Source organism: Rathayibacter sp. AY1D2 (genome assembly GCF_002932695.1).
Taxonomy (GTDB): domain Bacteria; phylum Actinomycetota; class Actinomycetes; order Actinomycetales; family Microbacteriaceae; genus Rathayibacter.
In genome coordinates this window covers 56,862-113,027 of the sequence record NZ_PSVX01000002.1, presented here as the reverse complement: position 1 = coordinate 113,027, position 56,166 = coordinate 56,862, and the positions used below count along the sequence as shown (strand labels likewise).

Below are 56,166 nucleotides of genomic sequence, written 5' to 3'. Positions count from 1 at the left end.
GCTCGAGGGCGGCGGCATGCCGGGCAAGCTCAAGGACTGCCAGTCCAAGGATCCGTCGATCTCCGAGATCTTCATCGTCGAGGGCGACTCGGCGGGCGGCTCCGGGGACGCGGGATCTGTGGACGCAGGCGCTGGGGACGCGGTCTCCGAGGAGGAGGCCGCGACGGAGGAGACGGCACCAGGAGAAGGGGAGTCGGACGAGACCGGATCGGGAGAAGAGGAGCGGGAGGACTCGGGACCGGGAGGAGGGGAGTCGGAGGACACCGGATCGGGCGAGGCGGAGTCGGGTGCGGTCGGCTCCGGCACGGCGATCGGCGCGGCGGCGGCGCCCGTGCCGACGATCCGGCCGGCCTCGATCCGCACGGTGTGCGCGGCCAGCGCCTCCGGGACGTCGTCGAAGACGGCCGCGGTGATCAGGACCTGCTCGTAGTCGGCGACCACCGAGGCGAGGCGCTCGCGCCGGCGCGCGTCCAGCTCGGCGAAGACGTCGTCGAGCATCAGCACCGGATCGCCCATGGGGGAGTCGCGCCGGAGCAGCTCCGCAGCGCCCAGCTTCAGCGCCAGGGCGAACGACCAGCTCTCACCGTGGCTGGCGTAGCCCTTGGCCGGCAGCGCGTTCAGCTCGAACTGCACGTCGTCGCGGTGCGGGCCGACGAGGGAGACGCCCCGGTCGAGCTCGCGGCGGCGCACCCCGGCCAGCGCGGACGCGAACGCCTCCGCCAGTCCCTCGCCCGCCGCCGGTGACGCGGCGCCCGGCTGCTCCACGGGCTCGCCGTCGTCGTCGACCGCGCCCTCGATGCTCAGGCGGGAGCGGAGCACCGGACGCTGGTCGGCACCGGCGACCGCCTCGTACGCGGCGCGCACCGGTCCGCTCAGCTCCTCCACCAGGGTGAGGCGCGACTGCATGATCTCGGTCCCGAGCGCGATCAGGCGCTCGTCCCAGATGTCGAGGGTCCCGAGCTTCGAGGGGTCCCGGACGCCGCTCGCCCGTGCGGACTTGAGCAGCGAGTTGCGCTGGCGCAGCACCCGCTCGTAGTCGGCCTGGACGGCGCTCATCCGCGGGGAGCGGAGGATCACCAGCTGGTCGAGGAAGCGGCGGCGGGCCGACGGGTCGCCGCGGATGAGGAGGAGGTCCTCCGGCGCGAAGAGGACGCTGGAGAAGAAGCGGGGGAGCTCGCGCGGCTTGATCCCGCCGCGGTTGATCTGCGCGCGGTTGGGGGAGGAGCGGTTGATCTGCACCTCGGCCAGCAGGTCGCGCTCGCCGTTGCGGAGGCGGGCGCGCACCACGGCGCTGTCCCGGCCGGCGCGGATGAGCGCCTGGTCGCTCGACACGCGGTGCGAGCCCAGGGTGGAGAGGTAGCCGAGAGATTCGACGAGGTTCGTCTTGCCCTGGCCGTTGCGGCCGACGAAGAGGTTCGGTCCGGGCACGAGCTCGACATCGACCGACTCGTAGTTCCGGAAGTCGCTGAGCGCCAGCTGCGTCACCTGCACGTCGCGCTCCTCTCCTCCACCCGTCGTCGCGGGCCTTCACTGCACCCCTGCGGGCTCCTGGCCCGTCTCGCTCGGCCGATCCACCCGCTCCGGCGCCTGCGGCCCGCTGTCCCACGGTCGGCCAGGCCTTCGCCCCCGGTCTCGACACACCCCTGCGGGCTACTCGACCAGCACGGCGGCGGAACCGTCCGGGACGCGGATCCCGATACGCCCGTCCGGGGCCACTACTCGCTCACCATGATCGGCCGAGCCCCGTCCCCGCCCGTGAAGGCGGCCGAAGGCTCGCCGCCCGACGTCGGTAGCGAGGTGGAGGCGGCCGGAGGCCCGCCGCCCCCGTGAGAGCATCCCTGCCTCACGGGGGCGGCGGGCCGCAGTCCGCCGTCCGTCACCGGCCCTGCGGAACGCGCCCCCCTCCGGAAGCCGACCGCCGTGAGGACTGCCGGAGGCAGTCCTCACCAGCCGACTCAGTCGACGGCCTTGACGGAGTGCCCGCCGAACTGGTTGCGGAGCGCTGCGACGGCCTTCATCGCGGGGGAGTCCTCCTGGCGGGAGACGAAGCGGGCGAAGATCGAGGCGCTGATCGTGGGCACCGGGACGGCGTTGTTGATGGCCTCCTCGATGGTCCAGCGGCCCTCGCCCGAGTCCTGCACGTAGCCCTCGATGTTCTTGAAGTCCGGGTCCTGCTCGAGGGCGCGGACGAGGAGTTCGAGCAGCCAGGAGCGCACGACCGTGCCGCGCTGCCAGGCCTTGAAGGTGCCGGTGACGTCCTTGATGATGTCGCTGCGGGTCTCGAGCAGCTCGTAGCCCTCGGCGAACGCCTGCATCAGGGCGTACTCGATGCCGTTGTGGACCATCTTCGCGTAGTGGCCGGCGCCGACCTCGCCGACGTGGACGAAGCCCTCCTCGCGGGGGCCCTCCGGGCGCAGCGCGTCGAAGACGGGCATGGCGTACTCGACGAGCTCCTTCGGGCCGCCGACCATCAGGCCGTAGCCGTTCTGGAGTCCCCAGACGCCGCCGGAGACTCCCGCGTCGATGTAGTGGATGCCCTTGGGCTTCAGCAGCGCGTCGTGCTTGAAGTCCTCGGTGAAGCGGGAGTTGCCGCCGTCGATGACGAGGTCGCCCTCGCTGAGCTTCTCCGACAGGTCCTTGACGACCGCGTCGGTGATCTCGCCGGCCGGCACCATCACCCAGACGATGCGGGGCGAGGGGAGTGCGGCGATCATCTCGTCGAGAGAGGCCGCGTCCGAGACGTCGGGATTGCGGTCGTAGCCGGTGACCTCGAGCCCCTTGGAGCGGAGGCGGGAGCGCATGTTGTCGCCCATCTTGCCGAGGCCGACGAGTCCGATGTGCATGGTGAACCTTCCTGGATTCGTTGTCCGGCGGGCGGGCGCTCGTCGGGAGCGGGGCGGTCGCGGCTCTGCGATCCGGGGAGTGGTCAGCGCAGCAGCAGGTTGGGCTGGAGCAGGTAGCGGTAGCTGTCGCTGCCGGGCTGCTCCCGCGAGGTCTGCGCGGTGATCAGGACGGGGCCGGGCTTGTTGGGGTTCTCGGTCTTCGTGAACGCGATGCGCACGAACTCCGAGTGGACGGCGGCGAGGCCGTCGAGCAGGAACTGCGGCTTGAGCGAGACGACCACGTCGTCGCCGGTCACGATCGCGTCGATGCTCTCGGACGCCTGCGCCTGCTCCGAGCCGATGGCCTCGAGGGTGAGGCCGTCGCTGCTGAAGCTGAAGCGGAGGGCCGCCTCGCGCTCGAGCACGAGCGAGACGCGGCGGGTGGCCTCGATGAGGTCGCTGGTCGACATGACCGCGTAGTTCTCGACGGAGGCGGGGAAGAGGCGCTTCACGGGCGGGAAGTTGCCCTTGATCAGCAGCGAGGTGACGGTCTTGCGGTCCGCGGTGAAGGCGATCAGCTCGCGCTCGTCACGGTTGGTGATCGCGACGGAGACGGTGCCGGAGTGGCCGAAGGTCTTGCCGACCTCCTGCAGCGTGCGCGCGGGCACGAGGGCGGTGAGCGGCTGGGTGGGCGCGGGGTTGTCCCCGTTGTCCCAGTCGATCTCGCGGACGGCCACGCGGTAGCGGTCCGTCGCGACGAGGCCGATCGTGTTCTCGGTGATCTCGAGCTGCACGCCGGTGATGACGGGGGTCACGTCGTCGCGGGAGGCGGCGACCGCCACCTGCGAGACAGCGGCTGCGAAGGCGTCGGCCGGGACGAGGCCGGTGGAGGCGTCGATCTCGGGGATGCTCGGGTACTCCTCCACGGGCATCTGCAGGAGCGTGAAGTGCGCCGAGCCGGCCGAGACCGAGACGCGCGACTCCTCCGTGGCGATGCGCACGGGAGCGTTGGGGAGGCGGTTCGCGATGTCGGCGAGCAGACGGCCCGAGACGAGCACGGTCCCCGTCTCCTCCACGTCGGCGGCGATCTGCGTCTGCGCGGACACCTCGTAGTCGAAGGAGGACAGCGTCAGACCCTCGGCGGTCGCCTCGATGAGGACTCCGGAGAGGATCGGCAGGGTCGTGCGCTGCGGAAGCAGCTTGACCGCGAAGGACACCGCCTCGCTGAAGACATCGCGGTTGGCTTGGAACCTCACGAGTACACCCCTGACGAGTCGCGGACGAAGACCGTCGCCCATCGTACCCGCCGGGCTCGACGAGCTCGGAAGGGGGTGGACCGCCGAGCACTCCCGAGCCGCTGTGGAGAGGTTGCCGGTCGAGGCTTCATTAAAGAGAGAACTGCGTTAACAGTGTTAACACGTGTGGAAACTGTGGAAAACGCTTCGGACCCCTACTCCTGGGTGGGATCGGAGGGACCCGCCCCTGTGGAGGGAGTGTGAGCGGGCCCGTGGACGCCCTGTGGAGCGATCCGAGCCGACCGGTCGCCCTCCACAGGCGGGCTCTCCCGGCGCACAGTCCCGAGGCGGTTGTCCACAGTTATCCACAGGTTCCTCACACTGTGGAAATCGGCCCTCCGAGGGGCGCGAGGCGGCGTGTCCGGGGCGCGCCAGGCAGGTCCGAGGAGTCCGTCGACGACTTCTCCGGTCACGACGGAGACCGTCGAGGGCAGCTGCCGCCGTCCGATCGGCCCGGAAGACAGTGCGCGCTCCCTCTCCCCCGCGTTGCCCTCCGGGCCAACGCACGGCGGATCGACACCGTCCGATCGCACGCCGGCCGCTCAGCCGATCACCCGGACCCCTTGAGCACGTGCGGTTCATGCTGGTCGAGTAGCCGCAGCGCGGCGTATCGAGACCCCCGCCGGCTCCTTCGCCCGATCTCGACGCGCGCCGACACCGACGTCCTGCTGCTCGCGCCGCGACCCCCGTCGCCTCCGCCTCCCCTCACGCGAGGAAGGAGAGCGACTACCCGACCACCGGGCTCGTACGCCGATGGACCCCCAGGCGCGCCACCCGCGACAGGCGGTCCCGGGGACCGCACGACTGTCGGCTAGCGGTTCGTCTTGATGCGGGTGGTCAGCTCGGTGACCTGGTTGTAGATGCTGCGGCGCTCCTTCATGAGCTCCGAGATCTTCTTGTTCGCGTACATGACCGTGGTGTGGTCGCGGTTGCCGAACAGCTGGCCGATCTTGGGCAGCGAGAGGTTCGTCAGCTCGCGGCACAGGTACATGGCGATCTGGCGCGCGGTGGCGACGGCCTGCGAGCGCGACGAGCCGTAGAGGTCGTCGACCGTGAGCTTGAAGTAGTCCGCGGTGTGGTTGATGATGTCGACCGGCGAGATGACGTTGTCCTCGTCGAGCGTGATCAGGTCCTTCAGCACGGTCTGCACGAGCGACATGTCGACCGGCGTCCGGTTCAGGCTCGCGAACGCGGTGACGCGGATGAGCGTCCCCTCGAGCTCGCGGATGTTGCTCGACACCTTCGACGCCATGAACTCGAGGATGTCGTCGGGCACGAGCAGCTTCTCGCTGACCGCCTTCTTGCGGAGGATCGCGATGCGGGTCTCGAGGTCGGGAGCCTGCACATCGGTGATGAGGCCCCACTCGAAGCGCGAGCGCATCCGGTCCTCGAAGCCCGTCAGTGCCTTCGGCGGCAGATCGGACGTGATCACGACCTGCTTGTTGTGGTCGTGCAGCTGGTTGAAGGTGTGGAAGAACGCCTCCTGCGTCTCCGCCTTCCCCTGCAGGAACTGGATGTCGTCGATCAGGAGGATGTCGACGTTGCGGTAGCGGCCGTGGAAGGCGTTGCCCCGGTTGTTCGCGATCGAGTTGATGAAGTCGTTCGTGAACTCCTCGCTCGAGACGTACCGCACGCGGATCCCCGGGTAGAGGCTCATCGCGTAGTGGCCGATGGCGTGGAGGAGGTGCGTCTTGCCGAGCCCGGAGTCGCCGTAGACGAAGAGCGGGTTGTAGGCCTTGGCGGGAGCCTCGGCGACCGCGACGGCCGCGGCGTGCGCGAACCGGTTGGAGCCTCCGATGACGAAGTTGTCGAAGCTGTACTTCGGGTTCAGCCGGGTATCGGTCGCCGGCACGGTCCGCAGCTCCTCGACCCCGCGGGTCGGCGCGACCGTCGCCGAGGAGGCGGTGATCGGCTCGAACGGGTTCATCGACTCCTGCGACGCCGGGGAGCTGAGGGGCTCGTGCTCTATGTCGGGGTTCACCACGAAGGCGAACGTCGGGACGCCGAAGGAGTCGTCGAGCGTCCCGATCGCGCTGAGCAGGGGCACGCGCACGCGCTGCTCGAGCATCCCGCGGGTGAACTCGTTCGGGACCTCCAGGTAGAAGGTGCCCGCCATGATGCCCTTGGGCTCCACGAGCGAGACGAACCCGTAGAGGGGAGCGGTGATCCGCTCGTCCTGGGACAGTGCGCCGAGGATCACTTTCCACGCGTCGACCATCGACGTGTCGTCTGCCATCTGTCTCCGGTCCTGGGTGCTGTCGCTGTGAAGTCGCTGCGGGATCGCCGTCTCCGCCGGACCCGTCGCCGCCCGCTGCAGGGGCGTCGCGGACCGGGCGCGGAGCCGGGTCTCGAGTGCCGCTCTCTCCACAGGGTTGTCCACCGGCCTCGAGCGATGCCTGTGCGGGCGCGGGAGGACGCGGATCCCACCTGTGGATAACTGCGGCTCAACACCGTAACGAACGGAGCCGACGGGAGACAAATCCACCACAGCGACACCCGCGTGTCAATGCGCGGAACCCCGTGTCCCATGTGCATGATCGAGGTTTCGCGCCGTCCACATTTGACCGGTGGCGGAACAGGCCGTAGTTTAAATCAGTTGACGCCTGCCCGGTGTCGTCCGTGCGGCCCTCGCAGGCCGAGCGGATTCCGCAGCCGGGCACCCCTTCTTCCCGGAGGATCCGAGTCTCCGCCCGAGCGGGTGGTGCCGGTTCGCGCCGCGGAACACGTACGTGGAGATCTGATTATGAGCAAGCGAACCTTCCAGCCGAACAACCGTCGTCGCGCCAAGGTGCACGGCTTCCGTCTGCGCATGCGCACCCGTGCCGGCCGCGGCATCCTCAGCGCGCGCCGCGCCAAGGGGCGCACCGAGCTCTCCGCCTAGCAGCGAGCGGTACCGACCAGCGGTGCTGGCCAGAGCCAATCGCATCGTCCACGGAGGCGAGTACCGGACAGTCGTCCGTCGCGGTGTGCGGTCCACAGGACCGCACACCGTCACGTATGTCCGCCGGTCCTCCGCGGGCGATCCGGCGCGGTTCGGGTTCATCGTCGCCAAGACGGTCGGCACCGCGGTGACGCGCAACACCGTCCGCCGCCGGCTCAAGGCCGTGGCGTTCGAGCTCGTCCCCGAGATCGACCCCGGCACCCAGGTCGTCGTCCGCGCGCTGCCCGGCAGCGCCGACGCCCCCTGGTCGGAGCTGCGCTCCGAGGTGTGGTCCGCGATGGCGCGAGCCGCGCGGAAGAGCGGGGCGTCCTCGTGACCGCCGTGCTCCCCCGCCGCGAGGCGCCGTTCGCCCGGCTCGGGTGGGCGATCCTCCTGCTGCCGCGGAACATCGGCGTCCTGCTCCTGATCGTCTACCGGGCGGTCGTGTCCCCTCTCTACGGGGACGTCTGCCGTTACTACCCCTCGTGCTCCGCGTACGCGCTCCAGGCGGTCCAGCTCCACGGGCTCGTCCTCGGCTCCGTCCTCGCGGCCCGCCGTCTGCTCCGCTGCCACCCGTGGGCGGCCGGCGGCATCGACGACGTCCCGACCTCGATCCCCCTGCACCGACCGGCTTCCGGCCGGACCCGCTTCGCCGTGACGCGAGCCGGGTTCGTCGTGGGCCCTCGAAAGGACTGACCCCACTCCATGGACCTCCTCGGCACGATCCTCTGGCCCCTCAAGTGGGTGGTCGAGCTGCTCCTCGTCGCCTTCCACCAGCTGCTGACCTTCACCGGCATGGAGGCGGCCGCGGGAATCACCTGGGTCCTCTCGATCGTCGGCCTGGTCATCGTCATCCGCGCCGCGCTCATCCCGATCTTCGTCAAGCAGATCAAGAGCCAGCGCCGGATGCTCGAGGTCGCGCCCCAGCTCAAGAAGATCCAGGACAAGTACAAGGGCAAGCGCGACCAGCTGTCCCGCGAGGCGATGTCCCGCGAGACCATGGAGCTCTACAAGAAGACGGGCACCAACCCGCTCGCCTCCTGCCTGCCCTTGCTGATCCAGATGCCGATCTTCTTCAGCCTGTTCTCGGTGCTGAACGCGGCGCAGCACAGCCAGAAGGGCGTGGGGCCGGTCGACGAGACGCTCGCCCGCCAGTTCGGCGAGGCGAACCTCTTCGGCGTCGCACCGCTGCACCAGTCGATCCAGGGCGCACTCGCCGAGGGCGGCCAGGAGCCGGTCATCATCATCGCGGTGATCATGGTCGTCCTGATGACGGCGTCGCAGTTCATCACGCAGCTGCAGATCGTGTCGAAGAACATGTCGCCCGAGGCGAAGGCCTCGCCGACGTTCAAACAGCAGCGGATCCTGCTCTACATCCTCCCCCTCGTCTTCGCCTTCTCTGGCTTCGCCTTCCCCCTCGGCGTGATGTTCTACTGGCTGACCTCGAACATCTGGACGATGATCCAGCAGTTCATCGTCATCCGGAACATGCCGACCCCGGGCAGCGAGGCCGCCAAGGCCCGCGAGGAGCGCTTGCGCCGCAAGGGCAAGCTGGTCGAGGAGACCACGGCCGCCGGCGACGTCACCCTCGTCGAGAAGAAGGCCGTGCAGCGCACGCAGCCCGTGAGCAAGAACCGCTCCAAGAAGCAAGCCGGAAAGAAGTAGAGCCGCCATGACCGATCCGATGCAGACCATCACCGAGGACGCGTCCGCACCCGTGGACGTGGACGCGTCCGCCGTCGACGAGGCGCCCGAGTCCACGCTCTCTCAGCTCGAGGACGAGGGCGACGTCGCCGCCGACTACATCGAGGAGTTCCTCGACATCTGCGACCTCGACGGCGACATCGACATCGAGGTCCGCAACGGCCGCGCCTACCTCTCGGTCACCGCCTCCGGCGACACGAACCTCCGGGTGCTCTCCCGCCCCGACGCCGTCCAGGCACTGCAGGAGCTGACGCGCCTGGCGGTCCAGACGAAGACCGGCGCGTTCTCCCGCCTCATCCTCGACATCGGCGGCTCCCGCGACGCCCGCGAGGCTGAGCTCGCCCAGCTGGTCGACCGCGCGATCGAGCGGATCGAGGACGGCGCCACGTCGGCCTCGCTCCCGCCCATGTCGTCGTACGAGCGCAAGCTGGTCCACGACATGGTGGGCGAGCGCGGCTTCGTGTCGGAGTCGCGCGGCGAGGCGCGCGAGCGCCACACCGTCATCACCCGCGGCTGAGCGGCGTGGAGTCGACCCTCGAGGCCGAGCCTGCAGCCGCTGCGGCGATCGCCGGCGACCGCCTGCCCGTTCTGCGGCGCTTCACGGAGGCTCTCGCCGACCAGGGCGAGGAGCGCGGCCTGATCGGGCCGTTGGAGCTCCCCCGGCTCTGGACGCGGCACGTGCTCAACAGCGCCCTGGTGGCCCCTCTCCTGCGTCCGGGACTGGTCGGTGATGTCGGCAGTGGCGCGGGCCTTCCCGGGCTCGTCCTGGCCATCGTGCGGCCGGACGTCCGCTTCGTGCTCATCGAGCCGATGGAGCGTCGCGTCGTCTGGCTTCAAGAGCAGGTCGACGGACTCGCACTCGAGAATGTCTCAGTTATTCGAGCCCGTGCTGAAGAGGCGGAGCTCGCGGAGCCTCTCGACCAGGTGACCGCTCGGGCGGTCAGCGCCCTCTCGAAGCTGATCCCGCTGACCGCGCCGCTGCTGCGGCCCGGAGGCGAGCTGGTCCTGCTGAAGGGCATCAACGCCGAGAAGGAGATCGAGGCGGCGGCCAAGCAGATCCGTCGTTTCCGGCTCTCCCCGCCCGAGGTCGTCGTGCTCGGCGACGGCGTGCTCTCCGAGGTGACGAGGGTCGTCCGGGCTACAGTGGGTTGATCGCCACGACGCCGCAGTGAGCCCCCGACTCCTCGTCCGTCGACTCCTCGGTGCTGATGTCCGTCCCACTCGCTGAGCGAAGGTTTCACGTGAAACAAACCGATTCCGCCGGTCTGACCGGAGGCTTCGATTCCTCGACTCCCCTGGCCCGGGAGATCGCGGATATGACCCGTCGGCGCGCACTGCTGAACGCCCAGCCGCTGCCCAAGCCCGAGTCGACGCGCGTCATCACGATCTCGAACCAGAAGGGCGGCGTCGGCAAGACGACGACGACCGTCAACCTCGCCGCCGGGCTCGCCCGCGGTGAGGCGAAGGTGCTCGTCATCGACCTCGATCCGCAGGGCAACGCGTCGACGGCCCTGGGCATCGAGCACCGCGCCGAGACGGCCAGCGTGTACGACGTGATCGTCAACGACACTCCCCTCGCGGACGTCGTGCAGAAGAGCCCGGAGTTCGCCTCGCTCTACGGTGTGCCGGCGACCATCCACCTGGCCGGCGCCGAGATCGAGCTGGTCTCGCTCGTCGCACGCGAGCAGCGTCTCCGTCGTGCGCTCGACCGCATGCTCGACACCATGGACGAGCCGTTCGACTACGTCTTCATCGACTGCCCGCCGTCGCTCGGTCTGCTGACCATCAACGCGTTCGTCGCCGCTCGCGAGGTGCTCATCCCGATCCAGTGCGAGTACTACGCGCTCGAGGGGCTCAGCCAGCTGCTCAAGAACATCGACTTGATCGAGCGGCACCTCAATCCGAACCTCGGTGTCTCGACGATCCTCCTGACGATGTACGACGGCCGCACGAACCTCTCCCAGCAGGTGGCAGCGGATGTCCGAGAGCACTTCCCGAAGGAGGTGCTGCGCGCGGTGATCCCGCGCAACGTGAGGATCTCGGAGGCGCCGAGCTACGGACAGAGCGTGATCAGCTACGACCCGCAGTCGTCCGGTTCGCTGGCGTATCTGGAGGCGGCCGCGGAGATCGCACGACGCGGAGCCCGGAAGACACCCGAGACGGCACACGAAGGAGAGGCACGCTGATGGCGACCAAGCGCACGGGACTCGGCCGGGGGATCGGCTCGCTCATCCCGACCAGCGACGAGTCGCGCTCCCGGCCTGTCGACGTCTTCTTCCCTGATCAGGTCGGCGATTCGGCCCGTGCCGAGGAGCTCCTCGAGGTCCCCGGAGCACGCTTGGCGCGACTCCCCCTCGCCGACATCACGCCCAACACGGCGCAGCCGCGGTCGGTGTTCGACGAGGACGACCTCGCGGAACTCGTCCACAGCATCCGCGAGTTCGGAGTGCTGCAGCCGATCGTCGTCCGGCCCGTGACGGCTCGCGGCGGAGCGAAGTACGAGCTCGTCATGGGTGAGCGCCGGTTCCGCGCATCGAAGGCCGCGGGACTGACCACCATCCCCGCGGTCGTCAAGGACACGGCCGACGAGAACATGCTCCGCGACGCGCTGCTGGAGAACCTGCACCGCGCCGACCTCAACCCGCTCGAGGAGGCGTCCGCCTACCAGCAGCTCCTCAGCGACTTCGGGATCACCCAGGAGGCCCTGGCGACGCGGCTCGGACGCTCGCGGCCGCAGATCTCGAACACACTCCGTCTTCTGCGCCTCCCGGCTGACGTGCAGGCCCGTGTCGCTGCCGGCGTCCTGACCGCGGGACACGCGCGTGCGGTTCTGTCGCTCGACGACGTCGAGATGATGCGCCGCCTGGCCGACAAGATCGTCAACGAGGACCTGTCCGTCCGCGCCGCCGAGGCTGCCGCCGCGCAGATGAAGGCGCCGCGGACGACCACGCGTCCCGTGGTGGAGGAGCAGGGCGGGCACTCCGGACACCTCTCGTCGATCGCGGATCACCTCGGCGACCGGTTGAACACGCGCGTCAAGGTCACCCTGGGTGCTCGCAAGGGCCAGATGGTCATCGACTTCGCCACCATCCAGGACTTGAACCGCATCCTCGCCGAGATCGGGGAGCCGACCGAGGTGTCGCTCGCTCCGTAGTGGCCGGCCTAGCGGCCGCCACTGATTCGCCGTGCGGCTGGCGTGCGCGTGCTCGCGCTGTGTTCTTGGCCGCAATCGCCGATGTGGCGGTATCCGCTCCCCTCGTCGGCACCGCGATCGCAGATCAGCACGCTTGGGGCGATCTTCGAGATGCCTTGTGAGCTGAGGATTCTCGGTTGTCGTCCTCTCTCTGATTGATAGGCCCTTCTGACCGGTACAGTCCGATGAAGTGGTTCCAGGTTCTGCGGGGCCCTGCTGACTCCGGTCCTGGTCGAGAATACGGCTGGTATCGCCGAACGGTGACGATCGCCGGGTATCTGGGGCATTGATCTCTGGATGGAGTAGCTCACGATGCGCCTATATCGCGGTTGAGTAGGCGTGGAGCGCCGGATCTAGGGTTGGCTGAGTTCAGACCTCCTGACCTCCGGAGTTCATGTCGCTTTCAGTGACTCGCTGGCGGGCTCAGGACGGGTGCCTGGGCGGGTCGTACTCGGTGGCGCTCTCCGCTGCCCGGGGCGACGTCATGGTCGCCCATAGTCGCGTGCGCAATGTTTCACGTGAAACATTCCTACGTTGGCCGCTGAGATGAGGATCACCTCGGCTGTCCGTGCATCCCAAGTCTCCGGTGAGGAGCGCTTCCTCGGCCTCCAGAAATTGGCCGGCGGGGGGGCAACCTTAGACGAATTGCAGTATTGCTTCGTTTTCGCGGATCGAGGCAGATGTGATGACTGGGTTCGCCGAGCTTTGACGGAGGACTCCGTCGGCGGTCGCCCCCGGAGAGCACTGAAAGAGACGATGGAAGGGCCGTTTCACGTGAAACGGTCCGCTCTAGGGCGGCCTAGCCATTGAAGAGCTACGAGCTTGTCAGGTAGGAGAGGAGGCCCTCGTCGGCTCGACTCGCTCCAACGAGCGCAACATTTCGGATCGAAGTTGCTCAACGGCTGCGGAAGCGTTTCACGTGAAACGCCCCTGCCGAGAACATTGGACGCCCATGCGGATCATCGTGGGACCGACTTCGACCGCAATGCTCGAAAGAGATTGCTCGCCTGACCAGCGGGATAGAGACACCACCCCCCCGAGGCGAAGTTGAGGTCGGAGAATCAAGCTGAAGGGGTCCCTTCGGGCCGTGGGTCTCGGTACGTCGCGTAGTGGCTACTCGACCCGCATGGCGACGGGTGCCTGGTGTCGATCAGCGTCGATCGACCATGTTGTGTCTCCCCAGAGATGGCGCGGGTGGCGATCGTGGTGAGCCTCGATTCGACGCACTACTGCTCTTCACCGGTATGTCTGCGGATATGGCCAGACAGTGGGCGTGGATACATCGCTCCAGGCAACGCCCGCCAGGTACCCACTGGGGGTGGCCGGGTCTCGATACGCGGCAATGCGTCTACTCGACCAGCATGACGACGAGGACCAGGTGGCGATGGATGCCCGTGGGCCTGGTGAAAAGGTGGCGGCGGGGGCGGGATGTACCACGCTGATCTGCGGATAATCGGCCGGCGCGGCGACAGATGTCCGACGTTGGTGGGAGTCGATACGCGGCCTCGGGTTCTTCCCCGAGTTGGCACTAATGGTCTGCTGATGATGACGTGGACCCGTTATTGAGCGGCTACTCGACCCGCATTGTAGGGAGAAGGCGGCGATAGAGGGTCCTGATCGGCCGCGACGCAACTACTCGTCTGGCATGGATTCGAGCTTTCGTTCAGAACTCAGCAGCCATGTGATCAGGAGCGTACGCGCAGCGGACCGTTTCACGTGAAACGGTATGGAGTCAGGAGGCGGCGAGCTTCGCGAGAGTGGAGTAGACGTCGCCGAGGTAGCGGCCGGATGCCTCGATGGCCTGGGGAACGAGTGAGGTCTCGGTCATTCCGGGAAGGACGTTCGCGTCGAAGAACCAGGGGAGTCCGGCGTCGTCGATGATGAAGTCGAGCCGCGACAGGTGGCGGAGTCCCAGCAGTTCGTGGATCGCAACGGCCACGCGGGACACCTCCTCCGTGATCTCCGGCGGGATCCGTGCCGGCGTGTAGAAGTGCGTCTCCCCCGCGTTGTAGCGCGCCTCGAAGGTGTACTGGCCCGCGACGGGTGCGATCTCGACAGGCGGCAGGGCGAAAGGACCGTCACCGAGGTCGAGAACACCGACGGAGACCTCGGTCCCCTGGATCTGCTGTTCGATGAGCACGACGTCGCCATAGGTGTACGCCTCGACCATCGCTCGCGGGAGCTGCGACGACTCCGTCACGATGCTGACGCCCTGGGCCGAACCGCCCTGAGCGGGCTTCACCACGAGGGAGCCCGGCAGGTGCGCCTCGACCTGCTCCAGAATCCCGGCGGCTCCGAGCTCGCGGAAGGTCTCGCGGGGGAGGGTGACGGAGCGCGGGGTCGAGAAGCCCGCGCGAGCGACGAGCGTCTTCGCGGTCGGCTTGAACCAGGCCAGGCGCGCCGCGTCCGTCTGCGAGCCGACGTAGGCGAAGCCAGCCGCCTCGAGGAGCCCGAGGAGCGCACCGTCCTCGCCGCTCGCTCCGTGCACCGCGGGCCAGACGACGTCGGGACGCTTCTGCAGGAGCGTCGAGAGGAGGCCGGCGTCCGGTTCGTGCAGGGAGACGCGGTGGCCCATGGCGGACAGACGGTCCGCCACGCGACGACCCGACCGCAGGGAGACGTCGCGCTCGTGGCTGATGCCACCGCTGATGACGACGATGTCGAGAGTACGGTCGAGCACAGAGAAATCGGTCATGACCAGGGCTTTCTTATCGAAGGAGCGGTGTCAGGAGACATTCGGCGGCAGGACGGCGTCGCGCTTGCTCGCGTCGGCGCTGCTCAGCCGGCCCGTACCCGCGAAGGTCGACAGCAGGTCGAGCTCCCCGTTGATGACCGTGGCGAGGCGGCGGATGCCGTCTCCGATGCGCTCCGGCGTCGGGTAGCAGAACGAGAGGCGGATGTTCTGACGTCCGTCTCCGTTGCCGTAGAACGCGGTACCCGGCGTATACGCGACGAGCTCCTTCACTGCGCGCGGCAGCATCGCCTTGGAGTCGAGCTCCTCGGGCAGCGTGACCCAGACGTAGAAGCCGCCGTTCGGGTTCGTCCAGCTGAGGCCGGGCAGATGGGTCTGCAGGCCCTTCAGCATCGCTTCCTTCCGCTCACGGTAGACGCCGCGGAAGGTGTCGATCTGTCCGCGCCAGTCGGCCGTTTCGAGGTACTTCGAGATGACCAGCTGGCTGAAGGACGACGGACTGAGGACGGCCGCCTCGTTGGCGAGGATCAGCCGCTCCCGGATCGCGTGCGGAGCGAGAGCCCAGCCCACCCGGAAGCCGGGAGCGAGCGTCTTCGAGAACGTCCCGAGGTAGATCACCCCGTCCTCCTCCAGCGAGCGCATCGCCTTCGGCGGGACGTCCTCGAAGTAGAGGAGGCCGTACGGGTTGTCCTCGAGCACGAGGATTCCCTCGGACTTGCAGATCTCGAGGATCTCGACGCGGCGCTCCCAGCTGAGGGTCACGCCTGCGGGGTTGTGGAAGGTGGGGATCGTGTACAGGAACTTGATCGTCTTGCCGGCGGCGCGCACGCGGGCGATGTGCTCGCGGAGGGCCGCGGGGATGAGCCCGTGCTCGTCCATCGGGACGTGCTCGACCTCGGCCTGGTACGACCGGAAGATGACCATCGCCGTGACGTAGCTGGGGCCCTCGGAGAGGACGACGTCCCCCGGGTCCAGGAAGAGCTTGGAGACGAGCTCCAGGGCGTGCTGAGAACCCGTGGTGACCACGATGTCGTCCGCGCTGGCGGAGATGCCCTCGAGGGCCATGACGTCGAGGATCTGCTCGCGCAGGACGGGGACGCCCTGGCCCGACCCGTACTGCAGCGCGACGGGCCCCTGCTCCCGCATCACCGTCTCGATGGCGCCGGTCACCAGGTCCTGGGGGAGCGCGGACACGAACGGCATGCCGCCGGCGAGCGAGACCACTTCGGGGCGTGACGCGACGGCGAACAGGGCTCGGACCTCGCTGGCGGCCAGACCGGCCGTGCGCTCCGCGTAGGAGTTGTACCAGGGGTCGAGGTTGGTGCCGCGGTTGGTCACGATGGTTCCGCTTCGCTCGGTGGACAGGGTCTCTCCGGCCGGAGCCGGGTGGATCCACAGTACCGGCCGGTCCTGTGCTGCGGCGGGGCGGTCGGTCGCCACCGCAGGGAGCGTGGCCTGCGTCCCAGCGGGACTGTTTCACGTGAAACAGCTCCGGGAACGAGGAGAGCCCCCGTCACGACGTGACAGGGGCTCTCAGACACCGCACGGGGCGGTCAGAGGTGCGAACTCAGAGGAACGCGGCCAGGTCGGCCTCGAGGGCCGGCTTCGGCTTGGCGCCGATGACGGTCTTCACGACCTCGCCCTTCTGGTAGACCTTCATCGCCGGGATCGACGTGATCTGGTACTTCGCGGCGGTCTGCGGGTTCTCGTCGACGTTCAGCTTGACGATCTCGATCTTGTCGCCGTGCTCGGCCGAGATCTGGTCGAGGATCGGTGCGACCATGCGGCAGGGGCCGCACCACTCGGCCCAGAAGTCGACCAGGACGGTCTTCTCGGAGTCGAGGACGTCGGACTGGAACGATGCGTCGGTGACGCTCTTCGCGGTGGACATGGTGTTCTCTCCTTCACGAGTCGGCGGGCTGCCGGCTCCGATGTGCGATGACCGGACGGTCAGCGGGTGATGAGCTCGGCCCGGGGTGAGCCTTCGGTGTGGGCGGTGCCATCGGCGAGCGAAGCGAGGTAGTGCTCCGCGTCGAGGGCGGCGACCGTTCCGGATGCCGCGGCGGTGACGGCCTGACGGTAGGTCGGGTCGATCACGTCGCCGGCGGCGAAGACGCCGGGAACGGAGGTCTGGGAGGAGCGGCCGACCACCGAGATGGTGCCCTCGGTGGTGAGGTCGAGTTTGCCGTGAACGACGTGCGTGCGCGGGTCGTTGCCGATCGCGATGAACAGGCCGTCGAGGTCGAGGTGGGACTCGGTGCCGTCGACCGTGTCGCGCAGCTTCACGCCGTCGACGTGGTTCTCGCCGGTGATGCCGGTGACCTCGGCGTTCCAGATGAACTCGATCCTCTCGTTGTCGAAGGCGCGCTTCTGCATGACCTTCGAGGCGCGGAGAGAGTCCTTGCGGTGGATCACGTAGACCTTCACGGCGTGCTTGGTGAGGAAGGTCGCCTCCTCCATGGCGGAGTCGCCTCCGCCGACGACGGCGATGGTCTTCCCCTTGAAGAAGAAGCCGTCGCAGGTGGCACACCACGAGACACCGTGTCCCGACAGGCGGTCCTCATCGTGGAGGCCCAGCTTGCGGTAGGCGGATCCGGTCGCGACGACGACGGTCTTCGCCTCGATGCTCTCACCGGAGCCGAGGTGGACGGTCTTGATCTCACCCTCGAGATCGAGGGAGGTGACGTCGTCGTAGAAGGTCTCGGCGCCGAACTTCTCGGCCTGCGCCTGCATCGAGGTCATCAGCTCGGGGCCGAGGACGCCGTCGGGGAAGCCGGGGAAGTTCTCGACGTCCGTCGTGTTCATCAGGTCGCCGCCGATCTCGACCGACGAGGCCACGACCACCGGGTGCAGCTCGGCGCGCGCCGCGTAGATGGCGGCGGTCCAGCCGGCGGGGCCGGATCCGATGATGACGATGTCGCGCACGGCAACTCCTCGGGGTCTGTACGAGCGGTGACGGGTGGGGCGGGAGCCGAGCACCCGGAGCCGGTCGCTCGAATCGTTCCGCGGCTCCGTGGGCTACAACACATCCTAGGCGGGCACTATTCCGCGGGCCCGGGAGCGTGGGCAGCGCTACGGTCCGGTCGACTCAGCAGAATCAGAAAGAGCCTCTGACCAGGCTTTTACCGGAGCAGCATCAGCGGCCCAGTCGGCGGAGCACCGGAGCGAGGACGGCGCGCAGCTCCGGCACCCGGAGGAACCAGAGGACCGCGAAGTAGACGAGCGCCATCACGGTGCCGATCGCGGCCATCGAGAGCAGCGGCTCCACGTAGTTCGAGACGGCGAAACCGCCCGCGCGCGTGCCGCCGAGGGCGACCAGGACGCCGTAGCCGGCGGCGGCGGAGGGCAGCGCGGCGAGGACGAACTGCGCGAGCCTGACGAGGATCCGCCTGCCTCCGCGGCCGCCGAGCCGGCGGCGCAGGAGGAGGGCCGCCACGAGGGCCTGCACGCAGATGCCGAGCGAGGTCGCAGCGGCGATGCCGACGGCGGTGCGGTCGGCGGGGAGCCGGAGCACGATCAGGTACCCGGCGACCGCCACGACGACCTGCACCAGGGTGAACAGGAACGGCCGCGCTCCGTCGCTCAGGGCGTAGAACGCGCGCTGCATGATGGCGATCGAGGAGAACAGCGGCAGGGCGATCACGTAGGCCATGGCGATCGCTCCGATGGCCTGCGCGTCCGCGAACGAGTCGGTGAAGACGGAGCCGAACGGCACCGCGACCACGACGATCGCGGCGGCGGCGAAGACGAGCATCATCAGCACCAGGCGGAGCGAGGTGGAGACGTCCGAGCGGAACTCCTTCATCTCCCCCCGCGCGGTGTGGCCGCTCATCTTGGTGAAGTACGCCATGGCGATCGAGATCGCGATGACCGAGTGGGGCAGCATGAAGATCAGCCACGCCTTCTGCAGCGCCGCGGCCGAGGGCCCCTCGCCGGACGCGGTGGAGGAGACCTGGCTCTCGACGATGCCGGCGACGATGGTCAGCAGCACCGTGGCGAACGACCACAGCGACATCCGCCCGGCCGTGCCGAGACCGACGCCCCGGAAGCGGAAGTCGGGGCGGTAGCTGAGGCCGACCCTCCGCCAGAAGAGCATCAGGAACAGCGACTGGACGACGATGCCCAGTGTCGCGCTCCCGCCGAGGAGGGTGACCATCGCCGGGGACCACGAGTCGACCGGACGGTTCCCCTCCGGATCGGCGCCGAACAGCACCATGAAGGCGACGAGCCCGGCGATCACCACGACGTTGTTCAGCACGGGCGCCCAGGTGAAGGGGCCGAACGAGCCGCGGGCGTTGAGCACCTCGCCGAGGATCGTGAAGAGGCCGTAGAAGAAGACCTGCGGCAGGCACCAGAACGCGAAGGCGACGGCCAGCTGGTACTGCTCCGGTCCGTAGCCGGGCGCGTAGAGGCGCACGAGCAGGGGAGCGAGGACCGTGGCGGCGATCGTGGTCACCAGGAGCAGGCCGAGCGCCAGGGTCAGCAGGCGGTTGATGTAGCCGCGGCCGCCGTCGGCGTCGAGGCCCGCCCGCACGATCTGCGGGACGAGGACGGCGTTCAGAGCGCCGCCCGCGATGATCGAGTAGATCGTGTTGGGCAGCAGGTTCGCCGTCGTGAAGGCGTCCGCGCCCGGCGCGACCGCGGCTCCGATCGTGTTCGCCATGACGATCGACATGACGAAGCCGAGGATCCGCGAGACCATCGTGCCGGAGGCGAGGACGGCGCTCGCGCGTCCGAGGGAGAAGCTAGCCACGCGGGTCCGATCGCTGGTCGTCGAGGTCGGGCTGGACCTCGAGCACGGCGTTCGGGTCCTCCTCGTCCTCAGGGGTGTCGCCTCGACGGCGACGGCGGATGTTGCGGAGGATGCCGGCTCCGAAGACGACGACGAGCGCGATCCCGATGACCAGGGTGCCGACGGTCTCCCAGTCGGCGCGGACGCTGGTTGTCATGCCCGTGGGGGTGCCGATGGGGACGCCCTGCGCCGAGGTCAGCTGCAGGCCGAGGCTCGTCTCGCCGTTGCCGACCCGGGCCTTCACGGGGATGAGGACGCGGCCCTGCGAGCGGGCGTCGATCTCGGTGGTCTCGATCGCGTCCTCGTCGATGTCGAGGACGGCGTTCGAGGTCGAGGCCTGGATGCGGACGGCGATCGGCCAGGGGAGCTCGTTGCGGACGTACACGGGGATGCTCGAGTCGCGGGAGACCTGCAGGATGCTGCCGGTCGCGTCGATCGACACCAGCGAGAGCGTCCGGTCGGCCTCGGTCATGGCCGCGCCGACGGCGTCGCCCCAGCCGCTGCCGTCTCCGCGCCAGGTCACCGAGAGCAGCGCCAGCACGTCGTTGCGGCTCTTGCCCGACAGCAGCTCCGGCTCCTGCAGCACGGAGGAGAACGCCTCGACCTCGGAGCCGGCGTCGAGCAGGTCGCGCACCCGGTCGGGCCGCGACGCCGACTCCGGCGAGTCGACGACGCTCGCGCCCTCGGTCGCGGGGACGGCGAGGGCGGTGGAGAGGGCGACTCCGCGGGCCCAGGGCAGCGACTCGATCGCGTCGAGGGTCTCGGAGAGGCGCGCGGCGCCGATCGCCGAGCCGCGGCCGAGGGTGAGCACGACGTCCGGCGCGGTCCCCTCCTCCTGCACCTCGGCGAGATCGGTGGCGATCTCGGACATGCGGGCGCGCCACTCGGTGTCGTCGGTGGCGGTGGCGGCCGCGTCGAACGCCTCGGTGAGGCGCGAGTCGGCCACGACCAGGTCCGAGTCGCCGACGGTGGCGCGCGAGGTGGTGGTCACCTCCTCCGGCAGCAGGAGACCCGAGGAGGGGACGACCGTGCGGTTCACTCCGCTGGCCGCGTAGACGTCGAGGTCCGACCCCCGGAGGGTGCCCTCGTCGGGCCACGCGACGCTGCCGAGGGAGGTGCTCCAGTCGGAGGCGAGCAGCGACTCGGTGCTCGGACGCGCCGGCAGGTCCTCGGCCGGCTGGTCGGAGTCGACGGCGACCGTGGGCGCCGGGCTGGCGGTGCCGGGGACCGCGGCGAAGCGGGTGTCGTCGATCGCGTACTCGAAGGAGGTGGGAGAGAGGAGCGCGGAGAGCCCGGCCTGCGCCTGGGCCGAGACGTCGGCGTCGGCGTACGGCAGGGCGAAGCGCTCGTTCGGCACGGACTGCAGCCGGTCGAGCCAGTCGAGGGCGGACTCCGGAGCGGCGCTGCCGAGAATGCGGATCGAAGCGAGGATGCGCGGGTCGACCCCGATCGTGACGCCCTTCCCCGCGACCGCGTCGAGCTGCCGGGTGAGGGTCCCCGTGCCGTCGGTGTAGTCGGCGAGGGCCTCGGCCGAGAGCAGGCCGTCGGCCGTGTCCGGGACGGTGAGCGGGACGAGGACGCTGACGCCGGTCTCGCGCTCCGGGGCCACCGCGTCGTCGGTCAGCTCGACGGCGGTGCGAGCGGTCGAGACGACACCACCCGGACCGGTGACCGTGACGAGGACGGCGTGGGTGCCGAGCGCGGTCCGGTCGTTGGAGAAGGGGATCTGGTCGACCGGCACGGTGAGGCCGGCCTCGGCGGTGCTGGAGGGCAGCAGGCGCAGCTGGGCGGTCGCACGGACCGGGTCGGTGTCGTTGTCGGCCTCGGCGTCGAGCCAGTCGTGCAGCTCCGCGCGGGTGTCGAGGGTGGCGTAGGAGAGGGCGACCGTCACGTCGGCGCTGTCGATCGCCTCGGTGGTGCCGTTGCGCACGGCGATCGAGAGCTCGAGGTCCTGGCCGGGCCGCAGGACGCCGTCACTGCCGGCCCCGGCGGTCGTGGTGACGGGGCCGGGAGGGGGCGGTGAGGGCGCGGGCGCGGCGGTGACCGGGGCCGCGAGGGCGGGGGAGGCCACGCCGGTCAGGCCGAGCGCGAGGGCGGCAGCACCTGCCGAGCGGAGCAGGAGGAGGGCCGCCCGCGAGCGGCGGGAGCGGAGGGAGGGGTCGCGCCGATGCATCGGACTCACTCGGCCTCCATGCGGGTGATTCTACGGGCAGCCCTCCTCGGGGCAGGCGGTGCGTCCGCTGTGCAGGCGGTTCCCCCGCGTAACCCCCTGGCACGGTCACCCGCTGCCGGGACACCCCCCGCCACTAGGATCGTGCGAATGCACAGCGTCCAGACCGCTCTCGAGACCCTCCGCGCGCTCGCGGGGACGCCCACGGTGGCGCGGCTGGCGGAGGCGTTCGCAGCCCAGGGCCACGAGCTCGCGCTGGTCGGCGGCCCGGTCCGCTACGCCTTCCTCGGCCACGGCGTGCACGACCTCGACTTCACCACCTCCGCACGCCCCGACGACATCGTGCGGATCGTCGCTCCGATCGCCGAGGCGCACTGGGACATCGGCCGGGCCTTCGGCACGATCGGCGCTCGCGTGGCCGGCGAGACGGTCGAGATCACGACCTACCGCAGCGACAGCTACGACGGGGTGAGCCGCAAGCCCGAGGTCGAGTTCGGCGACTCGCTCGAGGGCGACCTGGTGCGGCGCGACTTCACGGTCAACGCGATGGCGCTGCGGCTCCCGGAGGTCGTCCTCGTCGATCCCTCGGGAGGAGTGGAGGACCTGCTCGCCGGCCGGCTGCGCACCCCCTCCCCCGCCGACCTCTCCTTCGGCGACGATCCGCTCCGGATGCTCCGCGGCGCGCGCTTCACCTCGCAGCTCGGCTTCCGCACCACCGACGAGGTCGAGTGGGCGATGGCCGAGCTCGCCGGCCGAATCGACGACGTCTCGGCGGAGCGCGTGCAGGAGGAGCTGCGGAAGCTCCTCGCGACCGCCTCGCCCCGAGCCGGCCTGGAGCTGCTCGTCGACACCGGTCTGGCCGGTCGCTTCCTCCCGGAGCTGCCCGCGCTGCGCCTGGAGCAGGACGAGCACCACCACCACAAGGACGTCTACACCCACAGCCTCACCGTGCTGGAGCAGGCGATCGCGCTGGAGGAGTCGCGGCACCCCGGAGCCGCGCCCGACGTGGTGCTGCGGCTCGCCGCCCTCCTGCACGACATCGGGAAGCCGGCCACGCGGCGGCTCGAGCCGGGCGGAGCGGTGAGCTTCCACCACCACGACCTGGTCGGCTCCAAGCTCGCGATCAAGCGGATGCGCGCCCTCAAGTTCGACAACCAGACGACGAAGGACGTGGCCCGTCTCATCGAGCTGCACCTGCGCTTCTTCGGGTACACGGACGGCGCGTGGACCGACTCCGCGGTGCGCCGCTACGTGACCGACGCCGGGCCCCTGCTCGAGCGGCTGCACATCCTCACCCGCGCCGACGTGACCACGCGCAACCGCCGCAAGGCCGACCGGCTCGCGCACGCCTACGACGACCTCGAGGCGCGCATCGCGGAGCTCGCCGAGAAGGAGGAGCTCGCCTCCAAGCGCCCCGACCTCGACGGCACGCGGATCATGGAGATCCTCGGCCTCGCCCCGGGCCCCGAGGTCGGGCAGGCGTACCGGTTCCTGCTGGAGCTGCGGCTCGAGGAGGGTCCGCTCGGCGAGGAGGTCGCGACGCAGCGGCTCCGCGAGTGGTGGGCGTCGCGCTGAGGCGCTGAGCCGGGCCCCGTGCTCGCCTCGCCCTGCGCCCTGGATGGTGCGCCTCGAGCGGATCCGTCCGGCGCGTCGCGGCGGTCCTGTTGTAGTCTGTACAGGTTGTCCACGACCAGACGCACTCGCGTCCGCGGGAGTGGGCAGATGCTACATACCCTCCTGTCACGGAAATACCGTGGCCGTTCAGTCCGAAGGAGGTGGGTTAGTGACGCATCAGTACGAGATCATGGTCATCCTGGACCCCGAGATCGATGAGCGCACCGTCGCTCCGAGTCTCGACAAGTTCCTCAACGTCATCCGCACCGATGGTGGATCCATCGACAAGGTCGACGTCTGGGGCCGCCGTCGTCTGGCGTACGAGATCAACAAGAAGTCCGAGGGCATCTACGCCGTCGTCGACTTCACGTCGACCTCCGCCGCAGCGAACGAGCTCGACCGTCAGCTGAAGCTGTCCGAGGCCGTCATGCGCACCAAGGTGCTGCGGGCCGAAGAGGGCATCGCCCAGGTCGCGGCCGCCGCGAAGCTCGCCGACGAGAAGGCCGCCCGCAAGGCTGCCAAGGCCTCGGCCGCTCCCAAGGCGTAGCGCTCATGGCCGGCGAGACGATCATCACCGTGGTGGGGAACCTCACCGCCGACCCCGAGCTGCGGTACACGCAGGGCGGGCTCGCGGTCGCGAACTTCACCATCGCCTCCACGCCGCGCACCTTCGACCGTCAGGCGAACGACTGGAAGGACGGCGAAGCGCTGTTCCTCCGCGCGTCCGTCTGGCGCGAGTTCGCCGAGAACGTCGCAGGAACGCTGACCAAGGGCAGCCGCGTCATCGCGACCGGCCGCCTGAAGCAGCGCTCCTACGAGACGAAGGAAGGCGAGAAGCGCACCAGCATCGAGCTCGAGATCGACGAGATCGGGCCCTCGCTGCGCTACGCGACCGCGCAGGTCACGCGCGCCTCCGGTGGAGGCGGACGCGGCCAGGCCGGTGGCGGCCAGGGCAACGGCGGTCAGATCGGCGGCGGCCAGGGCGGCTTCGGCGGCGGCGGTCAGGGGGGCTCCGGCAACGCCGGCGGCAACCGTGGCGGTCAGGCCGAGGAGCCGTGGGCGCCGAGCGCTCCCGCCGGTGGCGACGTGTGGAGCACGCCGGGCAGCTACAACGACGAGACGCCGTTCTGAGCCTCGGCTCGGACGCTCTCCTCACCTGAATCACGCCTCCCCCGCACCGCGATCGCTCGCGGCGGGGCAGGGGCGAACCAGAATCTAAGGAAACCACTATGGCTGGAAAGAGCAGCGGCGACCGCCGCAAGCCGATCCGCGGCAAGGGCGCGAAGAACGCGGCCCCCGCGAAGTCGGTCCGCGTGGGTGTCATCGACTACAAGGACGTCGCGACCCTCCGCAAGTTCATCTCGGAGCGCGGGAAGATCCGCGCCCGTCGTATCACCGGCGTCTCCGTTCAGGAGCAGCGCCTCATCGCCCGTGCCGTCAAGAACGCCCGCGAGATGGCGCTCCTGCCCTACGCCGGCAGCGGAAGGTAGGTAACGGTATGTCCAAGGTCATCCTGACCCACGAGGTCGACGGACTCGGCTCGGCCGGCGACGTCGTCGACGTGAAGAACGGGTTCGCCCGCAACTACCTCATCCCGCAGGGCTTCGGCGTCGCGTGGACCCGCGGTGGCGAGAAGCAGGTCGAGCAGATCAAGTCGGCGCGAGCCGCTCGTGAGCACAAGACCATCGAAGAGGCCCAGCACACCAAGCAGGTCCTCGAGGCCAACCGCGTGAAGCTGACGGTCAAGGCCGGCAAGGACGGCCGCCTGTTCGGCTCGGTGAAGACCTCCGACATCGCGAACGCGGTGGCGGCGGCCGGATTCGGCGAGCTCGACAAGCGCAAGATCGTCATCTCGAACGCGATCAAGCACGTCGGCGAGCACGAGGCCGTGGTGCGTCTGCGTGACGACATCCAGGCCACTGTGAAGCTGCAGGTGGTCGCGGCCAAGTAAGGCCGCGAGAACGCCGCGGAGGGCGGTGCGACGGGACTTCCGAGTCCCCTCGCACCGCCCTTCGTCGTTCCCGTTCTCCACAGCTCCATCCACATACACCCTCCAGCGTGACCAACCTTCACTGTGGTCTTGAGACTCTTTTCCCCACACACCTGTGGAAAGCAGGAAATGCCTGGTCAGAGGCCAGAAAAAACTTGCAGAGAGCCGCTGATCCCACAGGGTTGTCCACATGTTGCCCACAGTGGGCCCGGCGTTTCCCCTCGGTTCTGCACAGCTCTCTCCACAGGGCGGTTTGCGTGCCGCGGGCGGCGGTCCGTAGGGTGGCGCAGCGCCCCGCGAGGGGTGCGGGCAGGCGCCCGTGCGCCGCTGTCGGAGGTCGCTGGTAGACCGGATCCCGGCACCGGCTCGACCGGACGCGCAGCACCCGACAGGAGGAGGCGAAGGCATGACGATCGCGCACCTGGCGGTACCCGGCTCGGACGGACGGGACGGTCGCGGAGACCGCGGTGAGTCGCGCGGGAACGAGCGGACCCCTCCGCACGACCTCCTCGCCGAGCAGTCGGCGCTGGGCGGCATGCTGCTCTCGAAGGACGCGGTCGCCGACGTCGTCGAGAGCGTCAAGGGCACCGACTTCTACATCCCCAAGCACGAGATCGTCTTCGACGCGATCCTCGCCCTCTACTCGCACGGCGAGCCGACCGACGTCATCGCGGTCACCGACGAGCTCACGAAGCAGGGCGAGCTGCAGCGGGCCGGCGGCGCCGACTACCTGCACACGCTCACCTCGATGGTCCCCACCGCGGCCAACGCTGGCTACTACGCCTCCATCGTCGCCGAGCGCGCTCTGCTGCGCCGCCTCGTCGAGGCGGGCACCCGCATCGCGCAGATGGGCTACCAGGGCGAGGGCGAGGTGCTCGACCTGGTCAACACGGCGCAGGCCGAGATCTACAACGTCACCGGCTCCGAGACGGCGGAGGACTACGTCCCGCTGACCGACGCGGTGACCGTCGCGATCGACGAGATCGAGGCGGCCGCTCACAAGGACGGCAGCTTCACCGGCGTCCCCACCGGCTTCGCCGACCTCGACGACCTGACCAACGGCTTCCACGCCGGGCAGATGATCATCGTCGCCGCGCGCCCCGCGCTCGGAAAGTCGACGCTGGCGCTCGACTTCGCCCGTGCCGCCGCGATCAAGCACAACATGGCCACGATCTTCTTCTCCCTCGAGATGGGGCGCAGCGAGATCGCGATGCGCCTCCTCTCGGCCGAGGCGTCCGTGCCGCTGCAGCACATGCGGAAGGGCACGGTCGACCAGCGCGACTGGACGACCATCGCCTCCACCCGCGGCCGGATCAACGACGCGCCGCTCTACATCGACGACTCGCCCAACATGACCCTCGTCGAGATCCGGGCGAAGTGCCGCCGGCTCAAGCAGCGGGTCGGGCTCAAGATGGTCGTCATCGACTACCTGCAGCTGATGACCTCCGGCAAGAAGGTCGAGAGCCGCCAGCAGGAGGTCTCGGAGTTCTCCCGTGCCCTCAAGCTCCTCGCGAAGGAGCTGCAGGTGCCGGTCATCGCGCTCTCGCAGCTGAACCGAGGCCCCGAGCAGCGCGCCGACAAGCTCCCCGCCATCTCGGACCTCCGCGAGTCCGGCTCGATCGAGCAGGACGCCGACATGGTGATCCTCCTGCACCGCGAGAGCGCCTACGAGAAGGACAACCCGCGCGCGGGCGAGGCCGACCTCATCGTCGCCAAGCACCGCAACGGCCCGACCCGCACGGTGACCGTTGGCTTCCACGGCCACTTCTCGCGCTTCGCCGACATCCCGGCGGTCTGACGTGTGCTACCGACAGGGGCGAGTCCCGGTCATGATCTTCCCAATTTGACCTACTCAGTGCGAGGTGCATGTAAGGGCACCGAGGCAAGACCGAACTGCGGCTGGAACCGTACTGTTCAGCGTGCCGTGCAATAGCATCGATGACGGCAGACTGCTTCCGATCGCGTCCGAATACAATCGGCGTCGGATCGATCTCGGCCACTCCCCACACTTGCCGGTGAGCCAATTGCCGAAGCGCTCTCCTTGCATCGAAATTGTCGGCGCTCCTCAGCGGGAATGCCATCATCGGACACGCCGCCTCACCGGAACAGCAGGTGAACGCCAGCCGCGCCGTGCTCTGAACGGATCCGAACCGGTTGTCGAGAATCCGAGATGTCGCGTCACTCGATCAATAGGTCAAGGGCGCTCCTGGCAACATCGATGAACTTCGATCGATAGAGCTCCAGTGGGTCACCGGGTTGTTCGGATATGCCCAGGGCAACCACGGAATAGACGGCACCGTCGCTCCCCACGGCAACCAGCGTGACCGCCACGACGCCTGGCGAGCTTCCGATCTTCTCCGAGAGTGTCACCAACCCGCGTTCTACAAACGGCGAAGAAGACGCGATCTCGGGTGACCGGAGGATCTGCGACATGCGCGGATCGTCGCGTCCCAGCTCCACGACCGCCCGGTGCGCACTCGCCACGTCTTCAGCGTTCGCGAACCAATCGATGTCGCGTGGCCAGAACGGCGCGCGCTCGATCCATGCCGGGTCCACTGTCAGCGGCTGACTGCTCAACTTCTCAAGAATGCCATGGCGAGCCGCGCTGGATGCCTCGTTCCAGTCGTTCGCGAGCGACGTGTCACCGCCGAGCGTCAACTGGAACATTTTCCTCGTCGTCGGGAACGGTTCGAGGAGGTCAGGTTGGTGATGCCCGAGATCGCGCACCGCGGCCGACAACCGCTGGGCTCCGACAGCGTCCATGAGAACATCGGCTGCTGTGTTGTCGCTGATCTGCATCATCAAACGTGAGAGCTCGAACACGCTAATTTCTGTTCCGTCCGGCTCGAGGTGCAGCCGACCGGTTGGGAGACTCTTCTTCCCATCGTCGATCATGAGCACGTCCTCCCAGGAGAAATCCCCTTCTTTGATCGCTTCCACTACAGCTGCCAGAACGTACAGCTTCATCACCGATCCAACCGGACGGAGAATGTCGTGCGCCCGCTCGTGAACCGACTCCGTGTGCGACCCGCGTGTCACCTGCATGAGCAGTGATGACGCAGGAACGAGCGCTTCGAGACGATCCGCTGCTTCGGCAAAGGATGCAATCGATGGTGATGCAGTGGCAACCGCCGCGTTCACGACGAGCGAGCTGAGCTCTCCGTTCGCGTTCGCGGTGATCTGCAGATCGAGGAGAATGCCAAGCCGATTGCGGACGACAGCAAGAGCTCCCTCGGGTCGAAGTTCGAAGGACTTCACCGTGTATGGGCCCAGGGGCCGAAGGCTCGAATTCACCATGGTGACCAGATGCGCGGTGGACTCCGAGTCGAACGCACCCGCGTCCGATTTCGACTCGACAGCCTCAGTGGTCAAGTCCTCCTCTGCGTTCAGCCGTTCGACCGCCCACAGCATCAGATCTTGGGTCCGGAGTTCCTCAGCGGTCAGGTCTGTGCCCGCTGTCGGAACAGTTTCTCCCAGATTCAGGCTGCATCCGACCAGCACCGAGCACAGGAGGAGCGGAACGGCGAGCTTGCGCCAGTAGGCGTGATCCGTGCGGACTGCGCGCCGGACGCAACCACCCGTGCTCGGCGCCTCACGCCTTTGCCGCGGCCTGGCCGACCGGAGGAATCGCAGCATCACAACACCTCCGATCGCCGAACGGCATCGTCGTCTCCGAGGATCGATGGAGAGTCGTCCTCGTCACTCGCAGAACCGGGCGAAGCGGAGGGCGGGACGAGCTTCATCGTCGCGATCCCGACGGTTGCGATCATGATGATCCCGAAACTCCACAGCCCGATGCTGAGGATGATCCCGACGTGCAATGCGACCGCCATAATGAACGCGATCCGTCGACCGAAGTCAATGGTCACAACGAGAATTCCGATGCAGATCTCTGCGACGATGACACCCCAGGTGATGACGGCTAAGAGGAGCGGGACTGACGTCGCCCAGTGCAGCACATCTGCGATGAGGCCGCTTGCGCCAAACATGTACCCGCGAGAGATGTAGTACTCGGCCGATCCGTTGGACCAGTCATCGACGTTGAACTTCTCAAATGCACTATTGAGATAGATCAAGGTCACCTGGAGTCGCAGGGCATAGATCCCAGCGAGTGCAACACCTCGACCGACTGGTCCGACGGGCCGGCGCTCCTTGGACCATGCCCATCTCCGATCATCCGCAGCCATGATGAAGATGATGATCACCGAGACGATCGCGGCCACAGAATCGCCGCCATCGGGCAATGAGATTCCGGTGGAGATGGAGATGGCGATCCAGGCATGAACGAACGCCATCACCCTCGGCAGGAACCCGACGAGCACGAGGCCCAGCAAAACAATCATGACGATGACCCGCACGATCGAGGGCACCTCTGGACCACCGATGCAGAAGGCGGAGATGATCCGCGCCCCAGCACAGTAAGGCGCCGGTTCGGCTCCTCCGACCGTTTGCATCAGTGCGCTGAACGGCGTGAAAACGAGGATGGAGATCTGGGCGGCCGCCAGAGCGCCGCGGCCGAGCGTGAAGGCACGCTGCCGAACCTCCAACGATTGCAAGGCGATCTGGAGCCGTAGCGCTGGCCCGGGTCGCTCGTGCATCAGCACACCGCGTCCACGGTCGTGAAGGTCTCGATGGAGTGCATGGGGAGATCGAATTCTCGGTATTCGAAGGGCGTGAACGTCTCTGTGGTCAGAATGATCGGGCCGCAAAGCGTACGGTGAGCGAGGTTCACGGTGATCTTCTGTGGCTGCAATGAACTGGCCTCGGCGAGGCAGTGTTCGCGGGTCTGGCCAGTTTCACACTCGTGCCACTGCCCGACGGCTTCGGAGAGCTGTGCGAGCTCGGGCCCCTGCGCCCGCTGCGCCCTGCTGAGGCCGAAGAGATTCTCCACCCGCCCTTGAGGTGCAAGCATCAACGACGCCATCGTCTCCGCGTCATATGCGGCGATCTCAGTCGCCTGTGGTGCGTTCGTGAAGAACCCCCACCCCTGTGGGGAGACCGTTGTGAATGCCAGCTGCAGGTTCTTGTGCACGTCCGACTCACTTGACAGGACATTGGGCGGGAGCACGAAGTACACGCTTGCCCCGATCCAAACAGCGAGCACGGCCAAGGCTGCCCCGAAGAACCAGACAGCCTTGTCCGCGATCACTCCCCTCTCCCTCGAGCGCGGAGGCAGCCTCACCTACTTGCCGAGAGCCGCAGCGAACTGGGCCGCGCGCTTCTCATGCGAGATCGGGCTCTGCTCAGTGCTCGTCCCCCAGAAATCGATGGTGTTCCAGACCCATCGCACGTTCCCCGCCCCGGCGACCGTCGCCACGGCCGCTCCGGCGACAGCAGCCACGACGACGACGAAGACGATCGATCGCGCCGAGACGAACTCCTCCTTGTCGGGCACGTTGAGCCCCATGACCTCCGCTACGCCGTAGGAGATCTCGGAGAAGTTCTCGAGTGCAACGTCGACGAGACGAGGATCACCGGACTGCAGCGGCACGGTAACGAGCTCGTTGAAGTTCGGTTCGACACCCATGAACAGGGCGTACATCTCGTCTCGTGCTTCGACGGTGACGCTATCCACTTCCGGCGCATACGGCGAGAGTGCCTTGTGGTCCTCGTAGACCGGACCCGAGCCGAGCACCAGGAAGCTGATGATGTCGTGGTCCGTGTACGACGTCGTCGTCGCCGCCTCGTGCTGTGCAACAAGGCTCGCGCCGGAGGGCGCCGCAACCGCAGGCAGGTTCCCCGCGAGTACCAACGCTGCCGCACACAGCACCGAGACAGCCGACTTCATCCTGATAGCCAATGTTCCCCCAAGAGTGATGGCCTCGAGCGCCAGGGACGGGCTCGTGGACCAGTGGAGCGGAGGCGAGTTGCCAGCGCCACATCGCGAGCTGCACTTCGCAGACTCGTCGAATCAAACCAAACATGTACGGTGCTTTGTTTCTGGGCGCGAAAATTGGCGCGACGACCGACGGCGCGAACGACGACATACAACCGTGCATGTATGTTTGGTTCATGGTCTTCGGAGTGCTCGTCCTCGTGTTCGCTGCTGCTGCCGTCGTCGCAGCCGTCGAATGCGCCGCCCGAGGGCGACTCGGCCCGAACAACCTGGTCGGGATCAGAGCAGCCTCGGTCATGGCTTCCGATGAAGCCTGGCAGCGGGGCCATCAGGCAGCCCGACCCTGCGTGTGGATCGGCGCATTCTTGGCGGTCACGGGGGGCTCGCTCAGCCTCGTGGTCGACCCCACGCACTCGAACGCGTTCGTGCTCGCAGGCCTGTCGGCGTTTCTGATCTTCGTGCTGCTCGGAAGCGCGATCGCCGTGCGCGCGGCACGCAAGGTCCCCCCGCCGGGCGTCGACGACGACCGGCGAGCAGCGCCCCTCCCCTAGCGTCCAGCACGATGCACTCCGGGAGAGCACCATCCCTGTCGATCCGGTGACACCTTGCCTGATCTACGGCACGGGCTCGGTTGCAGCGGAACTCGCGATGCAGGCAAGGCGCCGGGGCATGCCGTTCCTCCTCGCCGGGCGCGACGGCGCGAGTCTCGACATGCTGGCTGACCGGTACGGCGTCGCGAGGATGCAGCTCGACCTCCGGCAGCGTGCGAGCTCCCTGACGCAACACCTCGACGGCGTCAGCGGGGTGATCAACGCAGCCGGACCATAGTCCTCCACCGCGAAGCCGCTCATGGAGGCCAGCGCGGAAGGTTGCGTCTCCTACGCTGACCTGTCGAATGAGGGCCGCACTCACGAGTACGCGTGGAAACGGGATGCCCACTGGCGAGAATGCGGCATCGCCGTGGTAACCGGCGCGGGGTTCGGCACGTATCTGGCCGAAGTGCTCGCCGAGCATGCGCTCCGAACGATAGACCAGCCGCAGAAGGTCAGCCTGACGAGCCTCGCGAGTGGCAGGACTTCGAAGTCACCAGGCGTCACAGCTTCGTCGCAGGCAGTTCTCGCTTCAGGAAGCTGGCGCTTCCGGTCCGGGACGCTGGTCAGGCTGAGAGTTGGAAGAGCAGTTGAGACCTCTGAGACGAGCTCTCACCTGACACTGCACACCGGCGACCTGTTCGCTCTGCGGAGGACGACGGCGGCGACCGACATCCAGGTGTTCGCCGAGCTCGGGTTGCCTCGCGGCCAGCTCCTCCTGCTACTCCCGCTCCTGCGAGTGCTGTCTTCGCTGCACGGAGTTCGCCCTCTCAGGCTTCCATCACATCGGCGAACGCGGCCTCGGATGCTCACGTCGACCGCGAGCACCATCATCAAGCCTCGTCTCCGAGTCACCGTGGAAGGCAGCGCCGGCGATCGTGCATCGTTCGTTCTGACTGCTGGGTCTGGAACAGCCTTTGCGGCTGCGATCTACCTGGAAGTACCGGCAGCCCTCGCAGCCGAGGCACGGTCCGGGTGCATGACGCCGCTCGAGATCCTGGGATCGAATCCGGCGAGACACCTTCCAGGCGTGCACATATCACCAGACCGATCAGAAGATCCGAAGGGACGAGATGCACCACTTTGATGGGCGGCCATTAAAGGAGATACTCGGCAAGGAGTCCGGCCGATACTTCGGTTCGGGTCATCGACACATCAGGCATACCGTCAGCCAGGTGGCCGAACACGTCGACGGTGACAGGATCCGACTTTCGGCGGTTAAGCAGGCGGTCTATCCGCGCCGCTGGTCGCTGGACGCGGCAGGAGATCCCCGCGAGGTGCATCTCAGTTCTATCGATGCGATCAGCCTGGCGCTGAAGACCATCAGCTTGTGTGAGAACACGAATCGCGGCGCTTGGTGGGAAGGGCCGTTCGATGTCACAGGGTTCTCAGTCGTCGCCGGACGTGTGGCGACAACTGATGTGGGCTCTGTCCCCATCGGCATCACGACCGATCACGGCGGACCGCTCGTCAGCACCAAGTCATTGCGGGCTTGTATCGGCGGACTGGACGTCGACTTGGAGTGCGCCCCGAGCCGAGCCCGACCGGGCGCAGCCGAGGCGGCACCCGGCCTCACCCATGCGGCAGCAGGCGACTCGAACCAGATGTCGTCCCACGTCGATCGCGTGGACCTCGTCGATGGACACCTCGAGACGTCCCATTCCGTCACATCATCCCAGGCAGGGAACTCAGCCGCCCCGCCCCGCCTTGACGCCGTCGATGAACTCGTCATGTTCGGTCAGTTGGCGCAAGTCCTCATCTACGCCGCCAATGACACCAGCCGCTCCGCTGTACCGAACCTCTGGCTCAGGCGCGCCTCCGTCTCTCGGACGCCCGCTCCGTCCGGCGGCCAGGCTCGATTCTCCGCTCGCACGTCCGTGCGCAGGAACGCCGAGGTCGTCATCGGCGGCCGAACCCTCCGCGACGTGAGGTTGGTCTCGACATCCGAGCACGGTGCGAGCGCCAGCGCGGCGTTCGGCTACTCAGCGTGAACCCTCCCGAACGGGGACCAGACGGCAGAGACGCTGAACCATGGGCCGATAGAGTGGCTTTGGGATCAGTCGGAGGTGCGCGTGGCACAACAGGAACGCGGGATCGCCACACGAGAGGCGATTATTCTCGGTGGGGCGAAGGTGTTTGCGCGCCTGCACTACTCGACCGCTCGCGTCGCCGATATCCTAGAAGCAGCATCCGTCACGCAGGGTGGTTTCTACTTTCATTTCCGCAGGGGCAAGATCGAGGTGGCGGAGGAGATCATCCGCCGCCAGGACCAGGGCTTCATCCTCCTCCGGGATTCGATTCTGGAGTCGGGCGACGACGGCCTCGCTTCACTGCTCACGCTGTCCCGGTCCCTCGCGAGAGCAGTGCAGCACGATCCAACGGCGCAAGCAGGCCTGCGTCTCGTCGCACAAGCCTCATCTGAATTCCCCGGCGTTGCGAAGTTGCCGGATCCAGTCTGGCTCGACGCGATAGCGTTGTTTCTCGAACAGGCACGAGCTGAAGGCAATCTTCGCGCCGAGGTCGATATCCCGACTGCCGCTCGAGCCGTCGTCTATATGTTCACCGGCGCGCAGACGAGCTCGTTCGTCTCGAACGGTTGGCGACACCTGGAGGCGAGCCTCGAGGCGACACATTGGTTCTCCATGCAAGCGCTCGCCACGCCGGAGTACCTGGCGACCACGAAGAACACCCTCTAGTGCTTCGCCCGCAGGCATGCATGCGAAACAGCCGCACCGACATCGCCCTGACGCCTCGCTTGTTGCGGCTGTTCCGGCAGCCAGCCCGTTCGAGCAGGCCGCGCAGGGCGGCAGCTCCGACGCCGACCGCGACGCCGAGGAAGGCTTCGTGGAGACTGAACCCGAAGTCTGTGCCAACCCGACCTCGTATGGCCGCCGGGCACTTCCTGCGCGGCGAGGGGCCACCGAATGACCCCATCGAGGCCTCAGATCCGCGGAATCACGCGGGCATGTTCGGAGCGACACGTTGTGCTGGAAACTGCGGCGACACTTACGTGGGAAACCCGCTGATCCAGGGGGCCTGCGGCGACATTTCGCGGGCGCGTTCACAGACGTGAAGGGCGCCGCTGCCGTCCCCGAGCCCGTCGACGTCCCGCTGGGCGGCGGGTCGATCCGTCTGGGCCAGTTCCTCAAGTTCGCGGGGATCCTCTCGGGCGGCGAGGCCAAGGAGGCGGTCGCCGAGGGGATGGTGACCGTCAACGGCGAAGTCGATCTGCGCCGCGGCCGCCAGCTCGCGGTCGGCGACGTCGTCGGGTTCGACCGGAACCGCTTCCGCGTCTGCGAGTGAGGGCGGCCGCCCCTCGGCGGGTGCGATCGGCCGAGACACCGCGGAACGGATGAGACGCCGCTCAGAGGCGGGCGCGTCGGCGTGTTGAGCGGTGGCTCGGCGCACACTGGCTCCTGGACATCCCGGGACGACAGGAGACGCGCGTGCAGCTCGGCATTCACTTCATGAACTTCACCCTTCCAGGCGGGAGCGCGGGGATCGCGCCGATCCTCGGAGCGACCGCGCGGACGGCCGAGGACGTCGGCTGCGCCCAGTTCACCCTGATCGACCACTAATTCAAGATGAAGCACTTCGCGACCAGCGAGGATCCGATCCTCGAGGGCTACACCTCGCTCGGCTTCGTCGCCGACCGGACGGAGAAGCTGCGGCTCGGGCTGCTCGTCACCGGCGTGACCTACCGCCACCCGGGACTCCTCGCGAAGATCGTCACTACCCTCGACGTCCTCTCCGGCGGGCGCGCGATGCTCGGGATCGGCGCGGCCTGGTACGAGCGCGAGCACCTCGGGCTCGGCGTGCCGTACCCGCCGCTGAAGGAGCGGTTCGAGCGGTTGGAGGAGACGCTGCGGATCTGCCGTCAGATGTGGAGCGACGACGACGGGCCGTTCGAGGGGACGCACTACCGGCTCGCCGAGACGCTGAACCACCCGGCGCCGATCCAGCAGCCCGGCCCGCCCATCCTCATCGGCGGCGGCGGAGAGAGGAAGACGCTGCGGCTGGTCGCGCAGTACGGCGACGCCTGCAACCTGTTCGGCACCGGCGCGGACGACGTGGCGCACAAGCTCGACGTGCTGAAGCGGCACTGCGACGACCTCGGGCGCGACTACGCGACGATCACGAAGACCATCACCGGGGGCGGCGATCCGATCGGCGACCCCGACGGCTTCGTCCGCGCGATGGAGGAGTACGCGGCGCTGGGGATCGACCACGTGCAGCTGGCGCCGGCCGGGCCGGATCCGGAGGGGTACGTCGCCCGGCTGGGCGAGGGCGTGATCGAGCGGGTGGCGGCTCTCGGCTGAGGGCTCCCGGGACGCACAGCACTCCGACCGGTTCGGGTGCCGCGGGCGTCACCGCTGATCCGCTCCGCCGGCCGGGTCCGCCGTCACCGGCGCGAGGACTCCGGTGGCGGGCATGTCCCGGGTCGGGGGACGCCGTCGGCGGATCCTGCCCCCCGTCAGGGTCGCGGCGTCGACGCGGGCGAGGAGCGCGACCCACGGTTCGAGCCTCCCACCTCGGGTTATTGAGCTCACGCTGACGTGGGCAGATCGCTGGCCTCATGCCGCACGTGTCCTCTCGCACCTCGCTCCGCCGTCATCGGCAGAACCGCAGAAGAGGGGCGATCGGGACGGGTGTCGTCCTCGCCGTCGTCGGCGCCGCGCTCTTCGCCGGCGTCTCGGCGCAGGCGGCCACTGCTCCCGACCTCGGCACGGCGGAGGACTACTCGGTCCTGGCCGCGTCGACCGTGACGAACACGGGGTCGAGCGTCCTGGACCAGAGCGTCGGGGTCAGCCCGCTGACCGCCGTCACCGGGTTCCCGCCCGGACGGACGGACGGAGTGATCCACCGCGGAGACGCGGAGGCGGCTCAGGCCCAGGCCGACGTGGGCACCGCCTACGGACAGCTCGCCTCGCAGGCGACGACCGCGCAGGTCGACGCCGAGATCGGCGGCAGCACGCTGAAGCCCGGGGTGTACACCGCGGCCGGACCGGTCGGAGCGACGGGGACGCTCACGCTCGACGCCGAGGGCGTCAACGAGGCGGTCTTCGTGATCCGCGCCGCGTCGACGCTGACGACGGCGTCGTCGAGCCCGGTGGCCCTGATCAACGGAGCGCAGGCCTGCAACGTCTACTGGCAGATCGGCAGCTCCGCGACGCTCGGCACCGACTCGGACTTCGTGGGCTCCGTGCTCGCCTCGGTCTCGATCACGGTGACGACGGGCGTCTCCGTCGAGGGCCGCGCACTGGCCCGCACGGGAGCGGTCACGCTCGATTCCAACGACTTCACCGAGCCGGGCTGCGAGCCCACCGACGGCGGATCGTCGCCGACGGCGACTCCGACCGTGACGCCGACCGTGACTCCGACGGTCACGCCGACCGTGACGCCGACGGTCACTCCGACGGTGACCCCGACCGTCACGCCGACCGTGACTCCCACCGTCACCCCGACGGTGACTCCCACCGTCGTGCCGACTGTGACGCCGACGGTGACTCCCACCGTCACTCCGACGGTGACTCCGACTGTCACGCCCACCGTCACTCCGACGGTGACTCCGACGATCGCGCCCACCGTGGCTCCGACGGTCACGCCGACGACCACGCCGACGGCGACCCCGACCGTGGCTCCGACGGCGACCCCCACCCCCACGCCGACCGCGACGCCCACGGCCTCGCCCACTCCGACCGCGACCACAGCGCCGCGACCGGCGCCCTCCCACGCCGCGGTCGTTCCCGTGTCCGGGTCGAACGGTCCCCGCGGTCCGGCTCTCGCCTCGACCGGAGTGGACGCCGCAGCGACGGCGACCGCCGGAGTGCTGGGCCTGCTCGCCCTGCTCGGCGGCGGTCTGATGCTCCTCACCCTCCGACGCCGCGGTGAGCGCACCGGGAGCTGATCCCGGCTGATCACCGGCAGCTGATCACCGCCAGGCCGTGCGCCGGACTCCCGAGGGGTCCGGCGCACGTCTGCGCCCACGATCCCGCTCCGCCCGTCTCTCGGGTGTCCTCGCCGATGCGCGCAGGCCCGCTCGTGCGTCGAGACGCCGCTCCGAGCGTCGGGGCACCGCTGAGCAGGCGGTGTCCTCCGCGTTCTCGCGGAGGGCGGGGGCGTCAGCCGGAGGACTCCCGCGGCACGAAGCGGACGGGCATGGCCTGCACGCCTGCGGTCGGACGTCCGTGGATCGCGTTCGAGAGCTCCTCCGCGGCGGCGCGGCCGAGCGTGTCGAGCATCATGTCGATGCTCGAGAGCGGCGGGCGGGCGGCCTCGACGAGGAGGTCCCAGTTGTCGAAGCCGACGACGGCCACGTCCTGCGGCACCCGCCGGCCGGTCTCGCGCAGGTGGTCGAGCGTGCCGCGGGCGATCTGGTCGCTCGCGCAGATGATCGCGTCGAGGTCCGGATGCGCCCGCAGCAGCGTCTCGGCGCACTGACGCCCCCAGCTCTCGGACCACTGCCCGAAGAGGACGCCGCCGCCGACCAGCGGCAGCCCCGCCTCCGTCAGCGCCTGCTCGACGCCCCGGGCGCGGTCGTGCGCGGCGGTGTAGCTCGGCTCGCCGTTGACGAGGGCGATCCTGGTCCGTCCGCGCTCGATCAGGTGGCGGGCGGCGAGGACGCCGGCCTGCACGTTGTCGGGCGTGAAGGAGGAGTCGCGCGGATCCTCCGAGGGCGCATAGGCGTAGACGACCGGCACCGGGATGGTGCGCGTGATCGAAGGGCGCGGGTTCGTCGTCCGGCCGAGCACCACGATCCCGTCGACGCGCTTGGCGAGCAGGTTCTTGATGTGGTGCTGCTCGCGGATCGAGTCGCCGCGGGCGTCGCAGAGGAGCACCGACGTCGATCCTGCGCCGAACGCGTCCTCGGCGCCGAGCAGCACGGGGAGCACGAAGCGGTTGTCGAGATCGTTGGTGAGCATCCCGTTGGGGCCCGTGCGCCGGGAGGTGAGGGCCTGCGCGAGCGGGTTCGGGGTGAAGGAGAGGGGCTCGGCGGGGTCCAGCACGCGTTGGCGGGTGTCGGCGCGCACCTGGTCGCGGCCGTTGAGCGCCTTGGAGGCGGTGGCGATCGAGACGCCGGCGGCGGCCGCCACGTCGGTGAGCGTGATGGTGCCGGTGGGCTTGCGTGGTGGCACCGCGCCTCCGTTCCGGGCCCGGCGGGCCGCCGCGTCGATCCTCGCACGACTCCGGCGAAAAACCGAAAAGACCGAAAAGATCGCATCTCTTGACGCGCTGACCTCCCCTGCCTAGGTTTACCCGACAGAAAGTAGTTTCGGCCCGGCGCAGACGATCGGGACGACTGCCGAGGAATCCGTCAACGACGAAGGGATCATCCGTGAAGACGAGGAAGCACGCTCGGGGCCTCGCCGCCGCCGTCCTGCTGGGGACGGCCGCCGCCGCACTGACCGGCTGCGCGAGCGGCTCCGGGGGAGACTCCGGCTCCGCCGCGGGAGGCAGCTACACGTTCTGGGACCCGTACCCCCAGTTCGACGAGTCGTCCGACTGGGCGAAGCTCATCGACTCCTGCGGGACCGAGGCCGGCGTCACCGTCGAGCGCACCGGCTACGACACCACCGACCTGACCAACAAGGCGCTGCTCGCCGGTCAGCAGGGCAACTCGCCCGACCTCCTGCTCGTCGACAACCCCGTTGTCTCGACGCTCGCGGAGTCGGGCATCCTGACCACGACCGCCGAGTCCGGGCTCTCCACCGAGGGGATCGACGCGAACATCCTCGCGGCCGGCCAGACCGGCAGCGACACCTTCGGCGTGCCGATCGGCGCCAACACGCTCGCGTTGTACTACAACAAGGCCGTGCTCGAGAAGGCCGGCGTGGACGCCGCCTCCATCACGGACTGGGCCGGGCTGACCGACGCGCTCGAGAAGGTCACCGCCTCCGGCGGCAAGGGCATCACGTTCTCCGGCATCGGCACGGAGGAGGGGACCTTCCAGTTCCTGCCGTGGTTCTGGGGCTCCGGCGCCGAGCTGACCGACCTCGACTCGCCCGCCGCGGTCGACGCCGTCTCGCTCTGGAGCGACTGGCTCGAGAAGGGCTACGCGCCCAACTCCGTGATCGGCAACACGCAGACCACGAGCTGGCAGGAGTTCGAGACCGGCGAGTACGCGTTCGGCGAGAACGGCACCTGGCAGCTGGCCAACGCGAAGGCCTCGGGCATCGACTACGGCGTCCTGACCATCCCGTCGAAGGACGGCGGAGCGGCCCCCGCACCGACCGGAGGCGAGTTCCTCACCCTCCCGGTGCAGTCGGACACGGCGCGCTACGAGACCTCGAAGAAGATCGCCGAGTGCCTGACCTCGACGGAGAGCCTGGTCACGACCGACAACACGCTCTCGTACATCGCGCCGACGGCCGAGGCGCAGCAGGAGCAGGTCGCCGGCAACGCCGACCTCGAGCCGTGGGTCACCGCCGTGCAGGCCGCGAAGGGCCGCACCTCGGACGACCTCGGCACGAAGTACCCGAAGATCTCGGAGCAGCTGTGGGGCGCGGTGCAGACCGTGCTCAGCGGCTCGCAGTCTCCCGAGGACGCCCTGAAGGCCGCCCAGTCGGCCGCCGAATCCGCCACGAAGTAGGACGACCGGGGGCTCCCGCTCCCCGAACGAGGTCCCCCCGGCCGGTGCTCCGCGCACCGGCCGGGGGGACGGGAGAGACCATGACCACTGCCACCGAGACCGCCCGCCTCCTGCGGCGCGGCACCGAGCCGCCGGCCCCGCCCGCCCCGGCCGCCGAGAGCCGTCGGCGCCGCCGGCGCCCCGAGGGCGGCCGTCTGGTCGCGTGGGCGTTCCTCGCCCCGCTCGTCGCCTACCTGCTCGTCTTCTACGCGTTCCCGCTCTACCGCAACCTCGAGCTGAGCCTGAAGGACTACACGGTCCGCTCGTTCGTGCAGGGGAACGCGCCCTTCGTCTGGTTCGACAACTACGTCCAGGTGTTCCAGGACGCGACCTTCGGCCCGGCGCTGCTGCACACGGCGGTCTTCACCGGCGTCTCGCTCCTCTTCCAGTTCACGCTGGGGCTGGCGCTCGCCGTGTTCTTCTACCGCCGCTTCCCGCTGGCGAGCACGCTCCGGGCGCTGTTCCTGGTGCCGTGGCTCCTGCCGCTGATCGTCTCGGCGTCGACCTGGTCGTGGATGCTCAACAGCGACTCCGGCATCGTGAACGCGTTCCTGGAGTCGTTCGGGATCGGCCAGATCAACTGGCTCACTTCGCCGACCACCTCGCTGATCGCGGTCCTGATCGCGAACATCTGGATCGGCATCCCGTTCAACCTGGTGATCCTCTACTCCGGCCTGCAGAACATCTCGCAGGACCTCTACGAGGCGGCCTCGCTCGACGGCGCGACCGGCGCCCAGCAGTTCTGGCGGATCACGCTGCCGCTGCTGCGGCCGGTGTCGGCGATCACGATCCTGCTCGGCCTCGTCTACACGCTGAAGGTGTTCGACATCATCTGGATCATGACGAAGGGCGGGCCCGCCGACTCCTCGACCACGCTCGCCACCTGGACGTACCAGCTCGGCTTCGGCTCGATGCTGCCCGACTTCGGACCGGCCGCGGCCGTCGGCAACCTGCTGATCATCCTGGCCCTCGTCTTCGGCCTCGTGTACATCCGGGTCCAGCGGAAGCAGGCCGACTCGTGACCGCCCGCCGCCCCTGGTACCTGACGGTGGTCGGGATCGCCCTCACGGCGGTCATGCTGTTCCCCGTCTACTGGATGATCAACGTCTCCCTCACTCCGACCGGCTCGATGCGGAAGGATCCGCCGGACTGGTTCCCGTTCTCTCCCACGTTCACCGGCTACCAGGCGGTGCTGAGCGAGCAGCTGCCCTACCTGGGCACCAGCCTCGTCGTCGGCCTCGGCACGGTGCTGCTGACCGTGGCGATCGCCGCTCCCGCCGCCTACTCGCTGGCGAAGCTGCGGCCCCGCGGCGGTCAGGCCCTCTCGTTCGTGCTGCTGATCGCGCAGATGATCCCGGCGATCATCATGGCGATGGGCTTCTACGCCATCTACCTCAACCTGGGGCTGCTCAACTCGATCCCGGGCCTGATCGTGGCCGACTCCACCATCGCGGTGCCGTTCGGCGTGCTGATCTTCACGGCCTTCATGTCGGGGATCCCCGACGAGCTCACCCAGGCGGCGCGGATGGACGGAGCGAGCGCCTGGCGCACCTTCACCTCGGTGATCATGCCGATCAGCCGCAACTCCGTCGTCACCGTCTCGCTGTTCGCGTTCCTCTGGGCCTGGTCGGACTTCATCTTCGCCTCGACGCTCGACAGCGGCGGGAAGCTCCAGCCGATCACCCTCGGCATCTACAAGTACATCGGCAACAACAACCAGGAGTGGAACTCGATCATGGCGACCGCCGTGGTCGCCTCGCTCCCGGCCGCCGTCCTCCTCGTCGTCGCCCAGCGGTACGTCTCGGCGGGAGTCACCGCCGGCGCCGTCAAGGACTGACCCGTCCCTCCAAGGAGACACCGTGACCCTCACCGCCCCCACCGCCACCGCCCTCGGCGGCCCGGTCGCCCCCTCGCGGAGCGTGCTCCGGCCGCTGCGCCAGGACGAGATCCGCCTCACCGGCGGCTTCTGGAAGCACTACCAGGACCTCAACTCCTCCGCCGTCATCGAGCACTGCCGCTCATGGATCGAGCGCGTCGGCTGGGCCGGCAACTTCGACCGCGCTGCCGACGGCTCGATCTCGTCAGCCGAGAGCGGCGACGCGCACGCGGGCATCGAGTTCGTGGACTCCGAGGTCTACAAGCTCCTCGAGGCCATGGCCTGGGAGCTCGGCCGGAGCGACGACGCCGGGCTGCAGGAGCGGTACGACGACCTCGTCTCGCGGGTCGCCTCCGCCCAGCACCCGGACGGCTACCTGCACACGAGCTTCGGCCGGCCCGGCCAGCGTGCGCGCTACTCCGACCTGGAGTGGGGCCACGAGCTGTACAGCTTCGGGCACCTGATCCAGGCCGCCGTGGCGCGGCTCCGCACCGGGCACGACGACCTCCTGCCGCAGGTCGCCCGACGGCTGGCCGACCACGTGCACCGCGAGTTCGGGCCCGAGCGGAGGGTCGCCGTGTGCGGCCACCCCGAGATCGAGCCGGCGCTCGCCGAGCTGGCGAGGGCGACGGGGGAGGAGCGCTACCTCGAGCTGGCCCGCCTCTTCGTGGAGCGGCGCGGGACGGGGACGCTGAAGCCGATCGCGTTCGGCGCCGAGTACTTCCAGGACGACGTGCCCGTGCGCGACGCGGAGGTGCTGCGCGGCCACGCGGTGCGGGCCCTCTACCTCGCCTCCGGGGCTCTCGATGTCGCGGTCGAGACCGGCGACGCCGAGCTGGAGGAGGCGGTCCGCCGCCAGTGGGAGGCGACCGTCGAGCGGCCCACCTACGTCACCGGAGGGATGGGCTCGCACCACCAGGACGAGGCGTTCGGCGCCGACTACGAGCTGCCGCCGGACCGCGCGTACGCCGAGACCTGCGCGGCGATCGGCTCCACGATGCTCAGCTGGCGGCTCCTGCTCGGCTCGAACGAGCCCCGCTACGCGGACCTCATGGAGCGGACACTGCTGAACGCGGTGCTCCCCGCGACCCGCGAGGACGGCCGCGCCTTCTTCTACACGAACACCCTGCAGCAGCGCGTCGACGGAGTCGCGCCGGACGAGTCGCGCGAGACCGACCGCGCGCAGTCCAGCCTCCGCGCGCCCTGGTTCTGGGTCTCGTGCTGCCCGACCAACACCGCCCGCACTCTGGCGAGCGTCGAGCTCGGCTTCGCGACCGCCACCGACGACGGGGTGCAGCTCCACCAGTACGGCGCGTACGAGGTGCGCACCGGTGGCGTCGCGCTGCGCGTCGAGACGGAGTACCCGGCCGACGGCGAGATCGTCGTGCGGATCCTCGAGGACGCGGAGTTCGCGCTGACGCTGCGGGTGCCGCCGTTCGCGCGGGGCTCGGCGCTGCTCGACGGCGAGCCGGTCTCGACGCCGACCGTCACCGTCCGCCGGGCGTTCTCCGCCGGCGACACCGTGCGTCTCTCGCTGCCGATGTCGGCCCGCTTCGTCGCCCCGCACCCCCGGATCGACGCGGTGCGCGGCCAGGTCGCCCTCGAGCGCGGGCCGTTCGTGCTGGCGATCGAGTCGCTCGACCTGCCCGAGGGCCTGGACACCGAGCACATCGCGGTCGACGCGTCGGTGCCGCCCGTCGTGACGGCGGAGGGAGCGCGCGTGTCCCTCGTGGCGCGGGAGGCGGCTCCCGGCTGGCCCTACGGTTCCGTGCCGGTGGAGGAGGGGCGCCGCTTCGAGGCGGAGTTCCGGCCGTACCACCGCTGGGCGAACCGCGGGCCGTCGACGATGCGGATCTGGACGCCGACGGCCTGACGGGCACCGCTCGCGAGAACGCAGAAGTCGTCGCACTCGCGCTCGAGTGCGACGACTCCTGCGTAGTGGCTGCCGTTGCGGCGCCTCCGCTCAGATCCAGCCGCGCTCGCGGGCCTCGATCACCGCGCGCTGGCGGGTGTCGACGTCGAGCTTGCGCAGGATCGACGAGCCGGGGTTGCGGACGGTGCCGGAGGAGAGGTGCAGCGCCGCGCCGATCTCGCCGATCGTCTCGCCGCGGGAGCCGGCGCTGAGCACGTCGAGCTCGCGGTCGGTCAGCGGGCTGCGCGTGCTCGCCAGGGCGTCGGCGGCGATCTCCGGATCGACGTAGCGGCGTCCGCTCGCGACCTGGCGGATCACCTCGGCGACGTCCTCGACCCGGCGCGACTTCGGCAGGAAGCCGCTGACGCCCGCTCCGAGCGCTCGCCGCAGGACCCCCGGCCGCGCGTGCCGGGTGACGACCACGACCCGCGTCGCCGAGACCCGGCGCAGCCGCTCCGCCGCCTCGATCCCGTCGAGCCCGGGCATCTCGACGTCGAACAGGCACACGTCGGGCTACAGGCGCAACGCCTCCGCGACCGCCCGCTCGCCCTCGCGGCACTCGCCCACGATCTCGAGGTCCTCCTCGAGGCGGAGGAGCGCGGCCAGCGCCGTGCGGATCATGTCCTCGTCGTCGGCGATCAGCACCCGGATCACGAGTCGCTCCCCACCGGCAGGCGCGCGTCCAGCTCGAAGGAGCGGCGGACCGCCCCGGCGCGCAGCGTCCCGCCCGCGCGCTCGACCCGCTCCGCCATGCCGAGGACGCCCGAGCCGGTCCCGTCCGCCTCCTCCGCGTCCGGTGCCAGGTCGTTCACCGCCTCGAACCGCCACTCGTCCTGCTCCCGCGCGAGCCGCAGCCGCGCGCTGGAGCCGCCGCCGTGCTTGAGGATGTTCGTCGTCGTCTCGCGGACCACCGGCCCGAGCGTCTCCGCCGGCGCGTGGGACGCCGCCGGGTCGACCTCGAGCTCGACGCGGAGCCCGGCCGAGCGGAGCAGGTCGGCGGCGTTGGCCAGCTCGTCGACGAGCGGGACGCTGCGGAAGCGCGTGGCGAGCTCGCGGGTGCCGGTGCGGGCGCCGTCGACCGAGCGCTGTGCGGCGCGCAGCTGCTCGAGAGCGGCCTCCGGGTCGCTGCCGAGGAGGCGCTCGGCGAGCTCGAGCTGCAGCGCGATCACCTGGAGGTGGTGGCCCTGGAGGTCGTGCACGTCGCCGGCGAGCAGCAGGCGCTCCTGCGCGGCGGCGAGACGGCCCTCGGCGGCGCGCGCCCGGTCGAGCTCGCGGACGATGTCCCACCACCACAGCGCGCTGACGACCGTCAGGGGCAGCAGCGTCGCGAACAGCAGGAGGGTCGAGAGCGCGGCCGACGCGTCCGGCGCCGCGCGCGTCTGCTCGAGCACCGCCGCGACCGCGAGGACGATCGTGCAGAGCACCATCACCCGGAGCCGCACGCCGCTCTGCCAGGGCAGCACGGCGACCAGGGTCGCGGCGAGCGAGAGCCCGAGCGCGAGGCTCCCGGCGGCCGTGCCGGTGAGCGCGGCGGCCGCCACTCCGAGGCAGAAGACCAGGGTCGGCGCAGCCCGGAGACGCACCGGGCCCTCGCGGTCGGCGCGCCGGTACGCGAGCGCGGTCGGCGAGAACACCGCGACCCAGGCGGCCGCACCCAGGAAGTAGGCGCCCTTCCGCCACTCCTCGGCCTCGGCGCTCAGCACCGCCACGGACCAGACGGCCAGGACGATCACCACGAAGGAGGCGGCCGACGCGAGCGTGTACCACCAGGTCACGGCGACGCCGCGGCCCGCGCGCACGGGCGGATCCGCCTCGGTCGAGTTCACCATGCGGCCCAGGCTACGACCATGACACTTGTCACCCCTCGGGCCGTCGATCCTCCCGGGACGCGGTGACCCGGCGGCACTGCCGCAGCGGGCGCGGACACGGTCGGATGGAGGAGTCCCGAGAGCCGGGGCCACGTACCGGAAGGCACGACCATGACGATCATCAGCGACGCGATCCTCGGATTCCAGGACCTGATCGGCCGCGTTCCCGAGCTCGTGCAGCCCCTCGTCGTCGCCGCGGCCGGGGCCGTCCCCTTCATCGAGGGCGAGGGAGCGGCGAGCATCGGGATCATCGGCGGCATCCACCCGGTCGTCGCCGGGCTCGCCGGGGCGATCGGCAACTTCGTCTGCGTGGCGCTGCTCGTGCTGCTGGGCACCGGCGTCCGCTCGGCGATCACGGGCCGCTCGGAGGCGAAGCGGACGACTCCGCGGCGCGAGAAGTTCCAGCGGGCCTTCACCCGCTACGGCGTCCCGGGCGTGAGCCTGCTGGGGCCGCTGCTGCTCCCGACGCACTTCACCGCGGTGATGCTGGCGGGCGCCGGAGTCGGCCGCGGGCGGATCCTGCTCTGGCAGGGCGTCGCGATCGCACTGTGGACGACGGTACTGACGGTGATCGTCGGGCTCGCGGTCTCGGGCGCGACGCAGGCGGGCTGAGCGGGCCGGACACGGTCCTGAAGCGTGCGACCCCGGTGGCGCAGAGGCGTTCGCGCCACCGGTCAGTGCCGGATGCGCCGTCCCGGTCCGCCGTCCGGATCCGCCGGGCCGGCGGACTGCAGGTGCGTGTGCAGGCGGATGAGGGTGTCGCGCAGCCGGGTCTTGACGGTGCCGAGCGGGATCGACAGCTCCTCCGCGATCTCGGAGTGGCTGTACCCGCGGACGTAGGCGAGGTAGAGGACGTCGTGGTGGATGGCGGCGAGCTGCCGGATCGCGCCGGCCGCGGGCGCCAGGGCCAGCCGGACGTCCGAGCGCTCCCACTCGTGATCGCGGGGCCGGTCGAGGACCGTGTACTGCAGCTCCCGGCGCCGCGCCGACCGGTCCGCCCGGGCGCGGTCCACGGCACGGCGGTGCGCGACCTGGGCCAGGAAGGCGAGCACGGGACGGCCCGGGTCGAGCGAGCGCGCGGTGCGCCAGAGCTCGAGGTAGACCTCCTGCGCGACCTCCTCGGCTGCGGCGCGGTCGTCGAGCACGGCGTCCGCGACGGAGAAGACCCGGCCCGCGGTGAGCGAGTAGAGCTGCCGGAAGGCGGTCCGGTCGCCCGCGCAGACCCGCAGCAGCAGGGCCGCTGACCGCGCAGGGCCGTCCCCGGGCTCACGCCGCTTGCCCGTCATCGTCGACACAGGGCTCAGCCTGGCACCGCGGACGCGCTCCTCCCGGGGTTACTCCCTGTGAGGTGGCCCCCGTTAGAGGCTCACTTTCACAGGAGTCCGCCGATGCGCGCCGCACGCCCGCCGATGCGCGGCCCCGGTCGCGCACGGGGCCCGTGCGGCGGCGTCGACGGACTCGGCCGCCCGTCAGGCGGCGACGCGCGCGTTCGACTGCGCGAGGAGCGCGACCGAGCGCAGGCGCGCCTCCGTCTGCAGCGACGCGTGAGCGACGATGACCTCGTCGGCGTCGGCGGAGCGGGCGAAGTCGGCGGCGTAGTCGGCCACCTGGTCGCCGGTGCCGACACCGGTGTAGGTGGTCATGCTCGCGACGTGGGCGCCGATCGGCGCGCTGAGCAGGGCGTCGAGCTCCTCGTCGTCGAAGGTCTGGCCGACGGGGATCTGCCCGCTCTGGCGCAGCAGCATCATCAGGCGGGCGCGCTTCATCTGCGCGAACTGCTCCTGCGCGTCCTCCTCGGTGTCGGCGGCGATGGCGTTCATCCCGGCGATCACGTAGGGGGCGTCGAGCTGCTCGGAGGGGCGGAAGCCGCGCCGGTACTCCGCGACGGCCTGGTGGAGCGCGTCCGGAGCGAAGTGCGAGGCGAACGCGTACGGCAGGCCCAGCGCGGCGGCCAGCTGCGCGCCGAAGAGCGAGGAGCCGAGGATGTAGAGGGGGACGCGGGTGCCGGCACCGGGCGTCGCGCTCACTCCGGGGATGCGGGATTCGCCGGCGAGAAAGGCCTGCAGCTCCAGCACGTCCTGCGGGAAGCGCTCGGAGGAGTCGGGGTCGCGGCGGAGCGCGCGGAAGGTCGCCTGGTCGCTGCCGGGGGCGCGGCCGAGTCCGAGGTCGATCCGTCCCGGGTGCAGCGTCTCGAGGGTGCCGAACTGCTCGGCGATGGTGAGCGGGGAGTGGTTCGGCAGCATGACGCCGCCGGAGCCGAGGCGGATCGTGGAGGTCTGCGAGGCGACGTGCGCGATGAGCACCGAGGTCGCGCTGGAGGCGATGCTCGCCATGTTGTGGTGCTCGGCGTACCAGACGCGGCGGTAGCCGTTCCGCTCGGCCTCCTGGGCCAGGGCGACGGAGGCGGCGAAGCTGTCGCGAGCGGTCTCACCGGGGGCGATGGGGGCGAGGTCGAGGATGGAGAGGGGAACGCTCATGGTGAGGGCAACGCCCGCGACGGCTCCGGTGTTCCCGTCGCGGGCGCCTTCCTCACGCCTCGGGGATGTCGCGGCCGTACGCCTCCAGCGTCACGGCCTCGGGCTCCGGTCCGCCGCGCACGCCGGCCTCGAGGGCGTCGATCCTTGCGAGCTCCGAGCCGGAGAGCGCGAAGTCGAACACGTCGATGTTCTCGGCGATGCGCTCGGGGCGGGTCGACTTCGGGATGACCTGGCGGCCCTCCTGCAGGTGCCAGCGGAGCATCACCTGCGCGGCCGTCTTCCCGTACTTGGCGCCGAGCTCGAGGAGCACCGGGTCGTCGAAGCTGCGGCGCGGGGAGTCGCGGTAGGCGGTGATGCCGCCGATCGGCGACCAGGCCTGGGTGAGGATGTCGTTCTCGCAGCCGAAGCGCTCGACCCGCCGCTGCTGGAAGTACGGGTGCACCTCGAGCTGGTTCACCGCGGGGACGACGTCGGTCTCGGCGAGCAGGCGGGTGAGGTGCTCGACCATGAAGTTGCTCACGCCGATCGCCCGCACCCTCCCGTCGGCGAGCAGCCGCTCGAGCGCCCGATAGGCGTCGAGGGTGCGGTCGAAGGCCTCGGGCAGGGCCTGGTGCAGGATCAGCAGGTCGATCCGCTCGACGCCGAGCTTGCCCGCGCTCTTGTCGAAGGCGTGCAGCGTCTCGTCGTAGCCGTAGTCGCTGATCCACACCTTCGTCTCGAGGAAGACGTCGTCGCGGCCGGCGATCGCCTCGCCCACCTCGCGCTCGTTGCCGTAGGCCGCCGCCGTGTCGATGTGCCGGTACCCCGCGTCGAGCGCGGCGGCGACGGCGGCGCGGGTCTCGTCGGGCGGAGACTGGAAGACGCCGAGTCCGAGGGCGGGGATCTCGACACCGTTGTGGAGAGTGAACGTGTTCATGAGCCCACGCTACGTCCGCAGACGCCGAGTCGCCCGAGAAGCCGCGCGCGACTCCTCAGGCGACCCCGTCGCTCCGGCCCTGCTCAGCCGTCGATCGGCAGCAGGATCCCCTTCACCGTCTCGTCCGTGGCGAGGAACTCCTGCACGGCCGGGTCCTGGAAGGCCTGGACGAGCTTCTTCACGTTCTCGGTGTCGCGGTACTTCGAGCCGATGGTGAGCTGCCCGGCGAAGTCGTCGGGGGCCTGCGGGGCGAAGATCTGCTGCTCGATCGGGATGCCGGCGGCGAGGTAGTACTCGGTGTAGCCGACGGCCGCGTCGAGGTCCGGCAGCGCGCGCGACTGGGCGGCGAAGTCGAGCAGCGTGAACTGCAGGTTCTTCGGGTTCTCGGCGATGTCGTCCTGGGTCGCGGTGCCCGGCTCCGTGCCCGGCTTCAGCGTGATCAGGCCGGCGTTCTGCAGCAGCCAGAGGCCCTGCGCCTCGTTGGCGGGGTCGGAGTAGAGCGAGACCGTGCCGCCGTCGGGGATCTGGGAGACGTCGGAGTACTTGTCGCTCCAGAGCCCGAAGCCCCAGCGGAAGACGGGGGTGGCCGCCTCCTCCTCGAAGTCGGGGTTGGCCTCGAGCACCTGTCCCAGCCAGAGCTTGTGCTGGTACACCGTGGCCGCGACCTCGCCCTCGCTCACCGCGCGGTTGATGGTGTTGCTGTCCGAGAGCCCCTTGAAGGCGACGGTGATGCCGTAGCGCGGCGCCACCTCCTTCGCGACGAAGTCGACCAGGGCCTGCTCGGAGGCATTGCCCTCGGCGGTCGCGACGTAGAGCGTCGCTCCCTCCTGCTCGTTGGCCGAGACGGCGGGGGAGAGGAGCGGGACGGCGATCGCGGAGGCGACGCCGACGACGACGACGGCCGCTCCGGCGATCCAGGGCCAGCGGCGCTTCTTCTTGAGATCGAATCCGAGGTCGTCGGGAGTGGACATGGCGGTGCCTTTCGAAGAGGGGGTGCGCGGGCGCGCGGGAGGGACGCCCGAGGGCGCAGGAGGAGGAGTGGTGGTTCTAGACGGCGGCCGCGACCCGCGGCGCTCGCCGCGAGCGGAAGGCGCCGGGCGTGGTCGCGCGGACGAGGGCGTCGCCGGTGAGCTGCACGGTCGCGACGGTGGCGACCAGGATCACGATGGTGGCGAGCATGACGGTGGTGTCGAAGCGCTGGTAGCCGTAGGTCACCGCGACGTAGCCGATGCCGCCGGCGCCGATCGTGCCGGCGATCGCCGAGTACTCGATCATCGCGATCGTGTTGATCGTTAGGCCGCCGATGATCTGCGGCACTGCCTCGCTGAGCTGGGCGGTCCGCACCACCTGCAGCCGCGACGCTCCGGAGGCGCGGGCGACGCGGGTGAGCGAGAGCGGCACGCTGCGCAGCGCGTTCTCGACGATGCGGGTGAAGAAGGCGATCCCCGCGATCGACATCGGCACGACGGCCGCCGCGATCCCGATGTTGGTGCCGGTGATCAGGCGCGTGAACGGCATGATCGACGCCATCAGGATGAGGAACGGCAGCGAGCGGCCGACGCTGATGACGGCGCTGAGCACCTGGTGGGCGGCGCGGTTCTCGGCCAGCCCGCCCGGAGCGAGGTTGTGCACGAGAGCGCCCAGCGGCACGCCGACCAGCACCACGATCGCCATGACGATGCCGACCATGATCAGCGTCTCGCCGAGCGCCGGCAGCACCAGCGCGGGGATCTGCTCGAGCGGGACCTTGTTGTCGAGGTGGAGGATCACGCCGCCACCTCCTCGGCGAGGACGCGCACGCCGGCGGGCCGGACCGACAGGCCGAGCTCGGCCGCCGCACGGGTGAGCCGCGCCTCGTCGACCGGGCCGAGCCCGATCGTCGCGTGGCCGACCGCCTGCCCGTCCACCGTCTCGATCGCCGCGCCGAGCAGCGAGACGGGGCCGACCGCCTCCGCGAGCCGGGTGACCCAGTCGGTCGGCACTCCGGAGCGGGAGTAGCCCACCACCCATTCGCCCAGACCCGGGCCGGGCGCGACGGAGGGGCGCACCGGGTTGAGGGCGAGGCCGAGCGGGGACGCGGGGTCGCGCAGCAGGTCGACGAGGCGCCCCGACTCCACGATGCGGCCGTGGTCGAGGCGGGCGACGGAGTCGGCCACCTGGCGCACCGTCTCCATCTCGTGGGTGATGAAGAGGATCGAGAGGCCCAGGTCGTCGCGCAGCTCCTTCAGGAGCGTGGTGATCGCGGTGGTCGAGGCGGGGTCGAGGCCCGAGGTGGCCTCGTCCGAGAGCAGCACCGAGGGGCGGAGGGCGAGCGCGCGGGCGATGCCGACGCGCTGGCGCTGACCGCCGGAGAGCTGGTGCGGGTAGTAGCGCGCGCGGTCCGAGAGGCCGACGCGCTCGAGCAGCTCCGCGACGCGGCGCTTCGTCTCGGCGGCGGTGACGCCGAGGTACTCCAGCGGAAGGGCCACGTTCTGCTCGGCCGTGCGGCGGCTGAAGAGTCCGTCGGACTGGAAGACGGTGCCGATGCGGCGGCGGGCGACGCGCAGCCGCTCCTCCGAGAGCTGCGAGAGCGCCTCCCCGTTGACGACGACCGTGCCCGAGGTGGGCCGTTCCAGGAGGTTCACGCAGGCGGCGAGCGTGCTCTTGCCCGCACCGCTCGGGCCGACGACGGCGAAGATCTCGCCGGTCGCGACCGAGAAGTCGAGGCGGTCGAGCACGGTCGCCGGACCGTACGACTTGCTGAGCTGCTCGAGCCGGATCATCGCGTTCCTTCGGACGGGTCGGGCGGCCGCGGCCTCTCCGCGTCGTCCCGGACACGATGATGGAGCACCGCGGGCCCGCCCGTCCCGGCCCGCGTCGCCCGGCGTAATCCTTCGTCGCCGGGCGTAACAGTGCGCGGGGCGGAGGGGGTCGCTCACGCCGGTCCCGCCGCTGCCGGGCGCTCCCGCTCAGCTCGCGGCGGCCGCCGCGCGGGGGCTCTCGGCGCTCGCCTCGCGGTCGAAGCGCTCGCGGCTGAAGACCTGGTCGGCTGTCGTCAGGGCGAGGCCGATCACGCCGGCCAGCTCGCCCAGGTCCGATGTGTGGATGGTCAGGTGCCGCGTGGCGAGCGGGTGGGTGCGCAGGTAGACGCGCTCGCGCAGGCCCGACATCAGCACCTCCCCGCAGTCGCCGAGCTGGCCCGAGATCACGATGGTCCGCGGGTTGAGGATGTTGACGAGGTCGGCGACCGCCTCGCCGAGGACGCGGCCGGCCTGGCGCACCGCCTGGGTGGCGCGCATGTCGCCGCGGAGCACGCGGGCCGTGACGTCGGCGACGTGCTTGATCGAGGGGTCGTCGGCCGAGAGGTCGCGGACGAGGGCCCAGCCGCTCGCGTACGCCTCCACGCAGCCGGCGTTGCCGCAGCGGCAGGGCAGCGGATCCGCGTCGACCGTGCCCGTGACCGCGCGGGTGTGGCCGATGTCGCCGGCCGCGCCGACGGCTCCGCGGATCGTCGCTCCGTTGAAGACGAGGCCCGAGCCGATGCCGGTGCCGAGCTTCAGGCTGATCAGGTTGTCGGAGCCGTGGTGGCGCGACTCGGCGAGGGCGCGGGCGTTCGCGTCGTTCTCGATGACGACCTGCACGCCCTCGTGCGGCTCGGCGAAGTAGCCGGCGATGTCGAAGTCGTCCCAGCCGGTCATGATCGGCGGGTTGCGCACGCGCCCGGCGGCGAACTCGACCGGCCCCGGGACTCCGACGCCGATGCCGGCGACCGCGTCACCCTGCTGCAGCCGCTCGAACGCGGCGAGCACCAGCGAGAGCACGGCGTCCGGTCCCTCCCAGACGTCGACGACGCCGCTCTCGTGCCGGAGGGGGGTGCCGCGGAGGTCGCAGGCGGCGGCGACGAATCCGCTCGCCCCGATGTCGGCGGTGAGGAACACCGTGCCGACCAGGTTCATCGCGAACATGCTCGAGGGGCGCCCGCCGGTCGACTCGCCGCCGGTGGTGGGGGCGATCAGGCCGAGCTCCACGAGGGTCGCGAGGCGCTGGTTGACGGTGGAGCGGGAGAGCCCCGTCTGCTCCATCACCGCGTTGCGCGAGACCTCGCCCTGCTCGCGGAACAGCGCGAGGACGTCGGCCACGTGCGAACCGGCCTCGCCGGTGGAGTACCCCGTCATCGCTCCCCCTCTTGTCACGGTCAGCGTACATGCCTGCCGACGGGAAGCCTGAAGTGCCCCGACTTTCGTATTGCGATAACGCGAAAGCCCCGGTAGTTTTCACACACCGGCACGCAGTGGTGCCACTGATCCTCAAGGATGACGATGAACCGCACAGCACGCCGCCTCCTCCCGGTTCTCGCACCGGTCGGCGCCCTCGCACTCCTCCTCACCGGCTGCGCCTCGGGTGGCGACACGGCCGCCGGCGGCTCCGGATCGACCAAGGTCGCCGCGGTCATCAAGGGCCTCGACAACCCCTTCTTCCAGGCGATGGAGAACGGCATCGAGGACACCGCGAAGGACGACTCCGTGGACGTCTCGGTGCAGGCCGCCGCCGACATCGGCGACACCACCGGCCAGGCCGACAAGCTCACCACCGTCGCCGGCCAGGACTTCGGCTGCCTCATCGTCAACCCGATCAGCGGCACGAACCTGGTGCAGGCCCTCGCCTCCGCCACCGGCAAGACGATCGTCAACATCGACAGCCCGCTCGACCCCGACGCGGTCGAGGCCGCGAACCTCGACGTCACCACCTACATCGGCACCGACAACGAGGCCGCCGGCGGCAAGGCCGGCGACTTCCTCCTGCAGCAGCTGCCCGCCGGCTCCGAGGTCGCCGTCATCGGCGGAGTCTCGGGAGACGTCACCAGCGCCGCCCGCGTCGACGGCTTCACCGCCGCGATCGGCTCCGACCTCACCGTCGTCCAGGAGGCCGCGGCCGACTGGAAGCGCGAGGTCGCGCTGACCAAGGCGACCGACATCCTCGCTGCGAACCCCGCCGCGAAGGCGTTCTTCGCCGCGAACGACGACATGGGCCTCGGCATCGTCAAGGCCGTCGAGAACGCGGGCCTCACCGGCTCCGTCCACGTGGTCAGCGTCGACGGCAACGAGGACGCGCTGCAGTCGGTGAAGGACGGCGGGCTCACCGCCACCGTCGCCCAGTACCCCTTCGCGATCGGCCAGCTCGGCGTGCAGGCGTGCGAGGCCGTCGGCGCCGGCGAGGAGATCCCCGCCGAGATCGAGTCGCCCACCGCGCTCGTGACCTCCGAGACCGCGGAGCAGGCCCTCGGCGCCTTCCCCCAGCCGTTCGAGGAGTTCGACAACCCGCTCGCCGCGCTCGTCCCCGGCAAGTAGGACCTCCCGCCCATGGCAACCCAGGAAGCGACCATGACCTCAGTCACCGCCCGACCCCCGGCCAGCGCCTCCCCGCTGCTGGCGAACCTCCGTCAGCTCAGCTTCTGGGCCGAGAACGCCGCACCGATCGGGCTCGTCGCCCTGGTGATCGTGTTCTCGATCGCGACGCCGACGTTCCTCAGCCTCGGCAACATCAAGGCGATGCTCGTCGCCGCCGCGATCCTGGTCATCCTCTCGATCGGCCAGTCCTTCGTCATCACCACCGGCGGCATCGACCTCTCGATCTCGGCGACGATGACCGTCGGAGCGGTCGGCTTCGGCATCGGCTGGAGCGCCGGCTGGGGCTTCTGGCTCTCGGCGCTCGCGGCCCTGCTCTTCGCGGGGCTGATCGGAGTGATCAACGGCTTCCTGATCGCGAAGGGCAAGGTCACCGACTTCATCGCGACACTGGGCACGCTCTCGGTGGCGACCGGTCTCGCGCTGATCGTCTCCGACGGCAAGCCGATCACGGTCGGCAGCCCCGAGCTGCTCCGCCTCACCACCGGCTCGATCGGGATCATCGGCTACCCGATCATCCTGGCCGCTGTAATCGGAGTCGTCGCCTGGGTCGTCATGTTCCGCACCCGCTTCGGCCTGCACGTGCAGGCGGTCGGCGGCAACGAGGAGAGCGCGGTCGCCAACGGCATCAAGGCCGGACGCGTGCGCATCGCGGTGTACATCATCGCCGCGGTCCTCGCCGGAGTCGGCTCGCTCCTCCTCGTCGCCCGCGTCGGCGCCGCGGAGCCGGCCATCAACACGCAGTACCTGCTCAACTCCATCGCGGCCGTCGTGCTCGGCGGAGTGAGCCTCACCGGCGGCAAGGCCAAGATCGTCGGCCCGATCATCGGAGCGTTCCTCCTGACCGCGCTGACCAACGGCCTGACCCTGCTCGGCGTCTCGCAGTTCTACCAGCCCCTCGCCGTCGGCCTGGTGGTCGTGCTCGCCGCCCTCATCACCCGCTACCAGAAGAAGTGAGCCCAGCCATGACCAGCGACATCCTGCTCGAAGCGCGTGACATCAAGAAGTCCTTCGGCGGCGTCCACGCTCTCAAGGGAGCATCGATGTCGATGCGCCGCGGCGAGATCACCGCCCTGATCGGCGACAACGGCGCGGGCAAGTCCACCCTCGTCCGCTGCCTCTCCGGGGTGCACCCCGCCGACTCCGGCACCATCACCCTCGACGGCGACGTGGTGCACTTCACCACTCCGCTCGGCGCGCGGGACGGCGGCATCGAGACGGTGCACCAGACCCTCGCCCTGGTCGAGGACCTGACCGTGTGGCAGAACTTCTTCCTCGGCCGCGAGCTCACCAAGGGCGTGCCCGGGGTGCGGTTCCTGGACCGGACGCAGATGAAGAAGACGGCCCAGGAGCTGCTCGGCGACCTCGCCGTGAACGTCCCGCCGGTCACCAGCAAGGTCCGCCGCCTCTCGGGCGGCCAGCGCCAGGCGGTCGCGATCGCCCGGGCCGCGGGCTGGGGCAGCAAGATCGTGATCATGGACGAGCC

The 56,166-nt window shown here is 69.6% G+C and carries 52 protein-coding genes and 2 pseudogenes (1 of these 54 cut by a window edge); 30 read left to right on the top strand and 24 right to left on the bottom strand.

The window, feature by feature from the left end; all coding sequences use genetic code 11:
• Positions 1-330 precede the first annotated feature (330 nt).
• The 4 genes and pseudogenes from recF to dnaA form a co-directional block, all read right to left on the bottom strand.
• Positions 331-1,491 (bottom strand): annotated as a pseudogene (gene recF, locus C5D04_RS01090) (DNA replication/repair protein RecF); the annotation flags it as partial.
• 464 nt (positions 1,492-1,955) lie between these two features.
• Positions 1,956-2,843 (bottom strand): phosphogluconate dehydrogenase (NAD(+)-dependent, decarboxylating), encoded by an 888-nt coding sequence (gnd, locus tag C5D04_RS01085; protein ID WP_104222677.1) that lies wholly within the window; start codon positions 2,841-2,843, stop codon positions 1,956-1,958.
• A gap of 83 nt (positions 2,844-2,926) precedes the next feature.
• Entirely contained in the window at positions 2,927-4,078 is a 1,152-nt protein-coding gene (dnaN, locus tag C5D04_RS01080) for a DNA polymerase III subunit beta (protein ID WP_104232992.1), read from the bottom strand.
• Between the two features lie 850 nt (positions 4,079-4,928).
• Complete coding sequence (gene dnaA / locus C5D04_RS01075) at positions 4,929-6,233, bottom strand: chromosomal replication initiator protein DnaA (protein ID WP_374954372.1); 1,305 nt, start codon at positions 6,231-6,233, stop codon at positions 4,929-4,931.
• Positions 6,234-6,860: 627 nt separating this feature from the next.
• On the opposite strand from dnaA, the gene rpmH reads away from it, so the two are divergent.
• The 8 genes from rpmH (at position 6,861) to C5D04_RS01035 (ending at position 11,895) form a co-directional block, all read left to right on the top strand.
• Positions 6,861-6,998 carry a 50S ribosomal protein L34 gene (gene rpmH / locus C5D04_RS01070; RefSeq protein ID WP_055784512.1) on the top strand — a complete coding sequence of 46 codons (138 nt, stop codon included), beginning with the start codon at positions 6,861-6,863 and terminating at the stop codon, positions 6,996-6,998.
• 22 nt (positions 6,999-7,020) lie between these two features.
• A complete protein-coding gene (gene rnpA, locus C5D04_RS01065) occupies positions 7,021-7,374 on the top strand; it encodes a ribonuclease P protein component (protein WP_104222680.1) in 354 nt (117 codons plus the stop codon).
• Between the two features lie 5 nt (positions 7,375-7,379).
• Positions 7,380-7,733 carry a membrane protein insertion efficiency factor YidD gene (yidD, locus tag C5D04_RS01060; RefSeq protein WP_244230695.1) on the top strand — a complete coding sequence of 118 codons (354 nt, stop codon included), beginning with the start codon at positions 7,380-7,382 and terminating at the stop codon, positions 7,731-7,733.
• 9 nt (positions 7,734-7,742) lie between these two features.
• Positions 7,743-8,702, top strand: coding sequence for a membrane protein insertase YidC (gene yidC / locus C5D04_RS01055; RefSeq protein WP_104347077.1), 960 nt, complete (start codon positions 7,743-7,745; stop codon positions 8,700-8,702).
• A gap of 7 nt (positions 8,703-8,709) precedes the next feature.
• Positions 8,710-9,258, top strand: a complete 549-nt coding sequence (locus tag C5D04_RS01050) for a R3H domain-containing nucleic acid-binding protein (protein WP_181127048.1) — start codon at positions 8,710-8,712, stop codon at positions 9,256-9,258.
• Between the two features lie 5 nt (positions 9,259-9,263).
• On the top strand, positions 9,264-9,893 hold the full coding sequence (rsmG, locus tag C5D04_RS01045; RefSeq protein WP_104347044.1) for a 16S rRNA (guanine(527)-N(7))-methyltransferase RsmG: 630 nt from the start codon (positions 9,264-9,266) through the stop codon (positions 9,891-9,893).
• A 164-nt stretch (positions 9,894-10,057) separates the two neighbouring features.
• The gene (locus C5D04_RS01040; RefSeq protein ID WP_104247021.1) at positions 10,058-10,927 is read left to right on the top strand and encodes a ParA family protein; all 870 of its coding nucleotides are present in this window, start codon (positions 10,058-10,060) and stop codon (positions 10,925-10,927) included.
• Complete coding sequence (locus C5D04_RS01035) at positions 10,927-11,895, top strand: ParB/RepB/Spo0J family partition protein (protein WP_104222684.1); 969 nt, start codon at positions 10,927-10,929, stop codon at positions 11,893-11,895. The genes C5D04_RS01040 and C5D04_RS01035 overlap by 1 nt, the downstream gene beginning before the upstream one ends.
• A gap of 1,771 nt (positions 11,896-13,666) precedes the next feature.
• Here C5D04_RS01035 and C5D04_RS01030 read toward each other — a convergent pair.
• The 6 genes from C5D04_RS01030 to C5D04_RS01005 all read right to left on the bottom strand — a co-directional run bounded on the left by C5D04_RS01030 (position 13,667) and on the right by C5D04_RS01005 (position 21,591).
• Positions 13,667-14,629: an ATP-grasp domain-containing protein gene (locus tag C5D04_RS01030; protein WP_104347045.1), complete on the bottom strand. Its 963-nt coding sequence runs from the start codon at positions 14,627-14,629 to the stop codon at positions 13,667-13,669.
• A 30-nt stretch (positions 14,630-14,659) separates the two neighbouring features.
• Positions 14,660-15,991 carry a PLP-dependent aminotransferase family protein gene (locus C5D04_RS01025; RefSeq protein WP_374954371.1) on the bottom strand — a complete coding sequence of 444 codons (1,332 nt, stop codon included), beginning with the start codon at positions 15,989-15,991 and terminating at the stop codon, positions 14,660-14,662.
• A gap of 202 nt (positions 15,992-16,193) precedes the next feature.
• Positions 16,194-16,517, bottom strand: a complete 324-nt coding sequence (gene trxA, locus C5D04_RS01020; RefSeq protein WP_104222687.1) for a thioredoxin — start codon at positions 16,515-16,517, stop codon at positions 16,194-16,196.
• A gap of 59 nt (positions 16,518-16,576) precedes the next feature.
• A complete protein-coding gene (gene trxB / locus C5D04_RS01015; RefSeq protein WP_104347047.1) occupies positions 16,577-17,551 on the bottom strand; it encodes a thioredoxin-disulfide reductase in 975 nt (324 codons plus the stop codon).
• A gap of 211 nt (positions 17,552-17,762) precedes the next feature.
• Positions 17,763-19,379 carry a murein biosynthesis integral membrane protein MurJ gene (gene murJ, locus C5D04_RS01010; RefSeq protein ID WP_258065375.1) on the bottom strand — a complete coding sequence of 539 codons (1,617 nt, stop codon included), beginning with the start codon at positions 19,377-19,379 and terminating at the stop codon, positions 17,763-17,765.
• Positions 19,372-21,591 carry a DUF6049 family protein gene (locus C5D04_RS01005; RefSeq protein ID WP_104347075.1) on the bottom strand — a complete coding sequence of 740 codons (2,220 nt, stop codon included), beginning with the start codon at positions 21,589-21,591 and terminating at the stop codon, positions 19,372-19,374. Before C5D04_RS01005 ends, murJ begins: the two co-directional genes overlap by 8 nt.
• A 147-nt stretch (positions 21,592-21,738) precedes the next feature.
• On the opposite strand from C5D04_RS01005, the gene C5D04_RS01000 reads away from it, so the two are divergent.
• From C5D04_RS01000 to dnaB, 6 genes are all read left to right on the top strand, one after another.
• Positions 21,739-23,163, top strand: a complete 1,425-nt coding sequence (locus tag C5D04_RS01000; protein WP_104347074.1) for a CCA tRNA nucleotidyltransferase — start codon at positions 21,739-21,741, stop codon at positions 23,161-23,163.
• A gap of 208 nt (positions 23,164-23,371) precedes the next feature.
• Entirely contained in the window at positions 23,372-23,749 is a 378-nt protein-coding gene (gene rpsF, locus C5D04_RS00995) for a 30S ribosomal protein S6 (protein ID WP_068207796.1), read from the top strand.
• A 5-nt stretch (positions 23,750-23,754) separates the two neighbouring features.
• Positions 23,755-24,333 carry a single-stranded DNA-binding protein gene (locus C5D04_RS00990; RefSeq protein WP_104222691.1) on the top strand — a complete coding sequence of 193 codons (579 nt, stop codon included), beginning with the start codon at positions 23,755-23,757 and terminating at the stop codon, positions 24,331-24,333.
• Between the two features lie 98 nt (positions 24,334-24,431).
• Positions 24,432-24,692, top strand: coding sequence for a 30S ribosomal protein S18 (gene rpsR / locus C5D04_RS00985; RefSeq protein ID WP_055784551.1), 261 nt, complete (start codon positions 24,432-24,434; stop codon positions 24,690-24,692).
• An 8-nt stretch (positions 24,693-24,700) separates the two neighbouring features.
• Entirely contained in the window at positions 24,701-25,153 is a 453-nt protein-coding gene (gene rplI, locus C5D04_RS00980; protein WP_104222692.1) for a 50S ribosomal protein L9, read from the top strand.
• Between the two features lie 445 nt (positions 25,154-25,598).
• Positions 25,599-26,990 carry a replicative DNA helicase gene (gene dnaB / locus C5D04_RS00975; RefSeq protein ID WP_104225797.1) on the top strand — a complete coding sequence of 464 codons (1,392 nt, stop codon included), beginning with the start codon at positions 25,599-25,601 and terminating at the stop codon, positions 26,988-26,990.
• A 380-nt stretch (positions 26,991-27,370) separates the two neighbouring features.
• On the opposite strand, the gene C5D04_RS00970 is transcribed toward dnaB, so the two are convergent.
• From C5D04_RS00970 to C5D04_RS00955, 4 genes are all read right to left on the bottom strand, one after another.
• Positions 27,371-28,693, bottom strand: coding sequence for a serine hydrolase (locus C5D04_RS00970; protein WP_181137649.1), 1,323 nt, complete (start codon positions 28,691-28,693; stop codon positions 27,371-27,373).
• A 134-nt stretch (positions 28,694-28,827) separates the two neighbouring features.
• Positions 28,828-29,790, bottom strand: a complete 963-nt coding sequence (locus C5D04_RS00965; protein ID WP_146078446.1) for a sporulation-delaying protein SdpB family protein — start codon at positions 29,788-29,790, stop codon at positions 28,828-28,830.
• The gene (locus C5D04_RS00960) at positions 29,790-30,341 is read right to left on the bottom strand and encodes an SdpA family antimicrobial peptide system protein (protein ID WP_181065488.1); all 552 of its coding nucleotides are present in this window, start codon (positions 30,339-30,341) and stop codon (positions 29,790-29,792) included. Before C5D04_RS00960 ends, C5D04_RS00965 begins: the two co-directional genes overlap by 1 nt.
• A gap of 33 nt (positions 30,342-30,374) precedes the next feature.
• Positions 30,375-30,980, bottom strand: coding sequence for a hypothetical protein (locus C5D04_RS00955; protein ID WP_104295087.1), 606 nt, complete (start codon positions 30,978-30,980; stop codon positions 30,375-30,377).
• A gap of 134 nt (positions 30,981-31,114) precedes the next feature.
• Between C5D04_RS00955 and C5D04_RS00950 the strand changes: the two genes are divergently transcribed.
• The 8 genes from C5D04_RS00950 to C5D04_RS00920 all read left to right on the top strand — a co-directional run bounded on the left by C5D04_RS00950 (position 31,115) and on the right by C5D04_RS00920 (position 37,526).
• A complete protein-coding gene (locus tag C5D04_RS00950; protein WP_104347053.1) occupies positions 31,115-31,579 on the top strand; it encodes an SdpI family protein in 465 nt (154 codons plus the stop codon).
• Positions 31,580-31,697: 118 nt separating this feature from the next.
• Positions 31,698-31,856 (top strand): hypothetical protein, encoded by a 159-nt coding sequence (locus C5D04_RS18085; protein ID WP_181068330.1) that lies wholly within the window; start codon positions 31,698-31,700, stop codon positions 31,854-31,856.
• 835 nt (positions 31,857-32,691) lie between these two features.
• Positions 32,692-33,609 carry an AvrD family protein gene (locus tag C5D04_RS17840; RefSeq protein ID WP_146087823.1) on the top strand — a complete coding sequence of 306 codons (918 nt, stop codon included), beginning with the start codon at positions 32,692-32,694 and terminating at the stop codon, positions 33,607-33,609.
• 81 nt (positions 33,610-33,690) lie between these two features.
• Positions 33,691-34,314: a TetR family transcriptional regulator gene (locus C5D04_RS00935; RefSeq protein ID WP_104257791.1), complete on the top strand. Its 624-nt coding sequence runs from the start codon at positions 33,691-33,693 to the stop codon at positions 34,312-34,314.
• A 373-nt stretch (positions 34,315-34,687) separates the two neighbouring features.
• Positions 34,688-34,921 (top strand): RNA-binding S4 domain-containing protein, encoded by a 234-nt coding sequence (locus C5D04_RS00930; protein ID WP_104222694.1) that lies wholly within the window; start codon positions 34,688-34,690, stop codon positions 34,919-34,921.
• A gap of 143 nt (positions 34,922-35,064) precedes the next feature.
• The gene (locus tag C5D04_RS18585; RefSeq protein ID WP_258068805.1) at positions 35,065-35,196 is read left to right on the top strand and encodes a hypothetical protein; all 132 of its coding nucleotides are present in this window, start codon (positions 35,065-35,067) and stop codon (positions 35,194-35,196) included.
• Positions 35,197-35,202: 6 nt separating this feature from the next.
• Positions 35,203-35,937 carry a TIGR03560 family F420-dependent LLM class oxidoreductase gene (locus C5D04_RS00925; RefSeq protein ID WP_258068804.1) on the top strand — a complete coding sequence of 245 codons (735 nt, stop codon included), beginning with the start codon at positions 35,203-35,205 and terminating at the stop codon, positions 35,935-35,937.
• A 266-nt stretch (positions 35,938-36,203) separates the two neighbouring features.
• Positions 36,204-37,526 carry an ice-binding family protein gene (locus tag C5D04_RS00920; RefSeq protein ID WP_181137651.1) on the top strand — a complete coding sequence of 441 codons (1,323 nt, stop codon included), beginning with the start codon at positions 36,204-36,206 and terminating at the stop codon, positions 37,524-37,526.
• Between the two features lie 214 nt (positions 37,527-37,740).
• On the opposite strand, the gene C5D04_RS00915 is transcribed toward C5D04_RS00920, so the two are convergent.
• A complete protein-coding gene (locus C5D04_RS00915; protein ID WP_104347071.1) occupies positions 37,741-38,754 on the bottom strand; it encodes a LacI family DNA-binding transcriptional regulator in 1,014 nt (337 codons plus the stop codon).
• Between the two features lie 200 nt (positions 38,755-38,954).
• Here C5D04_RS00915 and C5D04_RS00910 point away from each other — a divergent pair, with 200 nt between their 5' ends.
• From C5D04_RS00910 to C5D04_RS00895, 4 genes are all read left to right on the top strand, one after another.
• Positions 38,955-40,208 carry an extracellular solute-binding protein gene (locus C5D04_RS00910; RefSeq protein ID WP_104225801.1) on the top strand — a complete coding sequence of 418 codons (1,254 nt, stop codon included), beginning with the start codon at positions 38,955-38,957 and terminating at the stop codon, positions 40,206-40,208.
• A gap of 80 nt (positions 40,209-40,288) precedes the next feature.
• Entirely contained in the window at positions 40,289-41,269 is a 981-nt protein-coding gene (locus tag C5D04_RS00905) for a carbohydrate ABC transporter permease (RefSeq protein ID WP_104247032.1), read from the top strand.
• Positions 41,266-42,084 (top strand): carbohydrate ABC transporter permease, encoded by an 819-nt coding sequence (locus tag C5D04_RS00900; protein WP_104222699.1) that lies wholly within the window; start codon positions 41,266-41,268, stop codon positions 42,082-42,084. The genes C5D04_RS00905 and C5D04_RS00900 overlap by 4 nt, the downstream gene beginning before the upstream one ends.
• Before the next feature lie 22 nt (positions 42,085-42,106).
• Positions 42,107-43,996, top strand: a complete 1,890-nt coding sequence (locus C5D04_RS00895; protein ID WP_104347070.1) for a glycoside hydrolase family 127 protein — start codon at positions 42,107-42,109, stop codon at positions 43,994-43,996.
• Positions 43,997-44,086: 90 nt separating this feature from the next.
• On the opposite strand, the pseudogene C5D04_RS00890 reads toward C5D04_RS00895, so the two are convergent.
• Both C5D04_RS00890 and C5D04_RS00885 read right to left on the bottom strand, forming a co-directional pair.
• Positions 44,087-44,689, bottom strand: a pseudogene (locus C5D04_RS00890) (response regulator).
• On the bottom strand, positions 44,686-45,864 hold the full coding sequence (locus C5D04_RS00885; RefSeq protein ID WP_104257787.1) for a sensor histidine kinase: 1,179 nt from the start codon (positions 45,862-45,864) through the stop codon (positions 44,686-44,688). Before C5D04_RS00885 ends, C5D04_RS00890 begins: the two are co-directional and overlap by 4 nt.
• 150 nt (positions 45,865-46,014) lie before the next feature.
• On the opposite strand from C5D04_RS00885, the gene C5D04_RS00880 reads away from it, so the two are divergent.
• Positions 46,015-46,515: a small multidrug efflux protein gene (locus C5D04_RS00880; RefSeq protein ID WP_104225805.1), complete on the top strand. Its 501-nt coding sequence runs from the start codon at positions 46,015-46,017 to the stop codon at positions 46,513-46,515.
• 62 nt (positions 46,516-46,577) lie between these two features.
• Here the strand turns inward: C5D04_RS00880 and C5D04_RS00875 are convergent, their stop codons facing one another.
• The 7 genes from C5D04_RS00875 to C5D04_RS00845 form a co-directional block, all read right to left on the bottom strand.
• The gene (locus tag C5D04_RS00875; RefSeq protein ID WP_258067511.1) at positions 46,578-47,189 is read right to left on the bottom strand and encodes a sigma-70 family RNA polymerase sigma factor; all 612 of its coding nucleotides are present in this window, start codon (positions 47,187-47,189) and stop codon (positions 46,578-46,580) included.
• Between the two features lie 183 nt (positions 47,190-47,372).
• On the bottom strand, positions 47,373-48,380 hold the full coding sequence (locus C5D04_RS00870) for an LLM class flavin-dependent oxidoreductase (protein WP_104232972.1): 1,008 nt from the start codon (positions 48,378-48,380) through the stop codon (positions 47,373-47,375).
• A gap of 52 nt (positions 48,381-48,432) precedes the next feature.
• Positions 48,433-49,296, bottom strand: coding sequence for an aldo/keto reductase (locus C5D04_RS00865; RefSeq protein WP_104257784.1), 864 nt, complete (start codon positions 49,294-49,296; stop codon positions 48,433-48,435).
• Positions 49,297-49,379: 83 nt separating this feature from the next.
• On the bottom strand, positions 49,380-50,267 hold the full coding sequence (locus C5D04_RS00860; RefSeq protein ID WP_104257783.1) for a MetQ/NlpA family ABC transporter substrate-binding protein: 888 nt from the start codon (positions 50,265-50,267) through the stop codon (positions 49,380-49,382).
• Between the two features lie 76 nt (positions 50,268-50,343).
• Positions 50,344-51,066 (bottom strand): methionine ABC transporter permease, encoded by a 723-nt coding sequence (locus C5D04_RS00855; protein WP_258068803.1) that lies wholly within the window; start codon positions 51,064-51,066, stop codon positions 50,344-50,346.
• A complete protein-coding gene (locus tag C5D04_RS00850) occupies positions 51,063-52,058 on the bottom strand; it encodes a methionine ABC transporter ATP-binding protein (RefSeq protein WP_104222709.1) in 996 nt (331 codons plus the stop codon). The genes C5D04_RS00855 and C5D04_RS00850 overlap by 4 nt, the downstream gene beginning before the upstream one ends.
• Before the next feature lie 186 nt (positions 52,059-52,244).
• A complete protein-coding gene (locus C5D04_RS00845) occupies positions 52,245-53,450 on the bottom strand; it encodes an ROK family transcriptional regulator (protein WP_104347069.1) in 1,206 nt (401 codons plus the stop codon).
• A gap of 144 nt (positions 53,451-53,594) precedes the next feature.
• Between C5D04_RS00845 and C5D04_RS00840 the strand changes: the two genes are divergently transcribed.
• The 3 genes in view from C5D04_RS00840 to C5D04_RS00830 are tightly spaced (at most 33 nt apart) and all read left to right on the top strand, a layout consistent with a single transcriptional unit that may run on beyond the window.
• Positions 53,595-54,623, top strand: coding sequence for a substrate-binding domain-containing protein (locus C5D04_RS00840; protein ID WP_104347068.1), 1,029 nt, complete (start codon positions 53,595-53,597; stop codon positions 54,621-54,623).
• A gap of 33 nt (positions 54,624-54,656) precedes the next feature.
• The gene (locus tag C5D04_RS00835; RefSeq protein ID WP_104222714.1) at positions 54,657-55,637 is read left to right on the top strand and encodes an ABC transporter permease; all 981 of its coding nucleotides are present in this window, start codon (positions 54,657-54,659) and stop codon (positions 55,635-55,637) included.
• Between the two features lie 8 nt (positions 55,638-55,645).
• Positions 55,646-56,166 carry the 5' portion of an ATP-binding cassette domain-containing protein gene (locus tag C5D04_RS00830; RefSeq protein ID WP_104222715.1) on the top strand. Its footprint extends 229 nt past the window's final position, so the window shows 521 of its 750 coding nt (coding positions 1-521); it begins with the start codon at positions 55,646-55,648; the stop codon falls past the right edge of the window.

Excerpts from the sequence above, each read along its gene's own strand:
- gnd (WP_104222677.1), bottom strand. The coding sequence starts at position 2,843 with ATGCACATCGGACTCGTCGGCCTCGGCAAGATGGGCGACAACATGCGC.
- dnaA (WP_374954372.1), bottom strand. The coding sequence starts at position 6,233 with ATGGCGGGCACCTTCTACCTGGAGGTCCCGAACGAGTTCACCCGCGGG.
- rpmH (WP_055784512.1), top strand. The coding sequence starts at position 6,861 with ATGAGCAAGCGAACCTTCCAGCCGAACAACCGTCGTCGCGCCAAGGTG.
- yidC (WP_104347077.1), top strand. The coding sequence starts at position 7,743 with ATGGACCTCCTCGGCACGATCCTCTGGCCCCTCAAGTGGGTGGTCGAG.
- C5D04_RS01050 (WP_181127048.1), top strand. The coding sequence starts at position 8,710 with ATGACCGATCCGATGCAGACCATCACCGAGGACGCGTCCGCACCCGTG.
- C5D04_RS01040 (WP_104247021.1), top strand. The coding sequence starts at position 10,058 with ATGACCCGTCGGCGCGCACTGCTGAACGCCCAGCCGCTGCCCAAGCCC.
- C5D04_RS01035 (WP_104222684.1), top strand. The coding sequence starts at position 10,927 with ATGGCGACCAAGCGCACGGGACTCGGCCGGGGGATCGGCTCGCTCATC.
- C5D04_RS01030 (WP_104347045.1), bottom strand. The coding sequence starts at position 14,629 with ATGACCGATTTCTCTGTGCTCGACCGTACTCTCGACATCGTCGTCATC.
- trxA (WP_104222687.1), bottom strand. The coding sequence starts at position 16,517 with ATGTCCACCGCGAAGAGCGTCACCGACGCATCGTTCCAGTCCGACGTC.
- C5D04_RS01005 (WP_104347075.1), bottom strand. The coding sequence starts at position 21,591 with ATGCATCGGCGCGACCCCTCCCTCCGCTCCCGCCGCTCGCGGGCGGCC.
- C5D04_RS01000 (WP_104347074.1), top strand. The coding sequence starts at position 21,739 with ATGCACAGCGTCCAGACCGCTCTCGAGACCCTCCGCGCGCTCGCGGGG.
- C5D04_RS00990 (WP_104222691.1), top strand. The coding sequence starts at position 23,755 with ATGGCCGGCGAGACGATCATCACCGTGGTGGGGAACCTCACCGCCGAC.
- rpsR (WP_055784551.1), top strand. The coding sequence starts at position 24,432 with ATGGCTGGAAAGAGCAGCGGCGACCGCCGCAAGCCGATCCGCGGCAAG.
- rplI (WP_104222692.1), top strand. The coding sequence starts at position 24,701 with ATGTCCAAGGTCATCCTGACCCACGAGGTCGACGGACTCGGCTCGGCC.
- dnaB (WP_104225797.1), top strand. The coding sequence starts at position 25,599 with ATGACGATCGCGCACCTGGCGGTACCCGGCTCGGACGGACGGGACGGT.
- C5D04_RS00965 (WP_146078446.1), bottom strand. The coding sequence starts at position 29,790 with ATGCACGAGCGACCCGGGCCAGCGCTACGGCTCCAGATCGCCTTGCAA.
- C5D04_RS00955 (WP_104295087.1), bottom strand. The coding sequence starts at position 30,980 with ATGAAGTCGGCTGTCTCGGTGCTGTGTGCGGCAGCGTTGGTACTCGCG.
- C5D04_RS00950 (WP_104347053.1), top strand. The coding sequence starts at position 31,115 with ATGTACGGTGCTTTGTTTCTGGGCGCGAAAATTGGCGCGACGACCGAC.
- C5D04_RS18085 (WP_181068330.1), top strand. The coding sequence starts at position 31,698 with ATGCCGTTCCTCCTCGCCGGGCGCGACGGCGCGAGTCTCGACATGCTG.
- C5D04_RS17840 (WP_146087823.1), top strand. The coding sequence starts at position 32,692 with ATGCACCACTTTGATGGGCGGCCATTAAAGGAGATACTCGGCAAGGAG.
- C5D04_RS00925 (WP_258068804.1), top strand. The coding sequence starts at position 35,203 with ATGAAGCACTTCGCGACCAGCGAGGATCCGATCCTCGAGGGCTACACC.
- C5D04_RS00905 (WP_104247032.1), top strand. The coding sequence starts at position 40,289 with ATGACCACTGCCACCGAGACCGCCCGCCTCCTGCGGCGCGGCACCGAG.
- C5D04_RS00885 (WP_104257787.1), bottom strand. The coding sequence starts at position 45,864 with ATGGTGAACTCGACCGAGGCGGATCCGCCCGTGCGCGCGGGCCGCGGC.
- C5D04_RS00880 (WP_104225805.1), top strand. The coding sequence starts at position 46,015 with ATGACGATCATCAGCGACGCGATCCTCGGATTCCAGGACCTGATCGGC.
- C5D04_RS00875 (WP_258067511.1), bottom strand. The coding sequence starts at position 47,189 with ATGACGGGCAAGCGGCGTGAGCCCGGGGACGGCCCTGCGCGGTCAGCG.
- C5D04_RS00870 (WP_104232972.1), bottom strand. The coding sequence starts at position 48,380 with ATGAGCGTTCCCCTCTCCATCCTCGACCTCGCCCCCATCGCCCCCGGT.
- C5D04_RS00865 (WP_104257784.1), bottom strand. The coding sequence starts at position 49,296 with ATGAACACGTTCACTCTCCACAACGGTGTCGAGATCCCCGCCCTCGGA.
- C5D04_RS00860 (WP_104257783.1), bottom strand. The coding sequence starts at position 50,267 with ATGTCCACTCCCGACGACCTCGGATTCGATCTCAAGAAGAAGCGCCGC.
- C5D04_RS00850 (WP_104222709.1), bottom strand. The coding sequence starts at position 52,058 with ATGATCCGGCTCGAGCAGCTCAGCAAGTCGTACGGTCCGGCGACCGTG.
- C5D04_RS00845 (WP_104347069.1), bottom strand. The coding sequence starts at position 53,450 with ATGACGGGGTACTCCACCGGCGAGGCCGGTTCGCACGTGGCCGACGTC.
- C5D04_RS00840 (WP_104347068.1), top strand. The coding sequence starts at position 53,595 with ATGAACCGCACAGCACGCCGCCTCCTCCCGGTTCTCGCACCGGTCGGC.
- C5D04_RS00835 (WP_104222714.1), top strand. The coding sequence starts at position 54,657 with ATGACCTCAGTCACCGCCCGACCCCCGGCCAGCGCCTCCCCGCTGCTG.